At 53.8% G+C, this 57,671-nt stretch carries 53 protein-coding genes and 1 tRNA gene (2 of these 54 only partly in view); 20 read left to right on the top strand and 34 right to left on the bottom strand.

The window, feature by feature from the left end; all coding sequences use genetic code 11:
* The 4 genes from NQF64_RS02300 to NQF64_RS02285 all read right to left on the bottom strand — a co-directional run.
* Window positions 1-594: the start of a BPTD_3080 family restriction endonuclease gene (locus NQF64_RS02300; RefSeq protein ID WP_266106331.1), read on the bottom strand. It extends 2,556 nt beyond the left edge of the window; 594 of the gene's 3,150 nt are visible here — the first part of the coding sequence; it begins with the start codon at window positions 592-594; its stop codon lies beyond the left edge, outside the window.
* Window positions 594-3,542 (bottom strand): site-specific DNA-methyltransferase, encoded by a 2,949-nt coding sequence (locus NQF64_RS02295; RefSeq protein WP_266106330.1) that lies wholly within the window; start codon window positions 3,540-3,542, stop codon window positions 594-596. Before NQF64_RS02295 ends, NQF64_RS02300 begins: the two co-directional genes overlap by 1 nt.
* 295 nt (window positions 3,543-3,837) lie before the next feature.
* Window positions 3,838-4,236, bottom strand: a complete 399-nt coding sequence (locus NQF64_RS02290) for a type II toxin-antitoxin system death-on-curing family toxin (protein ID WP_266106329.1) — start codon at window positions 4,234-4,236, stop codon at window positions 3,838-3,840.
* Window positions 4,236-4,463, bottom strand: a complete 228-nt coding sequence (locus tag NQF64_RS02285; protein WP_025826032.1) for an AbrB/MazE/SpoVT family DNA-binding domain-containing protein — start codon at window positions 4,461-4,463, stop codon at window positions 4,236-4,238. The genes NQF64_RS02290 and NQF64_RS02285 overlap by 1 nt, the downstream gene beginning before the upstream one ends.
* A 338-nt stretch (window positions 4,464-4,801) precedes the next feature.
* Between NQF64_RS02285 and NQF64_RS02280 the strand changes: the two genes are divergently transcribed.
* From NQF64_RS02280 to NQF64_RS02255, 6 genes are all read left to right on the top strand, one after another.
* The gene (locus NQF64_RS02280) at window positions 4,802-6,193 is read left to right on the top strand and encodes a tyrosine-type recombinase/integrase (protein WP_266106328.1); all 1,392 of its coding nucleotides are present in this window, start codon (window positions 4,802-4,804) and stop codon (window positions 6,191-6,193) included.
* Between the two features lie 369 nt (window positions 6,194-6,562).
* Window positions 6,563-7,879 carry a GTPase-associated system all-helical protein GASH gene (locus NQF64_RS02275; protein WP_266106327.1) on the top strand — a complete coding sequence of 439 codons (1,317 nt, stop codon included), beginning with the start codon at window positions 6,563-6,565 and terminating at the stop codon, window positions 7,877-7,879.
* Entirely contained in the window at window positions 7,879-8,829 is a 951-nt protein-coding gene (locus tag NQF64_RS02270) for a TRAFAC clade GTPase domain-containing protein (RefSeq protein ID WP_266106326.1), read from the top strand. Before NQF64_RS02275 ends, NQF64_RS02270 begins: the two co-directional genes overlap by 1 nt.
* A gap of 2 nt (window positions 8,830-8,831) precedes the next feature.
* Complete coding sequence (locus tag NQF64_RS02265; RefSeq protein ID WP_266106325.1) at window positions 8,832-9,665, top strand: TRAFAC clade GTPase domain-containing protein; 834 nt, start codon at window positions 8,832-8,834, stop codon at window positions 9,663-9,665.
* Window positions 9,666-9,683: 18 nt separating this feature from the next.
* On the top strand, window positions 9,684-12,170 hold the full coding sequence (locus NQF64_RS02260; RefSeq protein ID WP_266106324.1) for a GAP1-N1 domain-containing protein: 2,487 nt from the start codon (window positions 9,684-9,686) through the stop codon (window positions 12,168-12,170).
* 18 nt (window positions 12,171-12,188) lie between these two features.
* Window positions 12,189-13,301 (top strand): caspase family protein, encoded by a 1,113-nt coding sequence (locus tag NQF64_RS02255; RefSeq protein ID WP_266106323.1) that lies wholly within the window; start codon window positions 12,189-12,191, stop codon window positions 13,299-13,301.
* A 110-nt stretch (window positions 13,302-13,411) separates the two neighbouring features.
* On the opposite strand, the gene NQF64_RS02250 is transcribed toward NQF64_RS02255, so the two are convergent.
* From NQF64_RS02250 to NQF64_RS02225, 6 genes are all read right to left on the bottom strand, one after another.
* Window positions 13,412-13,543, bottom strand: coding sequence for a hypothetical protein (locus tag NQF64_RS02250; protein ID WP_266106322.1), 132 nt, complete (start codon window positions 13,541-13,543; stop codon window positions 13,412-13,414).
* A 186-nt stretch (window positions 13,544-13,729) separates the two neighbouring features.
* On the bottom strand, window positions 13,730-15,109 hold the full coding sequence (locus NQF64_RS02245; RefSeq protein WP_266106321.1) for a tyrosine-type recombinase/integrase: 1,380 nt from the start codon (window positions 15,107-15,109) through the stop codon (window positions 13,730-13,732).
* Window positions 15,110-15,248: 139 nt separating this feature from the next.
* A complete protein-coding gene (locus NQF64_RS02240; RefSeq protein ID WP_266106320.1) occupies window positions 15,249-16,439 on the bottom strand; it encodes a tyrosine-type recombinase/integrase in 1,191 nt (396 codons plus the stop codon).
* 115 nt (window positions 16,440-16,554) lie between these two features.
* Window positions 16,555-16,629 (bottom strand) — tRNA-Val (locus NQF64_RS02235).
* 55 nt (window positions 16,630-16,684) lie between these two features.
* Window positions 16,685-18,574, bottom strand: coding sequence for a hypothetical protein (locus NQF64_RS02230; protein ID WP_266106319.1), 1,890 nt, complete (start codon window positions 18,572-18,574; stop codon window positions 16,685-16,687).
* A 4-nt stretch (window positions 18,575-18,578) separates the two neighbouring features.
* Entirely contained in the window at window positions 18,579-19,529 is a 951-nt protein-coding gene (locus NQF64_RS02225; protein ID WP_266106318.1) for a mitochondrial fission ELM1 family protein, read from the bottom strand.
* A gap of 64 nt (window positions 19,530-19,593) precedes the next feature.
* On the opposite strand from NQF64_RS02225, the gene NQF64_RS02220 reads away from it, so the two are divergent.
* Window positions 19,594-20,751: a DEAD/DEAH box helicase gene (locus tag NQF64_RS02220; protein ID WP_099025957.1), complete on the top strand. Its 1,158-nt coding sequence runs from the start codon at window positions 19,594-19,596 to the stop codon at window positions 20,749-20,751.
* A 63-nt stretch (window positions 20,752-20,814) separates the two neighbouring features.
* On the opposite strand, the gene glyA is transcribed toward NQF64_RS02220, so the two are convergent.
* Window positions 20,815-22,110, bottom strand: a complete 1,296-nt coding sequence (gene glyA / locus NQF64_RS02215) for a serine hydroxymethyltransferase (RefSeq protein WP_099025958.1) — start codon at window positions 22,108-22,110, stop codon at window positions 20,815-20,817.
* A gap of 108 nt (window positions 22,111-22,218) precedes the next feature.
* On the opposite strand from glyA, the gene NQF64_RS02210 reads away from it, so the two are divergent.
* From NQF64_RS02210 to NQF64_RS02190, 5 genes are all read left to right on the top strand, one after another.
* Window positions 22,219-23,667 carry an APC family permease gene (locus tag NQF64_RS02210; protein ID WP_266106317.1) on the top strand — a complete coding sequence of 483 codons (1,449 nt, stop codon included), beginning with the start codon at window positions 22,219-22,221 and terminating at the stop codon, window positions 23,665-23,667.
* A gap of 71 nt (window positions 23,668-23,738) precedes the next feature.
* Window positions 23,739-25,202 carry an APC family permease gene (locus tag NQF64_RS02205; protein ID WP_099025960.1) on the top strand — a complete coding sequence of 488 codons (1,464 nt, stop codon included), beginning with the start codon at window positions 23,739-23,741 and terminating at the stop codon, window positions 25,200-25,202.
* Between the two features lie 24 nt (window positions 25,203-25,226).
* Window positions 25,227-26,672, top strand: coding sequence for an amino acid permease (locus NQF64_RS02200; RefSeq protein ID WP_099025961.1), 1,446 nt, complete (start codon window positions 25,227-25,229; stop codon window positions 26,670-26,672).
* Window positions 26,673-26,695: 23 nt separating this feature from the next.
* Window positions 26,696-27,691 carry a porphobilinogen synthase gene (hemB, locus tag NQF64_RS02195; protein WP_099025962.1) on the top strand — a complete coding sequence of 332 codons (996 nt, stop codon included), beginning with the start codon at window positions 26,696-26,698 and terminating at the stop codon, window positions 27,689-27,691.
* Window positions 27,681-28,079 carry a YraN family protein gene (locus tag NQF64_RS02190; RefSeq protein WP_266106316.1) on the top strand — a complete coding sequence of 133 codons (399 nt, stop codon included), beginning with the start codon at window positions 27,681-27,683 and terminating at the stop codon, window positions 28,077-28,079. Before hemB ends, NQF64_RS02190 begins: the two co-directional genes overlap by 11 nt.
* 74 nt (window positions 28,080-28,153) lie before the next feature.
* Here NQF64_RS02190 and NQF64_RS02185 read toward each other — a convergent pair whose 3' ends face one another.
* The 9 genes from NQF64_RS02185 to purB all read right to left on the bottom strand — a co-directional run bounded on the left by NQF64_RS02185 (window position 28,154) and on the right by purB (window position 35,321).
* A complete protein-coding gene (locus tag NQF64_RS02185; protein WP_099025964.1) occupies window positions 28,154-28,456 on the bottom strand; it encodes a hypothetical protein in 303 nt (100 codons plus the stop codon).
* 146 nt (window positions 28,457-28,602) lie between these two features.
* Window positions 28,603-28,938, bottom strand: coding sequence for a Grx4 family monothiol glutaredoxin (grxD, locus tag NQF64_RS02180; RefSeq protein WP_099025965.1), 336 nt, complete (start codon window positions 28,936-28,938; stop codon window positions 28,603-28,605).
* Window positions 28,939-28,956: 18 nt separating this feature from the next.
* Entirely contained in the window at window positions 28,957-29,184 is a 228-nt protein-coding gene (locus NQF64_RS02175; protein WP_099026319.1) for a BolA family protein, read from the bottom strand.
* A gap of 13 nt (window positions 29,185-29,197) precedes the next feature.
* Entirely contained in the window at window positions 29,198-31,441 is a 2,244-nt protein-coding gene (gene purL / locus NQF64_RS02170; RefSeq protein ID WP_266106315.1) for a phosphoribosylformylglycinamidine synthase subunit PurL, read from the bottom strand.
* Window positions 31,441-32,139, bottom strand: a complete 699-nt coding sequence (purQ, locus tag NQF64_RS02165; protein ID WP_099025967.1) for a phosphoribosylformylglycinamidine synthase subunit PurQ — start codon at window positions 32,137-32,139, stop codon at window positions 31,441-31,443. Before purQ ends, purL begins: the two co-directional genes overlap by 1 nt.
* Window positions 32,136-32,873: a Rap1a/Tai family immunity protein gene (locus tag NQF64_RS02160; RefSeq protein WP_099025968.1), complete on the bottom strand. Its 738-nt coding sequence runs from the start codon at window positions 32,871-32,873 to the stop codon at window positions 32,136-32,138. Before NQF64_RS02160 ends, purQ begins: the two co-directional genes overlap by 4 nt.
* Window positions 32,870-33,112, bottom strand: coding sequence for a phosphoribosylformylglycinamidine synthase subunit PurS (purS, locus tag NQF64_RS02155; RefSeq protein WP_099025969.1), 243 nt, complete (start codon window positions 33,110-33,112; stop codon window positions 32,870-32,872). The genes NQF64_RS02160 and purS overlap by 4 nt, the downstream gene beginning before the upstream one ends.
* Window positions 33,109-33,873 (bottom strand): phosphoribosylaminoimidazolesuccinocarboxamide synthase, encoded by a 765-nt coding sequence (purC, locus tag NQF64_RS02150; protein WP_099025970.1) that lies wholly within the window; start codon window positions 33,871-33,873, stop codon window positions 33,109-33,111. The genes purS and purC overlap by 4 nt, the downstream gene beginning before the upstream one ends.
* Before the next feature lie 116 nt (window positions 33,874-33,989).
* Window positions 33,990-35,321: an adenylosuccinate lyase gene (gene purB, locus NQF64_RS02145; RefSeq protein WP_099025971.1), complete on the bottom strand. Its 1,332-nt coding sequence runs from the start codon at window positions 35,319-35,321 to the stop codon at window positions 33,990-33,992.
* 204 nt (window positions 35,322-35,525) lie between these two features.
* Between purB and NQF64_RS02140 the strand changes: the two genes are divergently transcribed.
* Entirely contained in the window at window positions 35,526-36,176 is a 651-nt protein-coding gene (locus NQF64_RS02140) for a TerC family protein (protein WP_266106314.1), read from the top strand.
* The gene (locus NQF64_RS02135) at window positions 36,142-38,064 is read left to right on the top strand and encodes a lytic transglycosylase domain-containing protein (RefSeq protein ID WP_266106313.1); all 1,923 of its coding nucleotides are present in this window, start codon (window positions 36,142-36,144) and stop codon (window positions 38,062-38,064) included. Before NQF64_RS02140 ends, NQF64_RS02135 begins: the two co-directional genes overlap by 35 nt.
* Before the next feature lie 58 nt (window positions 38,065-38,122).
* On the opposite strand, the gene NQF64_RS02130 is transcribed toward NQF64_RS02135, so the two are convergent.
* The 12 genes from NQF64_RS02130 to NQF64_RS02075 form a co-directional block, all read right to left on the bottom strand.
* Window positions 38,123-38,446: a hypothetical protein gene (locus tag NQF64_RS02130; protein ID WP_099025974.1), complete on the bottom strand. Its 324-nt coding sequence runs from the start codon at window positions 38,444-38,446 to the stop codon at window positions 38,123-38,125.
* Between the two features lie 148 nt (window positions 38,447-38,594).
* On the bottom strand, window positions 38,595-39,041 hold the full coding sequence (locus tag NQF64_RS02125; protein ID WP_266106312.1) for a type II toxin-antitoxin system RatA family toxin: 447 nt from the start codon (window positions 39,039-39,041) through the stop codon (window positions 38,595-38,597).
* On the bottom strand, window positions 39,041-40,018 hold the full coding sequence (gene lipA, locus NQF64_RS02120; RefSeq protein WP_266106311.1) for a lipoyl synthase: 978 nt from the start codon (window positions 40,016-40,018) through the stop codon (window positions 39,041-39,043). Before lipA ends, NQF64_RS02125 begins: the two co-directional genes overlap by 1 nt.
* Before the next feature lie 2 nt (window positions 40,019-40,020).
* On the bottom strand, window positions 40,021-41,427 hold the full coding sequence (lpdA, locus tag NQF64_RS02115; protein WP_099025977.1) for a dihydrolipoyl dehydrogenase: 1,407 nt from the start codon (window positions 41,425-41,427) through the stop codon (window positions 40,021-40,023).
* A 2-nt stretch (window positions 41,428-41,429) separates the two neighbouring features.
* Window positions 41,430-42,677: a pyruvate dehydrogenase complex dihydrolipoamide acetyltransferase gene (locus NQF64_RS02110; RefSeq protein WP_266106310.1), complete on the bottom strand. Its 1,248-nt coding sequence runs from the start codon at window positions 42,675-42,677 to the stop codon at window positions 41,430-41,432.
* 5 nt (window positions 42,678-42,682) lie between these two features.
* Window positions 42,683-44,059 (bottom strand): pyruvate dehydrogenase complex E1 component subunit beta, encoded by a 1,377-nt coding sequence (locus NQF64_RS02105; protein ID WP_099025979.1) that lies wholly within the window; start codon window positions 44,057-44,059, stop codon window positions 42,683-42,685.
* A 3-nt stretch (window positions 44,060-44,062) separates the two neighbouring features.
* Entirely contained in the window at window positions 44,063-45,067 is a 1,005-nt protein-coding gene (gene pdhA, locus NQF64_RS02100; RefSeq protein ID WP_099025980.1) for a pyruvate dehydrogenase (acetyl-transferring) E1 component subunit alpha, read from the bottom strand.
* 113 nt (window positions 45,068-45,180) lie between these two features.
* On the bottom strand, window positions 45,181-46,143 hold the full coding sequence (trpC, locus tag NQF64_RS02095; RefSeq protein ID WP_180794161.1) for an indole-3-glycerol phosphate synthase TrpC: 963 nt from the start codon (window positions 46,141-46,143) through the stop codon (window positions 45,181-45,183).
* Window positions 46,144-46,192: 49 nt separating this feature from the next.
* Complete coding sequence (gene trpD, locus NQF64_RS02090) at window positions 46,193-47,266, bottom strand: anthranilate phosphoribosyltransferase (RefSeq protein ID WP_099025982.1); 1,074 nt, start codon at window positions 47,264-47,266, stop codon at window positions 46,193-46,195.
* Window positions 47,266-47,865 carry an anthranilate synthase component II gene (locus tag NQF64_RS02085; protein ID WP_099025983.1) on the bottom strand — a complete coding sequence of 200 codons (600 nt, stop codon included), beginning with the start codon at window positions 47,863-47,865 and terminating at the stop codon, window positions 47,266-47,268. The genes trpD and NQF64_RS02085 overlap by 1 nt, the downstream gene beginning before the upstream one ends.
* A gap of 63 nt (window positions 47,866-47,928) precedes the next feature.
* Complete coding sequence (locus NQF64_RS02080) at window positions 47,929-49,377, bottom strand: anthranilate synthase component I family protein (RefSeq protein WP_266106309.1); 1,449 nt, start codon at window positions 49,375-49,377, stop codon at window positions 47,929-47,931.
* The gene (locus NQF64_RS02075; RefSeq protein ID WP_266106308.1) at window positions 49,377-51,338 is read right to left on the bottom strand and encodes a peptidylprolyl isomerase; all 1,962 of its coding nucleotides are present in this window, start codon (window positions 51,336-51,338) and stop codon (window positions 49,377-49,379) included. The genes NQF64_RS02080 and NQF64_RS02075 overlap by 1 nt, the downstream gene beginning before the upstream one ends.
* Before the next feature lie 162 nt (window positions 51,339-51,500).
* Here NQF64_RS02075 and tpiA point away from each other — a divergent pair, with 162 nt between their 5' ends.
* The 4 genes from tpiA to kdsA all read left to right on the top strand — a co-directional run bounded on the left by tpiA (window position 51,501) and on the right by kdsA (window position 55,247).
* Window positions 51,501-52,295, top strand: coding sequence for a triose-phosphate isomerase (tpiA, locus tag NQF64_RS02070; RefSeq protein WP_099025986.1), 795 nt, complete (start codon window positions 51,501-51,503; stop codon window positions 52,293-52,295).
* Window positions 52,296-52,313: 18 nt separating this feature from the next.
* Window positions 52,314-52,697: a preprotein translocase subunit SecG gene (gene secG / locus NQF64_RS02065; protein WP_099025987.1), complete on the top strand. Its 384-nt coding sequence runs from the start codon at window positions 52,314-52,316 to the stop codon at window positions 52,695-52,697.
* 82 nt (window positions 52,698-52,779) lie between these two features.
* The gene (locus tag NQF64_RS02060) at window positions 52,780-54,423 is read left to right on the top strand and encodes a CTP synthase (RefSeq protein WP_266106307.1); all 1,644 of its coding nucleotides are present in this window, start codon (window positions 52,780-52,782) and stop codon (window positions 54,421-54,423) included.
* Complete coding sequence (kdsA, locus tag NQF64_RS02055) at window positions 54,420-55,247, top strand: 3-deoxy-8-phosphooctulonate synthase (RefSeq protein WP_266106306.1); 828 nt, start codon at window positions 54,420-54,422, stop codon at window positions 55,245-55,247. The genes NQF64_RS02060 and kdsA overlap by 4 nt, the downstream gene beginning before the upstream one ends.
* Here the strand turns inward: kdsA and NQF64_RS02050 are convergent.
* Window positions 55,238-55,720: a DUF3429 domain-containing protein gene (locus NQF64_RS02050; protein ID WP_266106305.1), complete on the bottom strand. Its 483-nt coding sequence runs from the start codon at window positions 55,718-55,720 to the stop codon at window positions 55,238-55,240. The genes kdsA and NQF64_RS02050 overlap by 10 nt on opposite strands.
* Window positions 55,721-55,833: 113 nt before the next feature.
* Between NQF64_RS02050 and eno the strand changes: the two genes are divergently transcribed.
* Both eno and NQF64_RS02040 read left to right on the top strand, forming a co-directional pair.
* Complete coding sequence (gene eno, locus NQF64_RS02045) at window positions 55,834-57,117, top strand: phosphopyruvate hydratase (protein WP_099025991.1); 1,284 nt, start codon at window positions 55,834-55,836, stop codon at window positions 57,115-57,117.
* Between the two features lie 145 nt (window positions 57,118-57,262).
* Window positions 57,263-57,586: an FtsB family cell division protein gene (locus NQF64_RS02040; protein ID WP_099025992.1), complete on the top strand. Its 324-nt coding sequence runs from the start codon at window positions 57,263-57,265 to the stop codon at window positions 57,584-57,586.
* A gap of 78 nt (window positions 57,587-57,664) precedes the next feature.
* Here NQF64_RS02040 and rpmG read toward each other — a convergent pair whose 3' ends face one another.
* Window positions 57,665-57,671: the end of a 50S ribosomal protein L33 gene (gene rpmG, locus NQF64_RS02035; protein WP_043561310.1), read on the bottom strand. The gene runs 161 nt beyond the window's last position; only the last 7 of its 168 coding nucleotides appear in the window; the start codon falls outside the window, past its right edge; the stop codon is at window positions 57,665-57,667.

Below are 57,671 nucleotides of genomic sequence, written 5' to 3'. Positions count from 1 at the left end.
CGACCATGAGGCGAGCATTCCCATGACGGTCGTTTTGCCGGAGCCGGTTGCCATTTTGCAGGCGTAGCGGAGGAAGGCACGCACCCCCTCTGCCTTCGTCGCCAGACCCGGCTCATCCTTCGGAATTTCGGGGATGCCCTTGCGATAGATATCGGCGGCCTCGACCAGAAAGATGATAGTCTCGGCGGCCTCAATTTGCGCGAAGAACAGGCGCTGCATTCGTTCGTCACTGCGCCAGAGGTCTAGCAACTCCTTCGTCACCAATGATGCGCCATCATAGGCGACGCTACCGGAGCGCGTTCCTTCGCGCCATTCCTTTACACGCTCGCGGATGAGGTTGACGATTTGCAGTTCAACCTCTTCTCCTTTCACATCCTCGAAGAGATCGGCTTCAGCACGGCCACGCCGTCCCCGGCCCGAATGTTCGGGAACGCGATAGAAGTAGCTGGCCCGACGTCGCCCGTTGGCCTTTACGGGCACCTTGCCGCGCTCAATCTGCCAATGGCATTGGGGCTCGATGAAGGGCGAGTTGATAATCGGAGATTCGACCTCTGGAACGGTAACCGTCGGTTCTTGCTTTTGCCGCGCGCCCATCAGTTATCGCCTCCCGGCGTCTTGACGGTCATCAATTCATTGCCGCGCTCGTCGATGACCTTGACCGCGATGCGTCGCTTATCGCCAAGCGTGAATGGCTCGCTTACCGTCCCGGCCAGATGTTCCCATACGTTTTCGGCGAATTGTCCTTTGAGGGATTTTTGCAGGTTATCCCATGCGCTTGTCTTTGGGAAAAATACTTGCGAGGCGAAGAATGCCATGCCGTTATAGTTGGTATCGAGCATCCAGCATGGCAGATTTTCCGCCTTCACTTCGTCCGTTTCCATCGTATCGGGGCGGAAAATGTCCAGCCCCTTGATGACAACGCGGTGAAGCGGAGTCCCGTCCTTGTTCTTGCCAGCTTCTTCCAGCCGCACGTCCGGGAGACCGGTAATCGAGAAAATCTCGCTCGACCTGCTAGTTTTGAGCAAGTCGGACATCACCACGTCCGGCGTAACGGCGATGTAGATGGTGGGCAGTTTCAACTTCGCCAGCATCCCCCGCGCATTGGCGTCGATGGCGAAGCCGAACAGGAAGAGTTGGCTATAGCCCTGCCGTAACGCCTCAGTTTGGGCGTTGAACACATATTCGGAACCGATCGCGCCATCTTCGGGACCGAACACGATGGCGATGCGCTTCTCCGTGCCGTTACGGGCGGTTCCCTCGGCATGGAGATATTCACGGTCGGCAAGTGGGCTGACGGTTTCCAGTTCCACAGTGATATTGCCGGGCAAATTGAGCGTTTTGCTCTGGCGCAGCACCTCGATCATACGATCCAGGTAGGCGCGCGGACTATCGCTTGTCGGGTGCGGCGACGGGGCGGTGAAATCTTCCTCCATATTCATCGCCGCTTGAATGGTGGCTTCGACCGTGAAGGGGCCACAAACGCGGGTGACCTTGTCGTTCACCTCGGCGCGGTCGATGATTGTTTCCAGCTTTGGGTCTTCATCGTTGGCGATGGATTTGAGTGTGATGCGCGGAACAAGACCGCCGACTTCCACGCCCTTATTGTTCCGCTTGCGCTCATAGATGAAACCGCCTGCAGGGCCTTGGGCTGGATTCCTGAGCCTATACCATGGGAATGTGCTAGTCAGAAGACGCTGCCGGGCCAGCGCAATCGGCACGCGCGATGTATCTACGGTGATCCAACGCCGGCCCCATTGTTCGGCCGCGTAGGCGGTGGTGCCCGAGCCGCAAGTGATATCCAACACGAGGTCGCCTGGCTCGGTCGTCATGTGGATGCACCGCTCGACAACCTTCACCCCGGTCTGAACAACATACACTTTATCGTCGGTGAAACTGCCGGTGATGGTGTCGGTCCAGATATTGCCCAGTTGCTGGAAGGGAAAGTCGTCTGCGTAGCGTCGATAGCGGACGCTATTTTTGGCGACATGGATGCGCCCCGCCTTACCCAGCCTGTTCATTCCGTCTGGGTAGTTGGCTTTCCAGTGCGAATTGCCACCGGGCAGATATGTTTTGCCTTCAAACTCGAAGGGTTGAGGCTCGGAGGCGGCGTTCTGCGACTGAATGTTATCGGGATTGTAGAGCTTGGCATCTTTAGGCAATTCGGCTTCGCCGCGCTTTTCAGCGGCATTGACCCCTCGGTAGCTCCCATCTGGCAACAAAACCCATGTCGCATTGCCTTTTCCGAGTTCGATGGGCTGCGGCTGGAAAATCTTATTATAGCGAACGGTATCCTTGTCCTTGGAATACCAAAGCAAAAAGTCGCCCATCGTGGGCAAAGTCGTAGAATCGAAACCTGATGTCGTTTGAAAGCTGATTTGCGAGACAAAACCACCGGGAAATACCTCATCCAGAATTTCCCGAACATGATGTACGTTGTCGTCGGAAATCTGAACAAAGATTGAACCGGAAGGAGTCAGTAGCTCGCGCGCCAGCATTAATCGGTCACGCAGATAGGTCAGATAGGAGTGAAGCCCCAGTTCCCATGTATCCCGGTAGGCTTTCACCATTTCTGGTTCACGGATCATTTCGTCGTCGGAGCCGTGGTTGACCCGGTTCTTGCGAACGAAGGGCTGAAAGTTCGATCCGTATTTCACGCCGTAGGGTGGATCGAAGTAGAGCATCTGCACCTGACCACCCATCCCCTCATATTCGAGCAAAGAGTTCATAACCTGCAACGAATCCCCAAGGACAAGGCGATTGGTCCATGGCCCCTTATGCTCGTAGGCATCCAATCTGTCGGCAACGTCCAAGTCCGTGTCGCCGAACAGGTCGAGATTGGTGCCGACTGCCTTGTGAGATTGCAGGGTATCGAGGATAGCTTGGGTGGAATGGCGCTCGTGAACGAACAGAGGAAGCGTGGGCACTGAGATCTGTCGGCGCTCGGCCTTACCTGCCCAATTCAGGAAGGGTTTCGTGAGGCTGCGTAACCGGGCTGCGCATTGCGAAAGAGAAAAAAAGCACTCATTTGTTCCCTGCCATACCTGCGGCTGGGCAAACACGGTGGCCTCGCCCTTGTCTGCTGCTTCGGCTATCAGCGCCAGCAGCCACTCCGCAAAGTCACGCTCCGCATTTTCATCCCATGCCAGTTCGGGGGCGAGACTTGAATCGTAACGGTAGGTTTTCGGTGTCTTCTTATTTGAGAACTGTGCTTCCATCCCAACATCCGGGCGCATTATAGCCTTGTCCGGATAAAGATAGGCATTGGCGCCTGGGGAATCGATTGTAGGCGATGCGTGTGGCTGTCCCGACGTTGATTTGCTGAGCGACTGGGCGACGGGCTTTGCGCGAGCAACGGAGCCCCCGCGCCCTTTGCCCTTTATAAGCAAGCCTTCGGCGGCTAATTCATCCCTCTCCGCCTGATAGCGGCTTTCTTTTAGCTTCGGCAGATGCTCTTGCAGAGCGGTCAGTAAGCGCTGATTTCCGATGGTCGATCCGTCTTCAGGGAGAAGGGAAAGAATAAGGTCTCTCAAGGAGTCGGCCATGGCAGTACGTTCAGCTTTCTGTGTTAGGCTTGATTATGGGAAGCATATCTTTTCTGGAATACTGTGTCAGCCCTGCAAGAGAAATGGTCCCGGTTTTTCGAAAAGGTGCATAAGCTATAATTTGGCCTGAGAGAGGACTGGCTTTATGGGCAAAGCTCCACATAAACAGATCAGATTTCATACGATAAAGGGGGTCAACGGGGGATGGTCACTCCCCCTTGCCTGCTGTCGAATGGGTAGCCATTCGACACTGCTGGCTATCCTAAATATCGCGCCGCAACTTGCAGAGAAAACTTTAATGACAAACGAAATGCTGTCGTAACCAGACAGCAAATGCCTCTTCTTCTATACCCCCTGAAGCAAGTGTCACCATAACCTCGACCGCCTCTGATGCAGGGGCCTGAATACGCACCCCATTCACTCTCAGAAACAGTACGCAACAACTCCAAGCTGTCCGTTTATTTGCATCATTAAAAGGGTGGTTACGAGCAATACCATAAGCATAGGCAGCGGCCAGAGTAGCCATATCCGGCGCTTCACTCTCGGCATAATGCCAACGATTTTCTGGCCGCGCTAACGCGCTATGCAACAAATCTTCGCTTTTGACGCCTTGTGTTCCGCCATATTCCCTGAGTGCTTGGTCATGCATAAACAACACCACATCAGGTTCAAGAAACTCTGGTTTCTCCGTCATTATCGCTTAGCCAGTTCCTGAAGCACATCAGCCTGCTCTCGAAGCGTCTCACGCGCCATTTGCATCTGACGTTCCAACTTCAAATTACGCTTCACCAGCTTAATGCCATCGGCCATCTCAACAAGTGTGAGTTCCTGCCCAACTTCCAGACCAAGCCGAATACGTGTTTCAGCAGGAAGAGTAATTCCGATAGAGTTTCCCTGTTTCCGCACAACAACTGTTTCCATGACACATCTCCGTAATACAATTCGTATTACATAACAGAAGCTATTGGCGCTATTCAACAACGAAACACTGATAAGCAATCCGCTAGATTAAACCCTACGCCACTGTCTTGACTGCCCCACGGGTTTGCCCGCAGAGTGAACCCGCAGTCACCATGTGAAGGATGATTTCGTCTGAAATTATCGTTCTGTTTCAATGGGTTGTCTGGTTGGTTGCGACCAAAGCGAGCGGGTTCGAGTCCCTCAGACTTTTACGCTACAGCCTTGAAAAGACGCCATAAAACCGGATGGTGATAGGTGAACGGGACTTTCCCGGTTGTCTTCCCAGTCTGGGAACTCACATGCTGCGTCTTATCGGCTCTCATTACCACTTCCGCCGTGCCGTTCCGGTCGTGCTGCAAGCCTGCCTTGGCAAAACAGAAATCTCCCTCTCCCTGCAAACCGAAAGCAAGTTTCTGGCCCGCCAACGGGCTGCTGCCCTCTATGCCCGTACAGGTGAAGTCTTCCATAAAGCCAGAACCATGCAAGGCCGGTTCTCTGGCAAGGAACTGTCCTCTCTCCTCACCTTCCAAAGCCCAGTAACGCTGGAACCAGAGAAGAATGCTCAGGAAGAGGAGGCAACCTCTACCCCCAAACGGAAAAGCCTCAAACCGAGGGAGAAGCTGACCGGTAAAGTGGTCAGGAAGCCTCAAAGCACGAAGAAGAAACCGTCCGTTCTTATGCTCTCCGATGCCTTGGAGCAGTTTGTCTTGCGCAACCCCAAGGCCAGCACCGATACTAGAGATGCAACCAAAAGAACGGTTGCCCTTTATATCAGGGCTTTTGGGGATGCGCCTGTCAGTGACGTAGGCGGCAGTCAGGCCGGAGCCTTTCGTGACCTGCTTCTTGCCCTGCCCGCAACACTGGGCAAGGGCAAAAGCAGTCTGACGCTGCAACAGGAGGCACAGAGGGCCAAGTCTGATGGTCTCCCTACCCTGAGCAATAAAAGCGTGAAAAACCACATGCTCCGCCTGTCCGCCTTATGGAACCAACTGGTGCAACGGGAACTGGTAACAAAGAACCCATGGTCGGGCTGGCACTTTGAGAGTGCCCCCAAGACTGTGCGACGAAGCTGGACACCACAGGAACTGGCACTACTGGCTTCTTCTTCATGGCATAGCGCCTTGGTGCCTGAACCCACTTTCCGGCTCGTGACACTTATCGCTGCCTATACAGGCATGAGACTGGGGGAGATTTGCACGTTACGGAAAGAAGACCTGCAAACCATCGAGGAGGTTCCCTGCTTTATGGTCAGGCCCCATACTAAAGACGGCTGGTCGCCGAAGACCGAAGCTGGCACTCGTATTCTGCCAGTGCATTCAAAGCTGATTGAGGCCGGTGTGCTGGCCCTCAAGGACAACACCAAAAGCGATTACCTCATACCCGGCCTTGATGGGTCTAAACAGAAAGACAGAGGGGCTACATTGAGCAGGGCCTTCTCCCAACTCAAGACCCGCCTTGGCCTCCCAGCTGAAATTACCTTTCATTCCTTCCGGCATACCGTTTCCACACAACTGAGAAACGCCAGCGCAGACATCAGGGAAATCTGGATAGATAAGCTTCTGGGTCACGAGGCGAGCCATAGAAGTCAGGGCACCACCACATATCTGACCGGCATTTCAATAGCCAATCTCAAACAAACAGTGGAGGCAATAAGCTACCCGGAAACAGCCTTCAAAAAGGGAACGTTTTAAAAGGGAGCCAGCAGTGTCGAATGGCTACCCATTGAGCATCTGGCAAGGGGGAGTGCCTCCCCCGTTGACCCCCTAAAGCGCAGAAAAATAAGGTTTCATCTATGACTGCATACGCCGTCTACTTGGGCATGCGTGCCGGTGAGTAGCTTTCCGCACAGCGGACATAAGCAGCACGGTCTATCTTGACCGAGTTGGGGCCGGGAACGTTGGTTCGCTTTCAGCCATCTCCCGTGATAGACATTGCAGCCTCATCCTTGTGCTCGAAGCTTGTGTCTAGCTAACGTGGAAAAATTGACCTAAAATATTTCGAAATTATATGTCTGAATCGCAGAAAAAGGCCGAGAGGCATAGATACTCGCGGGGGAATTCGTGGCTACCGATATTCTGATACGTTTCCTTGGGGCCGGTCTTATCAACGTAGGTGGTGACGACTCCAAGTTTGACCGGCTGAAAGAAACAGCGGCCGACCTCGGGGCTACCCTCAAGAAAACACCGTCCATGGCCGCGGCGTTCGCCCTCATCGCCTTCGACCCGGAGGCTCCTGCAGATGACCCGGTCATCAAGAAGGTAGTCGAAGCGCTCCAGAAGCGCTGGGCCACCTACGTCAACACTTTCTCGGGCACGCCCGTGGCCGTGATCCGGGCGATACTGCTCGACGCTCTTGTCCATGCAGCTGATGGGGATGACACGATCGGCGTCGCTTTCGTGACCTCCGCCCGAAATGCCTTGCCTTTCATGGAGGCCGGCAACGAGCGCGCGATTTGGACCGATGTGGTGGCAAACATCGAGCGACGCGTCGACGCGCGAGCCGAAGCAGAATGGGCGACGCCGTCTTCGATCACCGTTCCAGCCATGTCCTTTGAAGCTCCTAAAGCCGTCTCCACGGGGGCGACGTTTGGAAGCGTCGATAAGGAGGCGCTCACGAATCAGATTCTGGCGGCTGCCGGTCCATACACTGCGACCGGGGCCAACCCACACTGGCCCAACAGCAACCCGCAGAATTGGGCCCAGGAGTTCAGCACCCGCTTGGCCGCTGCCATCGCCAACACGGTGGATGCGCTCGGCAAGGAAGCGAATGTCGAACCGATCGACCTGTCCGGTCCCTTGAAGGGCCTTGCTCAAGCCGTGACGACGCATGTGGAAGCCGCATTGCAAGCGGTGACCGGCGGCACGGCTGGCCTTCAGCGGCGGACGGACCTGATCTGGTGGAAAGAGACCCTTTACTCACCAAGCGCTCGCGTAAGCTATCGTGGGATGCCGACGTCGACCGCAGCGGCGTTGATGGCGTTCGACTTGCATCAGCAGGTGCCGACCTTTTCGCCGGCCAGCGTCGCCGCCTTCCTTCATGAGGCGGTCCTGACCCTACCTTCGCTCGATCCCGCCGAAGGGCGGCCAATCCGCAGCCTTTTGGAAGAGGCCATGGCTTCTCCTGAGCTCACGCCGTTGCGGGAAGCCGCGGCGCAGCTCGTTCAGGACCTGACAGGCCGTGGGCCGGTATTGGCGCTCCTCGGACACGGCTCCGGCCGCTCGACCCTCGACGATGACGGCTTTCGTGCGCACGTCGGCGTTCCGGCAGCAACGCCGCTGACCGTGCCTGGGTGGGCGACGTGGCTCTTCAGAGAGTTGCAGGCCGCTCGTGCAGCACAAGAGGGGGCGGAGGCCAAGAAGCAAGGGCATAAATCTTGATGACCGAGTGCTCTCGACTTACGTGCTTCGCGCCCGAAAGCACCTGCGACCTAGGTTTTTTGGATCACGCCAAATGCCCAGAGTGGAAGCACCGGGACGGGGCAGCGCAGGGTGAAACGAAAACCGACGAACTTCCGCTCCCTTGGTCAGGAAGCGCCATCGGTCTGGTTGACCTCGGCTTCGTCGCCGGGCGAACAAAGCCGTTAGTCGTCGGCATCGTAGGGCCGCAAAATGCGGGGAAGACCACCTTGCTGGCTGCTTGGTACCTGCTCATCGGCCGCGGTCTGAGTGGTTTCCATCAGCGTCGTTTTGCGGGCTCCTACTCGCTTACCGGATGGGAAGCCGTGGCAAGCGCGCTACGTTGGACACCCGGGCAGCAGATCAGCTTTCCGCCGCACACGACCAGTCGCAGTGGCCGAGCGCCCGGTCTCCTCCACCTCGCGTTCAGGACCGCGAACGGGGAGGTTCGCGGCTACATGTTCACCGACGCTCCCGGTGAGTGGTTCCAGAAATGGGCAGTCAACCGCGAGGCTGTCGAAGGTGAAGGCGCTCGCTGGGTCGCGGCGCACGCTGACCTCTTCTTGCTCATCGCGGATCGCGAAGCTCTTTCTGGCCCAAACATGGGTTCGGCCCGCGGATCGCTCCAAATTTTGGCGCGCCGCTTGGCTGCCGAACGCGCAGGGCGTCCGGTGGCGCTCGTCTGGACCAAGTCGGACGTCGCAGTGGCGCCCGAGATGGAGAAGGCCGTCCGTGATGCCGTGCTCGGCCCTATGCCGGACGCTCGTGAGTTCTCGGTTAGCATCGCGGCCAGCGCGGACGACACCTCCGACACGGGTCAAGGTCTTCTCGAGCTCCTGGACTGGACGCTCGAGATTCGGCGCGAGCGCGTGTCCTTGCCGCCCATCGAGGCTTCAAGTGCTGATCCCGTCTTCATGTTCGGCGCGAGGTGATCATGAGTGCCAGCGACAGATCCATCCTGCTCATCGGCGAGTCGGGCGTCGGCAAGACGCACTACGGCGCGCAGCTCCTGAAGCGGCTGATGAAAGGTGACGGCCAACTGCGGATGGACGGAGCGGCCACCAACCTGGAGCCGTTCGAGGCCGCGCTGGAGAGCCTGAACGAAGGTATGGCGGCCGGCCACACGCCCACCACCACCTATGTCGACAGCATCTGGCCGATCGCGGACGTCAGCGGTCGCAAGGCGGAGCTCGTCTGGCCCGACTACGGCGGCGAGCAGATCAAGACTATATCGTCGACGCGCCGCATCCCTGCGGCTTGGCGCGCCCGCGTCGTCGGCGCACCTGCCTGGCTTCTGTTGGTTCGGCTGCAGCAAACGCGTGTGAGCGAGGACATCTTCTCGCGTCCGCTGAAAACGCTGAAAGGCGCCGACGTTGAAAATCGCGAGGTTCAGGTCTCGGACCAGGCTCGACTGATAGAATTGCTCCAGATGCTCCTCTACATCCGGGGCGCGATCAGCACGAAGCCGTTGGAGAGCCCCCGCATGTGCGTTCTCCTGAGCTGCTGGGACGAGTTAGGCACCGATGAGCAGCCCGCCGTGGTCCTGGATCAGCGGCTCCCCATGTTTTCGAGCTTCGTGCATAGCGTATGGGCCGAACCGAGCGTGCTCGGCCTGTCAGCGTTGGAGCGGCCACTCAATCCCCGTAATCCAGATATAGATTACGCGGCCCGCGGTCCCGAGCAATTCGGCTACGTCGTTCTTCCGGGCGGCCAGCGCTCCACGGACCTCACGTCGCCGATCCAGCGCCTCTTAACTAACACCCTCTGAGACAGAAGGTCGGCGTTTATGAGAGTCGAGCAGGCGATATACGGTGAGGTGCGCGGCGGGCATGCTTTGCGGCTGGTCAGCGACCGCAGCCGCGTTCCCGCCGAGCTGGCGTCGCGCCTCGACCTGCCCGACACAGCGCCTCCCGGGGTGAAGTGGTCGCCCTTCGTCAGCGGCTTCCCGCACGGCGACCGCTACGTGCTTGCCCGCACCTTCGCCGACCCGACGGCATCCCGGGCCGGGATGGTCCTCTCCCATGCTGTCATCGCACCCCTCAGGGAAATGACAACGACGACTGACCTGCGGCCACTTATCGCGCTGCTGATCGCAGCGCCTAAGCCGCCCGATGCGCTTGAAGGGTGCAACGTGCCCACGTCTACCCTTGCGGCGCCCACGGCCACGGACTTGAAACCGGCAGCCGAAGCCCTGACTACCAGGGGAACCGGGCCCGTGGTGCGGGTCGGCGTTCAAGGGTTTGAAGATTTAGCCGTCGCCTTGTGGTTCCACCTTTGGCCCGAACTCCGCGCCCGGTTCGCGTTTCGGCTGAGCTTCGGTCCGCATGATGTGGTCGATATGCCCCAGCCGTCGCTCATCTGCACACCCACCGCATTGGCGGCCCGCTGGACGGGTCATCGTATCATCGGGACCTCTGGTTCGGCCCCTGTGTCACGCTCGACTGCGATCTTGAGCGGAGGCGCGGAGGCTGAGCCTATCCTCGCTTTCGCCCACGAAATCGGGGCGCGACTGGACCGCTTCACGGACTTGCCCCTGCTTGAGCGCGCCTTTGAGCTCGGCTCCTCCTCGAGCCCGAGCTTCGACGACTGCGTAGCCGTCCTTCGGCTCGTCGAGCGCCTCTCGCCCGATCCCACCATGGGTACGGCGGGCAAGGCAAAGCTGGTCGAGAGGCTCGCCTCGAGACTGCAGGGCGCCGCCGTGGCGGACACCCTCCTGCTCAGAAACCTGAGCACAACGGGACTCCCGGCGGCGAGCACGCTATGGACAGGCCTCGAATCCTGGGCGGTCGCAAACAAGTTCCTACAAGCTGAAGATCCGGTCATGCTGTCCGCGATCGACGACGCCCTTTCGGCCACGACCGCGGTGGAACCGTGGCGCAGGGCGGTCCTCGCGGGAGTCGTTGCCGCCGCGCGCTCGACTTCGTTTGGGTTTTCGGCGGCGTTCTGGCGTTGGGCTGAGACTCGACCTGCTACGCTGAAAGCGCTGGTCGACCACCTCCCGCAGGACGGGGGTTTAGAAGCTCGACTGTCTGACGCCGTACCTCGTAAGATCAGTTACGACGCCGGCAAAGCGGTGAAGGGCATCGCGCTCATGAAGGGATGGCTTCGCCTACACGGGTCTGCCGCCGGTGCGAGCCTCTCGCCAAGCGAGGCAGTCCGCCAACAGCTCTCCGTCGATGCCGATCCGGGCAACCTCGACGGGCTCAGAGCCGCGTTGCGGCCGGCTACGCCGGCGCAGTCGCTCGCGATAGCGCTCGAAACGGCTGACCCGCGCATCCTACACATCGCGGCCGAGGAGGTCGCGCGAAAGCCCCAGCTCTTGAAGGATGTCGATTTCAGAACCCTGCCGGCGCAGCAGCTTTGGGCTCAGGCCCTTGCCGCCAACGCCGAAGCATGGCGGGGGCCAACCAACCCGCAGCGCTCCTTTATTTCGGTTGTTGAGAAACACCTCGATGGGGGCACCGTTGATCCAGAGCTGATCACGGCACTCGCCAAGAGCCCCTTGGCTGACCTGAGCGGCTATGCCCGTCGCGCCGAGGTCTGGCCGCGGCTCGCGGATCCCACCCGGACCAACCTCCTGAAAGCCACAGCCGGCGGCTGGCTCGATCGCGCCTCGACGGGTGACGTCGCCCACGCACCGGACCCGCAACTTGAAGCCGCAATCCTCGCAGGTGATCGCTTAGACAGCACACTGCGGACGCTGGTGCCGACCGGCGTCGGCACCAGCGTCCGGATCGTCTCCGCCCTGCCCAGGATCGACGAGCACCGCTTCCTCCGCTGGCTGCAGACTTGGGCGACGGCACGGCTGTCGCTGCCGTCGGGTGATGCGGAGATGCTCGGTCGCCTGATCCTTGACCGCTGCTGGCGCCGCGCCGTCGATGAGTTGGTCCACCTCGCGCGCATGGGGCGCGACGACGTTAAACCGGTGCTCCGGGTGTGCCATGATATGATAAGCACCTTCACGCGGTGGACGCTCGGGCTATCGGCGGTTTCCTACGAGGAAAAGTGGACAGTCCTAGAGGACCTTGCCGCCGACCTCTACCCAAATGGGCCCGATTACAACGAAATCTGGGGTCGAGCCGGAGGACGAGACGCGGACCTGCAGAGCTTCGGTAGCGGGCGGTCCCGGTGGCGGGATGCGATCGGGCAAATGAGGCGAGGCGGAGGACCTCGACCAGCTCAACTGCTCGATGAGATGAGGCGGGATTTTCCCCACAGTGATCAAGTTCGCTATCTCGCCAGCGATCCCGATCTCGGAAAGGGTTACCGGTAATATGCTGCGAGTGCGACTATGAACGACGATAATCGACCTAAGCCAATCGAAAAGGCCGGCTTCTCGAATGGGCACGCCTTGTTAGTGGCCATCGCGGCCTACCCCAAGGTATCGCCATTGCCCCCTGCGGTGATCAATGACGCCCGCGAGGTGAGCGCCGTCCTGACCTCACCTGCGCATTGCGGCTACGACCCAAAGAACGTAACGACGCTACTTGACAGCGAAGCCACGCTTGAAGCGATCCGTCGCGAACTCAGCGCGCTCGCCAGCCGCGCCAAGCCTGACGATACGGTCATGATCTTCTTCTCTGGGCACGGCGCTCGCCTTGACGATCCAAACGGTCCTGAGAGCGCGCTGATTCCAGTCGATTGCGATCCGGGCAATGTATCGGCGACCGTTCTGCTGGAGACCGAGTTATCTTCTCTGCTGGCCGGCATCAAAGCTCAACGCCTCGTCGTCGTTATCGACGCTTGTCATTCCGGTGGAGCCGGTAGCTTCAAGGCAGTCGGGAGCATCGCTGATCTTGGCTTCAGCGAAAAGTCGTTGGACCGATTGGCGCAAGGGACCGGTCGCGTCCTGATCGCATCGTCGCGAGCATCCGAAACCTCGCTCGTGCTCGCAGGCGCGAGCAACAGCCTTTTCACCGAGCACCTCGTGGGCGCCTTGCGAGGCGCGGCACGCACACATGGCGACGGGTTGATCCGCATCTTCGAGATTTTCAACTACGTTGCCGAGAAGGTCCGTGGCGCAGCACCGGGACGGCAGCACCCGATCTTCAAGGCAAGCGATCTGGAAGACAACTTTCCCGTCGCGCTCGATCGAGGAGGCGCCAAGGGCATAGCCGCCCATCAGAACCCCGCCGTATCTGGCGGCATCTGGCGGGAGCTTGAGAACATACTCGCCGACCTGTACCCGGCAGGCCCTCTAGATCAAGAAATCTGGGCGCGCGCGGGCGGTGATGTTTCCCGTCTTCGTCTGACCGGCACGGGACGTGCCAGCTGGTTCGCAGCGATTCAAACCCTTCAACGGGGTGGTGGCGGTGCCCATATTAGTCAGAGCTCCCTAGTTCAAGCAGTCCTTCAGGATTTCCCTCACCACCTCGCGCTGACACAAATGTCGCAGCGAAGCTAACCTTCTGCAGGTACGCAGAGCATCGGCAGGCGGACAAGCGTCCGCTCGCAGGTTGCGCCATGAATGGATGAACGTCGACAGCTGAGCCGCCAAGATGGCCACAGATACTTTCATGCCGTAGCAATGCCTGCTTTAGCGTGCGTGACCCATGATAAAGAGCGGCGGTGTTGGGGGCGCATGGCGGTCCCACGCATCGTGCATGTGATGGCAGCTTCTTGCTTACCGCGTCCGGCAGCGGACATTCTGCTTCCCCCCAATTCTGACATCAAGAGGGGGTTCACGGGGGAGAGCTTTGCTCTCCTCCTGACCAGTTTGCAAGCTAGCGGACACAACGTGTCCGCTGGTTTGCACGGCTGGCATAAAGTTACGGAAGGTCGGACACGAAACAGAAGAACATCGTTACATGAAGGAGAAATGCAGCTTCAAAATCACAGGCTGTCAGAGAGAGATGTGAAGAAATTTACAAGAAGGGATTTGGATTTTTTATCATTTCTGATGCGCTCAATCAGGTTCGCAAGAGCTGTCTGCTCTTTCTGGTCAGCTTCCAGCACGGCAGTATCGGAAGGAGGAGACGATCCCTGTTGCGCTGCCTGTCCGTCCCGGCCGTTCTGGACCTGTAACTGCTGCACGGTGTCATGAATATCCCGGGGACTGGCATGGGAGTAGCGGGCCAGGGAGCGTTCATCCTTGTGGCCGGTATAGCTTTTGGTCAGGGTGCTGTTATAGCGACAGTCACGGGCAATGCGCGTTGTCGCCTCATGTCTCAGATCATGCAGACGAATGTCCTGCAACCCGGCTTCCCGTGCTGCCCTGGCAAATATCTTGCTGTATGTGGCTTCGGTTTGATAGCGGGTGAAAATGCGTGCTTCCGGGTCGGGTGCCCGGCCATGGACTGCCTTATAGTGCTGTCTCAAACGCTGAATCTGTTCACACGCTGCCCGGGTAAGCGTGCGGATTTGTCCGCCTTCCTCGTCGTCATGGGCCTCGGTCTTGTGATGGGGAAGCGTCAATCTGTAATTGGCAGGATCGACATCACCCCATGTCAGATTGAAGGTTTCCTGCCGCCTTGTGCCCTGATTGAGGGAAAAGGTGAAAAATTCCACGATATCGGAAGCATCCTGCGCGGGGATGTGGGACAGGATGGCGGCAAACTCGTCATCCATAACGCGGTGCTTTCGTTTCCTGTCAGCGCCCTTGAGTTTCCTGACGGTCTTTACGACATCTTCAAAATCGGCGTCATGCTCCTCATTGAGATGATCAATGACGACGGAAAGCAGGTTGATGTATTTATTGACCGTCGCCCGGGAACGCGTTTTTTCCCTGAGTGGTCTTTTACCCTTCACGCGGGCCCGTCCCCGTAAAAAGGCTTGCCCTGCAGGCACCGTATAGGGAGCCTGCATGTCCTTTCTGAATTTCGTGATGTCACTGCGTTGCAGGTCTTCCAGGGGGATGCGCAGAAGGGGAAATTGCTCCGGGTTCTGAAGTAGGAAGGCGATATAGCCCTGATAGCTGGTTTTTTTCTCAGCCCGATAATGAAGGTCCAGTAGTCTCAGCCCGCTCTCCAGGGTCATTCCGCAAAATTTGACGCTGCCATGATCCCGGGATGAACGAAGCTTCAATTCCTCTTTCTGTGCAGCCTGCCAGCGCATGGCCGTCTTCAGGTTGTCCTGTAGGGTTCGTCCGGATGAGAAGGTTCTCTCATGACGCTTCCCCTGAAAGCTGAACCGTGCCTGAATGGCCGTCTTCCCCCGCTGGCGCATACCAGCGGGGAAAACAGTCCCTTCATATTTGTTGGCAGGTCCAGGCAAGGCTTTTCCCCAGTTGTCTCAGACAAAATCTTTATTTGAGACAAAGGTATGGAATAATAAACTTACAAAAAAAGCACTTTTTTCAGTTTACCCTAAATTTCCGTTGCAGTTTATTGAAGAAATGGATGCGCATTCATGGTTATTCATGCTGAATGGCATTCCTGGACATGAGCATGGCTATGCTGTTGGTGCTTGTATGGGTATAGCGGGCCAGGGAGGCATCATCCCGATGGCCGGTAACACGCTTGATGAGGGAGGTATTATGGCCACAGAGGGCGGCAATCCGCGTGGTGGCCTCATGCCGGAGGTCATGCAGGCGGATGTCTTTCAGTCCGGCCTCTTTGGTCGCGCGCCTGAAGGCAAGGCTGTAACCATCCACTCTTGCATAGGCATTGAAGACCTTTTGGGAGGCGGTAACACGGCCTGCCTCCTCCCTGAGCCGTAACAGCAGGTCCCGCGCCTTGCCGGTCATGACACGAACCTGCCCGCCAAGTTCCTGGTCGTAATTCATCGTCTTGTGTTTGGGAAAGCGGATGGCGTGGTTGTCAAAATCGACGTCGCCCCAGGTCATGTTGAACGCTTCCGAGCGTCTTGTGCCCTGATGGAAGCAGAAACGGATCAGGGCTGCTGCATGTCTGGCTGTAGGGCCTTTGAAATGGCGGAGGATGAGGGTTAGCTCCTCATCACTGACGCGGCGGCTCCGGCGCTTGTCGGCATTCTTGATATGGGCGACGTAATCTGAAGAAGCATAGTTGGTCAGCTCAGCATCGTGTTCGCGATTCAGAAAATTGATGGCAACTTCAATCAACCCGATCCGTTTGTTGATCGTTGCAGCACATAATCCCCTTTCCTTCATGCTCTCACGAAACTGGCGAATATGAACCGCGCGCAATGTGCCCAACTTGCACTGCACAAGGGGAAGATTTTTCCAGCGTTTGAGAAACGAGGAAATATGGGACACGTAACTGACTTTCCCCTGTTCGATATGATACTGCCCAAACTTTCTCAGAAGATCAGCCACTGTCCATTCGGCAAAGGGGGAAGACGAAGAAACAGTCTCCACAGGAACAGGATCAGGCGGTGAAACGACTGGCTGGCAAACACCTTGTGGAACGTCCTGAGACGCCTTTTGAACGGCTTGCCAAGCGATGGCGGCATCCAGGTTGGTGAAAATATCGGAACTGTCAGAAAAACTCCTCGCGAGACGCCGACCCTGGACGCTAACGCGCGCTTCTATGGTCACACTCCCTCGCAGGCGAAGCCCTGCATGTTTTTCCAGACGACGTTTCAGCTTCTTCCGAGCTGCCACGGACAGGGCAATAAAAGCCATCCAAGCTTCTCCCTGACCCACTCTTATGACCACAAAAACGGTTAAACCTGGGTCAATCGCTAAGAGATGCTCTGTCTCGGGATAGCGAAAAACGGCAGTTTTCTGGGGAAAAGCGTGGTGGATGCGACAGGGATTGAACCTGTGACCCCTGCCGTGTGAAGGCAGTGCTCTACCGCTGAGCTACGCATCCCCGATGGGGTGAGTGGCTTCTACCACTCGTTCTCTTCCCACACAAGAGGGCTACTTTAAAAACCAAACATATGATCTAATGAAAAACCACCAGCCCCATTCTCTAGACCATGATACCCAAAAAGGCGGCATGTTAGGTCACGAATTAAGACATAACCGCCCTCCCCTGCTTGGTCCAACAATGAAGCATCAAACAGCTTATGCGGTTGAAGAAGGTAAGAGCCAGAAGGCTGGATGGTAATATCAGCCTGAGCCAGCTCCGCCCCATCAGCAGCATGAAGATGCAAGCGCGTTTGGGATGGGGCGCGGCCTTCACGCAGGGAGGTCGGGTAAATCAGGTAACAAAAACTCCGTAGTACTGTGCCATCAAGAATTTGACCAAGCTTTAAAAAGAGCCGAGTTGTCAGTCCCGGCGGGGGACCAGCATAAGACTGCGGCTCGTTACGCCATGTCATCATAGTGTTGAAGATATGCCCGCCAAAGCTCGTCTCCGCCGCATGGTCCGTTTTGCGATGGCGATAACGCATTAAAGCATGAGGCCAGCCGTCAGCCTCCCCACCATCGCGGAAGTCATATACAAGCTCTGCATGTCCGGGCTTTTGGAGAAGCTCGTGCAGGGCAATCGCCCCTTGATAATTACGCGGCAAATTGCCGAGAAAGTGCTGGCCACATTCCTGACCAGCTTCATCAAACACATCCAACCGCAGCGGCATATGTGTTAGTGCTTCCGACATCGGGTTGGGTTGGACGAAACTTTCATACAAAGCGGGATTAGGGATGGGGAAAGGCAGTACAAACCCGCGCCCTAAGAGGGGCGACATAGTGCGAAGTGCGGGATCGGGTTGTAAATTGGCGCGCTCGACATTCATATGGGCGATGCGTGTGCGCCCCCGCTGTACAATTTCGTACCGTGGGCGAACCAGATGTTGGCCAGAGCGTAACTCCAACTGGGCAGGCCACCGCCATTTAGGCAATAACGCGCCGACATCCAGCGCAACCGTCTCATAAGGGCCGATAGGCTGAGTGATAGGGTAATGCTCATCCTCTCCCATAGGGTTGAGTGTTATAGCCCCTGAAGGAATGGTTGTGCCGTGGCTATTTTGCAGCCAGAGATATACGGCCTCATCATCATCAGGCGCGGGAAGGGTCGCAAAGCGCATGGAGGGCCACGCATTAGCGTCATGCGTCACAGAAAGGCTCGGGTCACCTTTGCGACCAAAACTATCAAGAGCATATTTTACGACATCATGCCCTTTTGCCCCAATCACATGGATGAAAAGCTGCCCTGTAAAATGAGGGAGATTGAAGCGCTCCCTCACCTCTTGACTATCAATCACCACACCGGCGGCGGGGTTCTCTACATCATGATGCCATTCTGCCAGAATAAGGCCCTGCTCATCGTAAAGACGGAGCCAATAGCGTAAAGACTCCGCCCCGTAATTAGACCAATAATTCGCCGTGACTAAGCGGGTGCTGAAATGTTCTGTCTCGCGGAAAAAGGCAAAATTAGTTGCGAAATTACATTTATCCAAATAAGGCCGCTTATAGGGAAAGAACATATCTGGCAGGCGCGCTATACCCAATGTATAAAGCGGTATAGCCCCTATAAATGCCCCAAGGCGGGAATGCATTTTAGCATCCTCAAATGACAAAGCGAGGATGGCATCCACATCACAATTAGCCGCATGGACAATGGCGCACTTCTGCCCGCCTAGGCCATCAGCCTGACCAACTTGCTCACTATCATGCGTTAAAATCAAAGCCGGTTGAATAGCGGGATAAAGCCCACATAACGTAGGGGCGTAATTATCAGGGTCATAAAAAGCAACTCTCTTGCCTTTTAACGCCGCCTCCAGCGTTTTCATCTCCTCAACAATCAGCGGGTGAGAGAGAGCCTTATAGAGGACATTACCGCCCTGCGGTCCAAAAGTTTTAATGTCCAACATGAAGTCATCCCTTCTGATCGAGCTGAATACGTCGTCTTACTTCTTCCGCCGCTAACCACGTATCGTCAAGATGGTGCGAAGGCATAAATGATGTTAAATCTAAGGAGGACTGAACACGTCCCGCTTTTTGTAAGGTCTTTACAAAACTCTCAATGCGTGAAGACCTACCCTTTAGCGGCAAAATACATACGGGTTTATCTGTTGCCACCGCCTCTGAAATCATCGAGACACTATCTTGGGTTACAGCTAAAATATCAGCACAAGCGAGCAAGCCCATATAAGGGTTCTCCTCCCCCTCGCCATCCATCACCACAGCCCCTAAAGGCTGAAGATGCGCACGCATAAAAGCAAGAGCCTTAGGGGAGGTACGGCGCGATGGCGTGATAACACATCGAACTGACGTTTTGCGTATAAAGCGGGCAATTTGTGCAGCAAGAGCTGCGGCTTCACTCTCCTCAAAACGATACCGCCCATTAGAGCCGCCAAGAAGAACCCCTAGAACCCTCTCCGCCCCTGCACGGATAGGACTATGCCAGCGCTGTGCAGCCTCTGCTAAACGGGCGGGGGTGACATCATGCAACGCCGTGCGAATAGATAATACATTCGGCCCGCTAAGCTTATCATGCTCATTAACAATCACTAACGCATAGGGGGAAAGGCGCGCTCTAGGGTGCTGAATCTGCACGACAGGAAGGCCATAATGCGCCCCCAGAGCCGCCCCTGCGACCCCGCCCTTCCCCCCGATACTAATAATGAGACGGGTTGCAGAGGATAGATGAAATGGTGCAAAAAGACCCAAAGAACGCGGCCAAAACCGAACGGGTAAGCGAAGGGCCCATGAATCTTTTTGTGTTATAACAGGCTGAAAATCCCAAGAGAAACCCGCCCTTTCTGCCAAGCCTCGCCCTTGTGAGCGCATCCCGGCATAATCCTCGGCAATAATCGTGGCGTGCATTGTGAAAAGGCTCCCTCGGGTATTAGGCCATCATCATTTCCTCTCTCTAGCAAGACTATCCTCCATGACCCATAGTGATTTTACCACCCTTGGCCTCTCCGATGCTCTTACACATGCTGCACAAAAAGCGGGCATGACAAAACCGACAGCGATTCAACAGCACGCTATTCCGCCCCTTCTGGCAGGGCGGGATGTTCTGTTACCCGGCCAAACAGGGACGGGCAAAACCGCCGCTTTTGTTCTCCCTGCCCTCCAAAAACTTGCTCATCTTAAAGAGGATGGCTCTACCCCCTCTATCCCGCGCATCCTCATCTTAGAGCCAACGCGCGATTTAGCCATGCAGACCGCAGCAGTGTGCCGCCAGTTGGGCCGTCAACTCCCGCTCAAAACGCGTGTGATTTGCGGGGGTGTCCCACGCGAGCAACAAGCTCTCTCCTTAGCGCAAGGGGCCGATATTATCGTTGCCACTCATGGCCGTTTGCTCGATTTTGTGGAGAAAGGCGACCTATCGTTAGAGCATATTCTCTATCTTGTGCTAGATGAGGCAGACCGCCTTTTAGATGAGGAGTTCTCAGCCAGTATGACGGCCCTTGTCCCCTATATTGCTGACCGTCCCCAAACGGTCTTTTGCTCAGCCACCCTGCCTGCGCCTGTCATGGCTCTTGCCAAACGCGTAACAAAAGACCCTATCCGGGTCGAACCGGGAGAAGAAGAAGTCACGCCGCGGCGTATTCGCCAGCAAGCCCTCTTCATCACAGATGACCAAAAAGAGCCACTCCTGCAAAAACTACTGGAAACTACCCCCCACCTCAAAGACGGGAAAACAGGCCGCACCATTATTTTTACTAAAACGAAACAGCGGGCTGATTCTGTTGCCAAATTGTTGAGGAAGGCACGATATAAAGCCATCGCCCTGCATGGTGGACAAACCCAAGGCGAGCGGAAAAAGACGTTAGAGCGTTACCAAGAGCAGGCTGGAGCCATCCTCGTAACAACCGATATAGCAGCCCGTGGGCTAGATATTGATGATATTCAACTCGTCATCAATATGGACCTGCCTCAAACGCCAGAGCTTTATATTCATCGCATTGGCCGTACAGCCCGGGCAGGAAAGCAAGGCCGTGCCGTAACCTTCGCGACATTTGATGAACGCGCCCGCCTACGCGATATTGAAAAACATATCAATTACCGCATCCGCATCATCACGACCGAGACGCTCTAAACCCATCCCCCTATGGCCGAATGGCGACCATCACGACCATAGGGAAGCAGGCTACCAGCCCTTTTAAGCAGAGGCACGATCATAAATTGGGAAGCGAGCGCATAGCTCCTTCACCTCTTTGCGCACGCGGGCGAATGTTGCTTCATCCTCCTCATCGGCACTCAGCACCGCATCAATCATACGTGCCACTTGGCGGAATTCCGCCTCACCAAAGCCGCGGGCTGTTGCTGCCGGGCTACCGAGGCGCACGCCGGAGGTCACAAAAGGCTTTTCTGGGTCGAATGGTACGGCGTTCTTGTTCGCGGTAATGCCAGCACGCTCCATGAGAGCTTCCGCCTTCTTGCCAGTCACCTTCTTAGGACGCAGGTCCACCAAAACGAGATGCGTATCGGTCCCACCTGTTACGATGTCGAAGCCACATTTCAACAGCTCATCAGCCAGAGCCCGCGCATTAGCTTGCACACGCTGCTGATAATGTTTGAACTCCTCTTGCAGAGCCTCACCAAAAGCTACAGCCTTACCTGCAATCACATGCATCAAAGGGCCACCCTGAAGGCCCGGGAACACCGCCGAGTTAATCTTCTTCGCGATGTCTGCATCATTCGTCATGATGATACCACCGCGCGGGCCGCGTAATGTTTTATGCGTTGTGGAGGTCGTAATATCTGCATGAGGAACCGGGCTTGGGTAAAGGCCAGCCGCTACAAGCCCAGCGAAATGGGCCATATCGACCATCAAATAAGCCCCGACCTCATCAGCAATCTTGCGGAAACGAGGGAAGTCAATCACACGCGGATACGCAGAGCTGCCCGCTACGATGATGCGCGGCTTATGCTCGCGAGCCAGACGCTCCATCTCCTCATAATCGAGCAGACCATCTTCTCCGCGCACGCCATATTGCACCGCATTGAACCATTTGCCGGAATAATTCGGCGCGGCACCATGGGTAAGATGCCCCCCCGCTGCGAGGCTCATACCGAGGATGGTATCACCGGGCTTAGCCAATGCCATAAAGGCGGCCTGATTCGCATTAGCCCCAGAGTGAGGCTGCACATTGACAAACTCCGCGCCGAAAATCTTCTTCAAACGCTCAATGGCAAGATTCTCAACCTTATCAACATCAACACAGCCACCGTAATAACGGCGACCGGGCAGACCTTCCGCATATTTATTGGTCAGAACAGAGCCTTGAGCCTCCATCACTGCAAAAGACGCCATATTCTCCGAGGCAATTAACTCAATACCATCTTGTTGACGCTCCAACTCGGCATTCAGAATCGCGCTAACCTCCGCATCACGCTCCTTCAAAGGCGCATGATAGAAGGAATGGAGGGTGGATTTTTTGATGTTGTCGGACATTCGCTACGCATCTCTCTGCAAAAAAACTCTTCCTTTTTATAGGCGTGAGAGCTAAGCGCGTCTATCGTTGCGGGATAATTACGTTCAAAAAATACTGTGAGGGCCATCATGACCACACCCCTTTGGCAGAGAAAACCAGTTACGCCCCCCACAAACCACCCTAACGGGTTAAAGCGTGTCTTCGGCCCGTGGCGGCTTATCACGATGGGCATTGGTGTTACGGTTGGGGCTGGGCTTTTCTCCCTCACCGGTGTGGCCGCTGGGCAAAATGCTGGCCCTGCGGTGGTTATCTCCTTCCTCATCGCCGCTATTGCCGCAAGTTTTGCCGGGCTATGCTATGCCGAGCTTGCCGGGATGCTCCCCGCCGGCGGGTCGGCTTATGCCTACGCTTATGCTGGCCTTGGTGAGATCATCGCATGGATTATCGGCTGGGATTTGATTTTGGAATATACCGTTGGTGCTGGGGCAGTGGCCTCTAGCGCTTCTGGATACATCACTTCCCTCCTTAAAGGCTGGAACATCCTCATAGACCCCCGCCTCCTTAATCCGCCTCTCACAACCCTCACCTTGCCTAATGGCCAAACCACCCATGCGTGGTGCAACCTTCCAGCAATGCTCATTCTTTTCATCATCACACTTTTGCTCATGCGGGGGACGAATTTTTCTGCCCGCCTGAATGCGCTGGTCGTCTTTATTAAGCTTTTGGTCATTGTTGGGCTTATTGCTGTCTGCACACCCTTTGTCGATGTCAGCCATTTCCACCCCTTTATCCCCCAAAATACGGGAAGTTTCGGGCATTTTGGTGTCAGCGGCATTATGCGCGCTGCGGGTATGGCTTTCTTTGCCTATATCGGCATTGATATTGTCTCGACCGCCGCACAAGATACCAGCAACCCTCAACGCAATATGCCCATCGGTATTTTAGGCAGCCTACTGGCCTGTGCTGTCATTTACATTGTTTTTTCAACTATTCTTGTAGGCGTGGTTGATTATCGTTTACTCGCCCATGACCCAAGCCCTGTTGCCACCGCTATGGATAAAATCCACATGCCATGGATGGCTGTATTGGTAAAAATCGGCATTACCTTCGGTTTTATTTCTGTCCTTTTCGGCCTCCTCATTGGGCAAAGCCGTATTGCTATGAATATGGCAGAAGATGGCCTCCTCCCCAGCTTTTTAGGCCGTGTTCACCATGGGACACGCACCCCTTGGACAGCCCATATCATTACCGCCTGCGCCGCCGCCCTGCTCGCCGGGTGCGTCCCTATCGCCACCTTGGGCGAGATGACCTCCATCGGCACGCTTCTTGCCTTTGTCATTGTCTGTGCTGGGGTGACGACTCTGCGCCTACGTGCCCCCAATGCCCCACGCAGCTTCCGCGTACCCGGTGGGCCAATTATCATCCCCTTTTTAGGGATCATCACCTGTGGGGTTGTTATTGCCTCCATGAGCCCACTCACCTGGGCGCGATTGCTCATTTGGTTGGCCATTGGGTTTATCATTTATTTCGCTTACGGCATCCGCAAGAGCAAATTACGCAACAATTCTTCCCTTTAAGGGTAGAAAATTATAATAATCTTCCATAGAAGCGAGGCATGAACTAGAGAGACGATGAGAGTACCCCCACCATGAAGTCATCCCTGTGGCGTAAAAAAACTATTACCTCTTCCGTCGAGGCCAGCGGACTAAAACGAGTCTTCGACACATGGCAACTTATTGCCATCGGGGTTGGCGTCACTATAGGTGCAGGGCTTTTCTCCCTCACGGGCGTAGCCTCTGGCCTTTATGCTGGCTCGGCTATACCGCTCTCCTTCCTCATCGCTGGTATTGCCGCCAGTTTTGCAGGCTTATGTTATGCCGAACTCTCTGGCATGATCCCTTCTGGTGGCTCCGCCTACTCCTACGCTTATGCTGCCTTGGGGGAGGTTGTGGCGTGGGTCATCGGCTGGGATTTAATCTTGGAATATACCGTCAGCACAGCGGCTGTTGCCTCTAGCTGGTCGGGCTATATTGTCTCCTTCCTCAAGGGCTGGGGGGTCGTCATAGACCCTCGCCTCCTCCACCCGCCCATGACACTTGTTACCCTCCCCGATGGGCAAACAGCGCATGCATGGTTTAACGCCCCTTGTTTGTTCATCCTCTGGCTTGTCACCTTTATGCTCACCCGTGGGGTGAAGGAATCAGCACGGATGAACGGCCTTGTCGTGGCTATCAAGTTCTGTGTGCTTGTTGGGATGATTATTGCCGCGCTGCCTCACATCAATATGGCGCATTTTCATCCCTTTATTGCCCCTAATACAGGTCAGTTTGGCATTTTTGGCTTTAGCGGCGTTATGCGTGCCGCAGGGATGGCCTTCCTCGCTTATATCGGCTTCGACATCGTTTCGACCGCCGCACAAGATACCAAAAACCCGCAAAAATCCATGCCCTTTGCGATTTTGGGCAGCTTGATTATCTGCACGATTATCTATGTGGCTTTCTCGGCTGTGTTGGTTGGTGTGGTGGATTATCACCGCTTTGCAAACGACCCGAGCCCCGTTGCCACGGTTATGGATGTCATCAACCTTCCTTGGTTAGGTTTGCTCATTAAGGGAGGGATTTGCCTCGGTTATTTATCTGTCCTTTATGGGTTGTTAATGGGCCAAAGCCGTATCCTCCTCGCTATGGCACAAGATGGTCTATTACCCGCCTTCTTCCGCCGTCTTAACCCCAAGAGCCATACCCCTGTACCCAGCCATATGCTGAGCTTCCTCGTTAGCGGGGCACTCGCTTGCTGCTTACCCATCAATATCCTTGCTGATATGGCCTCTATCGGTACGTTAGCGGCCTTCATCATCGTATGCGCGGGCGTTATTGCGCTGCGCTTTAGGGCACCCCATGCCCCACGTACCTTCCGTTTGCCAGGTGGGCCATGGCTTATCCCCGGCTTAGGCATTCTCTCATGTGGTAGTGTCATGCTCTCCATGAGTCTTGTCACATGGATGCGGTTTATTCTCTGGTTAGCCATTGGTGCCGTTGTTTATTTCGCTTATAGCATAAAACATAGTCACCTGAGAGTAGGGCACCACCCTACTTCGTCTCATTCTGATTGATCTAAACAACGTGGAGCAAGCCTCATGAACAGGCCCTTCTGGCGTACAAAACCAATCGCTCACACCATCACGGCCAAAACAGGGTTACGCCGTGTCTTAGGCTTATGGCAGTTAATTGCCCTTGGTGTGGGTGTGACTGTAGGGGCCGGTCTGTTCTCGATGACAGGTGTTGCGGCGGGGCAATATGCTGGCCCTGCTGTCACGCTCTCCTTCCTCATCGCGGCCATCGCCTGCGCCTTCGCTGGCCTTTGCTATGCGGAACTCGCTGGAATGATTCCCGAAGGGGGCTCCGCCTATACTTACGCTTATACGGGCATGGGCGAAGGCATTGCATGGATTATCGGCTGGGATTTAATCCTCGAATATACCGTTAACGCCTCCACCGTTGCCGCCAGCTGGTCGGGCTATTTTGCCGCTCTCCTCCACGGGCTAGGCATCCATCTGGACCCTCGCTTTCTCGCCCCAACGGGGGCGGCTGTTATGACGCCCGATGGTCATTTTGTACATGCTTGGTTTAATGCACCAGCCGTCTTCATCATCTGGGCCGTGACGGCGTTGCTCATGTACGGGACACAAATCTCGAGCAAAATTAACCTCTCTATTGTCATCCTCAAACTCGTTATCATTGGTAGCGTTACGGCCGTATGCTTGCCTTATATTAGAGGCACTCACCTCCATCCTTTCATTCCCCCCAATACCGGGCAATTCGGCAATTTTGGTGTTAGTGGGGTTATGCGCGCAGCAGGGCTTATCTTCTTTGCCTATATTGGGTTTGACATCGTCTCTACCGCAGCGCAGGATAGTAAAAACCCACAACGCAATATTCCTTTAAGTATTCTTGGTAGCCTTATAGTCTCCGCTGTCATTTATATGATTTTCTCATTTGTTATTGTCGGCGTTGTTGATTACCGCGCCATGCTGCATGACCCGAACCCTGTATCGACCGTCCTTGATAGTCTTCATATGTCATGGTTCTCTAGTATCATTACACTGGGTATTGCCTTTGGATATATCTCCGTTATTTATGGTTTGCTCATGGGGCAGAGCCGTATTTGCCTCTCCATGGCAAAAGATGGCCTCCTCCCCCCTCTCTTCTCAAAACTTAATGAGCGTAGCCGTACACCGTGGAGCTCCCACATCATCACCGCTATTGTGGCAAGCCTTCTCGCCGCGTGCCTTCCTATTGATATTCTCGGGAAGATGACCTCCATCGGCACATTATTGGCGTTCATCATCGTTTGCCTGGGCGTGATGATTCTACGCATTCGTCAGCCTGACGCTGTGCGGCGTTTTCGCACCCCCGGCGGGCCGTTCCTCATTCCCATTTTAGGGATTATCTCCTGCGGTGCTGTCATGCTCGCTATGGACCTCATGACATGGATCAGGCTTGTCGTATGGTTGCTAATTGGTATGGGCGTCTATCTTTGCTACGGATTGCATCGTAGCCATATTCGTCATTCACACCATTAGGAAGATAAAGGTACAAACATATTATGGTAAGAAGCTCTTTCCCCCATACACGTTTGCGTCGTAATCGTTTTGACGATGCCACACGCCGCTTGGTAAGCGAGACACATCTGCATGTTGATAATCTCATCTGGCCCATTTTCATCTGTGAAGGCGAACAACAACGCCAAAAAGTAAAGGCCATGCCAGGGGTGGAACGGGTCAGTTTAGACCTATTAGTAGAGCATGTGCGTCCCGCTGTGGAGCTTGGCATCCCCGCTGTCGCCCTCTTCCCCGTTACACCGTTGGAAAAACGTAGTGAAACTGGTGAGGAAGCCCTTAACCCTGATAATCTGATGTGCCGAGCCGCGCGCGTCTTAAAGCAGGCTTACCCTCACCTGGCTTTAGTAGGGGACGTAGCCTTGGACCCCTACACATCCCACGGTCATGATGGCTTAATTAAGGATGGTCACATCCTCAATGATGAATCGGTAGATGTTCTACGCCATCAGGCCTTGAACCAAGCGAAGGCTGGCATTGATATTATTGCCCCATCCGACATGATGGATGGCCGCGTTAAAGCCATCCGCAGCATTTTAGATGAACATGACTTCCACACAACGCGTATCATGGCCTATGCAGCCAAATATGCCTCTGCCTTTTATGGCCCCTTCCGAGATGCTCTAGGCTCCAACGCTCTACTGAGTGGTGATAAAAAGAGCTACCAGATGGACCCGGCTAATAGCGATGAAGCCCTACGGGAAGTCGCTATGGATTTAGCCGAAGGGGCGGATATGGTGATGGTCAAACCCGGGATGCCCTATCTTGATATCATCCGCCGGGTACGTGACACATTCTCCGTGCCGACATTTGCCTATCAAGTCTCTGGCGAATATTCCATGATTATGGCCGCTATTGAGAATGGCTGGCTAGATCGCGAAAAAACTATTCTGGAAAGCCTCATCGCGTTCCGCCGGGCTGGCTGCCATGGCATCCTGACCTATTTTGCTGTTGAAGCAGCGCGTCTGCTGCGTGGTCGTTAAGCCACGCTTTTCCCCCTCTCCTCTCCGTAGGAGACGGGGGAGCCTTGCCCATAAGGCAGGCCTTGAGGCGGAAAAATTAGCTGAAGATTATCTCCATCACCAAGGCTTCACAATCTTAGCCCGCCGCTATCGCACAGCTTATGGGGAAATTGACCTGCTTGCAGCCAATGATGATTACTTGCTCGCCATTGAAGTCAAACAACGTACAACCCTAAGCGAAGCCCGTTACGCCGTTTCCACACGTCAAAGCCAAAGGTTATTACGGGCGTTTCAACTCGTCATTGAAACCCATCCAGAGTGGCAACGGGAGAATAGCCGATTTGACGTCATCATCATGGATGTAGCTGGTGAGATTGACCATATCCAGGATGCTCTACGACTTACTTAAAGCATCAAAAAAGCCTCACCGAATTACTTCAATGAGGCTTTAGAGCGGATCACACGGCGGTAGAAAAGAAAATTTTACCCACGCCGATGATGAAGATTCCTATGATGCTTCACAACGACATGACTGTAATAAGAGACGTTACGCACTGTCGCACCATTATGATGCCGGCTAGACGCCAAACGAACCCCTGTAGCACGACCATGAGATAGATGACGGACCGCATGATGAAATGCCGAAGGCGGCGCAATAAGAGCATCAAAGGTTAGTTTACTTGCCTCATGCTCAGTCAACACACGCTCAGCATGAGCCGGAGCTACAGCCAACCCTGCCAACCCAAAGAGCCCTAAAATAGCGCCCCCTTTTCGGGATTTCTTCATCTTCCGCCCTCTTCTTATATCTCCGCCTTATCCAGCAGAGCCAGCTCTCATACCAAAATGATGGTTACTCTAATCATGTCAAAAAAAAGAAAGCAACAAAAACCCGCCTTCCTTAACATTTATTTAGAAAAACCACCTCGTCGCGATCATCCCTCGCTCTTTAGCAACCCTTTCTCCACGAGTAAGCTTTCCAGCTCACCGCTCTGATACATGTCTGTGACAATATCACAGCCCCCGATAAACTCACCCTTTACATAAAGCTGAGGAATTGTCGGCCATTGTGAAAAATCCTTGATCCCTTGCCGAATTGCAGGATTTTCCAAAACATTTTCCGTCTCAAACTCAACGCCAATATGGCTCAGAATCTGCACAACACGCGCAGAGAAACCACATTGCGGAAACTGCTTATCCCCTTTCATAAAAAGCATGACAGGGTTTTTATCGACTAATGCCTGAATCGTCTGAAAAACAGCATCATTCATCTTATCTGTCCTTTCCACTCACTCAGGAGCCCGCGTCTTAACGGCCAAAGCATGTAGCTCTGTCCCCACACGATCCCCGAAGGCGTCATAAACCAGCTTATGCTGTTTCACCCGTGATAACCCACGGAATACATCACTCACAACCTCACAGGCGAAATGATCTCCATCGCCTGCAAGGTCTTCAACCACAATCTGCGCGCCAGGGAAAGCCGTCCGAAGGGTTTTTTCAATCTCTTCCGCTGTCATCATGGCAAGCCTCTCAGGATATTTCATCTAAATGCACAACCGGCGCATCATCCCGCATATCCCCCATAAAGCGCGGGAAGAAAGACGCATGCAGCTCTCTCAAATGCGAAATTGACACTGAGACATCCGCACCAATCTTCAACGCATCGCCGCCTATACGTCCCAAACGATGAACAGGAATCCCCCGCGCTTGAGCCGTCTTTATCACAGAATCGGGCTGTGTCGTTACTAAAACATAACGCGCCTGGTCTTCCCCAAACCAATAAGCATGAGCAGCTATATCCGTAGGAGGCGCAACAAGAGTACAGCCTACCCCACCGGCCATAGCCATCTCAGCCACAGCAAGAAGTAAACCACCATCGGAAACATCATGACAAGCTGTTACGGAGCCTTCTTGAATAAGGCCGCGTACAAAATCGCCATTCCGCCGCTCGGCTTCAAAATTAATCGCAGGAGGCGCACCTTCCTCACGATTGAGAATTTCTTTCAACCATAAAGACTGCCCGAGCGTGCCTTCCGTCTCCCCAATGAGGAGAATCTCTCCTGCGTCTGGGAAGGCAAGACCAACAGCTTTATACACATCCTCCAGCACACCAACGCCACCAATCACAGGGGCAGGTTGAATGGCTGTGACGCTCCCATCATCACCACGCGTCTCGTTATAAAGAGAGACATTCCCGCTAACGACAGGGAAGTCCAACGCGCGCCCAGCATCGCCGATACCTTTTACAGCCTCGACAAACTGCGCCATGATGCGTGGATTTTCTGGGCTGGCGAAATTAAGATTATCCGTCATCGCCAAAGGCTTTGCCCCAGTGGCAGTTATATTACGCCACACTTCCACCACAGCTTGCGCACCACCAATATAAGGGTCCGCCTGCCCATAACGCGGGGTGCAATCGGTCGTCATTGCGAGGCCACGATTCGTTCCCTCGACCCGTACAATCGCCGCATCAGCCCCACCGGGGCGTTTTACTGTCTGGCCGCCTACGCCGCTATCATACTGATTCCAAATCCATGCACGAGACGCCCCATTTCCGCTAGCCACAAGGCGGCATAAGGCCATCTTTATTCCACATGGATCAGCAGGCACAGGAAGTGGAGGCTGACGTTCATACACGACCGTGGGACGGTCATAAATCGGGGCTTCATCAGCTAAGGGGCCCAGTGGGATATCAGCTTCTACAACCCCTTTGTGCCGCACCGTAATCCGACCACTATCTGTCAGCTTACCGACAATCGCAAAATCTAACTCCCACTTCTCAAATATCTTGCGGGCTTCCTCTGTCCGATCAGGCCGCAGCACCATCAGCATACGTTCCTGACTTTCAGAGAGCATCATCTCATAAGCCTGCATATGCGTTTCACGCTGGGGCACATGGTCTAGGTCTAGGTCAATCCCAACCCCACCCTTACTGGCCATTTCCACCGCAGAAGAGGTCAAACCTGCTGCCCCCATATCCTGAATGGAAATCACAGCATCCGTTGCCATGAGCTCCAAACAAGCCTCAAGCAACAATTTCTCTGTGAAGGGGTCCCCAACTTGGACAGTCGGCCTTTTAGAGCTGGATTCGGAATCGAACTCCGCGGAGGACATCGTCGCCCCATGGATGCCATCACGTCCTGTTTTAGACCCGACATAAACAACAGGGTTCCCCACCCCCGCCGCAGCGGAGAGGAAGATACGATCTTGCCGAGCCAAACCAACGGTCATGGCATTAACAAGGGGGTTGCAGTTATAGGAATGATGGAAGTTTACCTCGCCCCCAACGGTTGGCACCCCCATGCAATTGCCATAACCGCCAATGCCGCGCACCACACCATCCACAACGCGCTTTGTGTCTTTATGGGAGGGGTCGCCAAAACGTAGGGCATTCAAATTCGCAATAGGGCGCGCACCCATTGTGAAAACATCACGCAGGATGCCCCCAACCCCTGTCGCTGCCCCTTGATATGGCTCGATAAACGAAGGATGGTTATGGCTCTCCATCTTAAATACAGCCGCCAAGCCATCCCCAATATCAATGACCCCGGCATTTTCGCCAGGACCATGAATAACCCAGGGGGCCTTAGTCGGAAGCGTTTTAAGATGTAAACGTGACGATTTATAAGAACAATGCTCCGACCACATAACAGAAAAAATGCCAAGCTCCGTAAGGCTTGGCGTGCGTCCCATAATGGTCAGTACCTTCTCATACTCGTCATCTTTAAGACCAAAAGAGCGCGCTAGATCAAGGTCAACAGATGCAGCTGTCATCAGCCCAGAGCCTCCAAAATCCCACTAAACAGGGGTAAACCATCTGTCCCGCCCAAAATCTCTTCTGTCAGATTTTCTGGATGCGGCATTAACCCACATACACGACGATTCTCGCTCAAAACCCCGGCAATAGAACGAGCACTCCCATTCATGTTGATATGCTCGTCATCATCTTTCACACGACCCGCAGCATCACAATAACGAAACGCCACACGTCCCTCACCCTCTAGCCGGTCCAAGACATCCCGGCTTGCTGTGTAATTGCCATCCCCATGCGCTAACGGCGCACGAAAAACTGCACCGCTCTTCCATCCTGCGGTAAAAACACTATCGCGCCCTTCCACCTTGAGATGACAATCCTGCGCTAAAAAACGCATCCCAGCATTACGCAACAAAGCCCCGGGGAGCATTTGTGCCTCTGTTAAAAGCTGAAAACCGTTGCACACACCCAGGACATAGCCGCCTTTTTCCGCAAACTGACGGACAGCCCGCATAATAGGAGAATGTGCCGCCATAGCCCCGCTACGCAAATAGTCGCCAAAGCTAAAGCCCCCTGGCAGGACGATTAAATCGAACCCATCAACATTGTCTTGCTGATGCCAGAGCATTTCTGGCGCCTGCCCAGAAGCCACCTGAAACGCTTGTGCCATATCCCGTTCACGATTCGTGCCAGGAAAAACGACTATACCTATTTTCATCTGTTATCCCCTGCCGAAATGGCAGAATAGCAAGGATAGTTATCATGAAACGCGCGATAAATACCACGACCAGCAGGCTCATCCAACGCATCTTCATGCCCCGCATACCAGCCAACGATGAGCGAGCGTAGCTGTGCCATTCTGATCTCTTTAGGGACACAAAAAGCAAGTGGCTTATGAGCGCCTTCCACGGTCGAAAAATTCCGCGACCAGATTTCACTATCCATAGTCCCAGCAAGATAGCCATTACAGGCAGGCAGGCCGGCATCATGACTACATAACGCCACCAATCCCTTGCCAGGCAGAGAGGAAATACGCTGCGCTTGCGCCCGCTTCTCAGAATACAACCCAGCAACACCAGAAGGGCACGTATAGTTATCATGCAACGCCTGGAACACGCCACGCCCTGCGGGCTGTGTAAGAGCGACATCATGCCCGGCTAACCACCCTACCACTAAGGAGCGAATCTGCACCCCTTTAACCTGCGCTGGGATACAAAAAGCAGGCGACGGGGCAGAACCTAGCAACAAGCCAAAGCTCTGTGACCATGAGGCACCATCTGTGATACCGGCAAGGTAGGCACTACACGCTGCAAAACGCGACTGTTTTGCACAGCTCCGTGCCAATTCCTCGCCCGAAACTGTGGAGATACGTTGCGCCTGGGCCGTATGCCCTGCCAACAAGGAGACAATCCCTAGGGCTAAAATAAACCCCATATTACGGATGAATGTCACGCACTTACCTCCACATAAAAATCTTCAATCACTTCGTTAGCCAACAGAGCGCGAGCCATTTTCTCACCCTGTTTTTTTGCCTCTTCTGCCTCAGTTGTTTTTATGTGCAGGTCAACCACACGGCTGATCCGCACATCTGAAGCATTATTAAAACCGAGAGAATGCAAAGCGTGCTCCACCGCTTTTCCTTGCGGATCCAAGACGCCTTTTTTCAGATAAACGAAAACTCTGACCTTCACTGCACACCCTCCGTAGATACGCTCTCTGTTTGCCCGTTCTCTGGCAAAATACCAAGACGGCGAGCCACCTCCTGATAGGCCTCACCAACGCCACCCATATCCCGGCGGAAACGGTCTTTATCCATTTTTTCCTGCGTTTGACTATCCCAAAGGCGACAATTATCTGGTGAAATCTCATCGGCCAAAACGATGCGCATCTCATCATCTTGCCAAAGACGACCAAATTCCAGCTTAAAATCTACCAATGTGATCCCTACACCTGTAAATAATCCACATAGAAAATCATTCACCCTTAAGGCCAACGCTTGTATCTCCTCCAGTTCTTGAGGATGAGCCCAGCCAAAGGTGATAATATGTTCCTCAGAGATGAGAGGATCATTTAAGGCGTCATTTTTATAGTAATATTCTACCAAAGTACGCGGTAGACGCTCCCCCTCTGGCAAACCAAAACGCTTCGAGAGAGAGCCTGCTACGACATTCCGCACGACAACTTCTAGCGGAATAATCTCAACCTCTCGGACGAGCTGTTCCCGCATATTTAAACTACGGATGAAGTGCGTTGGAATGCCCATCGCTCCAAGGCGCAACATTAAATACTCGCTAATGCGGTTATTCAGGACGCCTTTACCAGTAATAATGCCGCTTTTAGCACCATTTCCAGCCGTTGCATCATCTTTGAAATACTGAACCACTGTTCCTGGCTCAGGCCCTTCAAAGATAATTTTGGCTTTTCCTTCATAAATCTGCCGACGGCGAGCCATGCCTCTTCATCCTTACGTAATGGGCCTATAATAAAGCCATTTCGGCCCCCTATATCACAAGAAATACCCTTATACGAGCCTCGCCCTTAAATTGAGGCTCTCTCCATAACATCCCCTTAACCAAACACTCGCGTAAAAACCTGATCCACCGCCCGCAAATGACGAGCGGGGTCCAACGCGTCATCCAACACAGCGGCCTCAACACGCTTTGCAACTTCTGGATCAGATTCCAAATTTTCGCGGAAGGTACGACCTTCTGGCGTGCCTAATTTTGTCCAAGTTGCCATAGCAGCACGCTGAACAATCCGATACGCATCTTCACGCGAGATACCAGCACGCGCTAGCACCAACAAGACTTCACCAGAATGAACGACCCCACCCAGGCTTTCAACATTGGCAAGCATTTGCTCTGGATAGACGACCAATTTTTCCATCATGCCAGAAAGGCGCGCAAGAGCGAAATCCAACACAATAGTCCCATCGGGGCAGATATTCCTCTCTACAGAAGAATGGCTAATGTCGCGTTCATGCCACAGAGCCACATCTTCCAACGCCGGGGTAACATAAGAGCGCACCAACCGTGCTAAGCCTGTGAGATTCTCGGACAAAACGGGGTTACGCTTATGCGGCATGGCCGAACTCCCCTTCTGCCCAGCATGGAAGAATTCTTCCGCCTCACGCACTTCAGAGCGCTGGAGGTGACGCACCTCTGTAGCAAGCCGCTCAATCCCACTAGCAATCACACCCAAAGCGCAGAAAAAGGCTGCATGGCGATCCCGCGGAATTACCTGTGTAGAAACCGTTTCCGCCTTTAGCCCCAGATGAGAGGCAACATATTCTTCCACCTCTGGGTCGATATGGGCATATGTCCCTACCGCACCGGAGATAGCACATACGGCAATTTCCTCCCGCGCAACTTCCAGACGACGACGATTACGGGCAAACTCAGCATAATGGCCCGCCAATTTTTGCCCAAAGCTTATCGGCTCGGCATGGATGCCGTGGCTACGACCAATCGTAACGGTGTGTTTATGCTCAAAAGCACGCTTCTTCAGGGCAGCGAGAAGGATATCCATATCCTCCAACAAAATATCCGCTGCTTGTGTTAGTTGCACCGCCAAACATGTATCCAGCACATCCGAAGATGTCATCCCCATATGGACAAAACGGCTCTCCGGCCCGACTTTCTCCGCCAACCATGTGAGAAAGGCAATCACATCATGGCGTGTCTCTGCCTCAATCTCATCAATCCGCGCTACATCAGCCTCACTAAAAGCGGCCATCGCGGCATCACCTTTTGTGCGAATAACTTTAGCTGCCTCTGCCGGAATCTCCCCCCGGCGCGCTAAAGCCTCACACGCCAAGGCCTCAATCTCAAACCAGATGCGATACCGGTTTATAGGGGACCAAATGGCTGTCATCTGTGGGCGCGAATAGCGGGGGACCATGTTATAACTCCTGCTAGAAGGGCAATTATCCCCTGATTAGCCTAAAACTGCCCCTTTTGCCCAGAGCATAAAACCTCTCCCACCGCTAGCAATGCAGAAAAACGCTTAAAGCCTCTTTAAATGCATCATCTACCCTCACGTTAAAAAAGTTTTTTGTTTATAGATGAACATCTAACACTCCATTTATGCGGCTTAAGTGAAATCATGACCATGTCGGCTCCTCTTTATTTCATTATGATGGTCTGCCTCACCATCATCCTGAATTTGGCACTAAGTGGTTATAATGTGGTGATCCTAAAACGGATCATCGACCATATCAGGCCACCACTACTAGATATTGAGCGACAAAATCATCCTCTTTTAGCCAAAAAACGCCTTCGCGCTTACCGGCGTACAGCACTCATCTTTGGGACGGCCTTAGCGGCTTTTTTACGCATTGGTCTTACGCTCATCCTAAGTGACATCCTTGTATTTTCGTTTACAAAAATTATCGCTGCCCTACTCCTCCTCTGGACAAGTTGGGTTTTGTTTCGCTCGCTCACATCACCCACGCCAGACGATGACAGCTCACATTCAGCCAGCTTAATAGAAGCCATCCCCAAAATTATTATTGCAGACCTCGCCTTAGGGTTGGATAACATCCTCGCCGTTGCCTGTGTTTCGATTCACCACCATGCTATCCTTATTAGCGGCCTTGCTATTTCCATCATCGCTATAACCCTCGGTGTCATGATGGCCCCTGCCCGCCTTTTGCAATTACGCTGGTTAGAATGGGTGGGGTTGGTCATTATGATCGGCCTAAGCATCCACCTTCTTATTCATGGTGTTCGCGATGTTTCATTCCCTCTTTTTTGATAAGACATACTTACTGCGGCAATGGAGCAAGCTTTGCCTCGTTTTCATCTTTACCTTACCCTTGGATGCTTGGAGCCAATCCTCCTCTCGTTTTGAGGAATGGCGAGCATTAATTGCCCCAGATGGCAACACGTATTCTGCAACGCGCTATGCTGCCTTCCTATCTCAAAAACCAGATTGGCCATTACAAAAACGAATCGAAAGTCGCTACGAGCACGCACTCCTCGTAACAACTGATCCCCAAGAACGACGAACCCTTTGCCCCTCACGTCCTATCAGCCGTACGGACCTCCTGATCAGCTGCGCACCGTTTCTCTCTGACGTGGCACCTCAAGCAAGAAGGCTCTGGCGCGAGCAAGTTATAAATCCTGAAGAGGCAAAACTATTTGTCGAGCATTTTGCCCCCTATCTCACCCCTGAAGATGAAATAATACGCTACACAAAACTAGAATATTCAGGCCCTTTAGAGATAGCAAAACAACAAATCCAACGAACACCAGAAGAATGGCACTCTCTCTTTTATACACGTCTTGCCAATCGATTTTCTATGCCAGACGCGGATGAGTTATATCAAGCTAATGCGGCAAACCCTGATCCCACTCTTATTTATTACCGTTTAAAATATCTACGCTTACATGACCGACTAGATGAAGCTACGCAACTTTGGCTCTCAAAACCCATAAATACGGATAACATACTCCCTACCCCACTCACCGCTATAGAGTGGCAAACTGAACAAACTAATTTTATCCGAGCATTACTGCGTACGGAAAACCCGGGGAGCGCACAAACTAGCTTCACCATTTTGCAGGCGACGCCTTTTTACCAACAAACAGCTGAGACGCGCACTCTCATGGGCTATATTGCCCTAACCCTCCTCCATAACCCAGAGCAAGCGCGCCCTTATTTTAAAGCGTTAAGTGAAGAAACAGACCTTAATAAACGCGCTGAAGGCCTCTATTGGCTAGCCCGTACAGAGGAGGATAATTCGCACCCTCACTCTGCTCTTGAATTTTATAAAAAGGCGCGTGAATACCCCACAACATTTTATGGTCAACTCGCTTTAGCGCATCTAACGCATACGCCTTTCTTAGCATCTAATATACGCAGCCCCACCTTCCTGACAGCCTTAGCAAAAGAGCTTGCCAAACAGCCTGCATCACCAACAGGACATACCCTAGCCCGAACAGATTTAGTGGATGCCTGTACACAATTATCGCAGGATGGAGATGTATCTAATGCTACATTTATCCTTGCTTATCTCCAAGCTCATACAATGGCCGACCATACAGCACAGGCCGACATTGCCCGTCTCGCATTGTCCCTCCACATACCTAAAATAGCTGTTCTATCCACCAGACAACTAACACGATTAGGGATTAGCTTTTATCCCGAAGGGTATCCGCCCTTACCCCTTGAGACAACCACCACACTACCATATGGACTCCTCCCCGCCTTAGTCCGGCAGGAAAGCAGCATGGATGCCAGTGCCATTAGTCCCCGTCATGCTATTGGTTTGACACAACTTCTCTTGCCTACTGCCAAGCAAGTGATCCGCCAACATCAACTCCCTTATTCATTAATAACGGCAGAGGCGCTAAAAGACCCAGAAATCAACCTAACAATCGGCAGTCATTACCTAGCAGATATGCTCGCCCGATTTGAAAATGTTATTCCTTATACATTAGCTGCCTATAACGCTGGCCCCACACGGTCCCAACGCTGGCAAACCCAAATGAATAGCCCACAAACACCAACCCTGGATGATGAAGATATATTGCTACGCTGGATTCTATTACTCCCCTTCAAGGAGACACGTTTATATATTGAACATATTGAGGCTGATCTCTCCCTTTACGCGCTGGCGCCTTATCAAAAAAGCCCATAAAAAAAAGCGGCCCATAAAGAGCCGCTTTTTCCCACTATATCCAGTGTATCACACCGGCTTAGTGCTTCGAATTTGCATCCGAAACGCCCGTGTTGGACGGTGCGCCAGCAGGAGCTTCCGGTGCAGCAGGAGCCGCCGGAGCTGCAGAAGGCTGAGACTTCTCTAAGGAAGCACTGTTCAGGTCATCAGTAGCCTGCGGAGCTTTACCATCTTCCTTCTTCTGACCATGCTTCATGTTGCATTTTTTGCCATGATGATGGTGATGAGCACCAGCGTGATGCGCATGGTGGGCCGGAGCAGCAGACTCATCAGCCGCAAAAGCAGGGGCAGCAGCCGCTGTCAGACCGAGCAGAGCGATAGCGGAAAGAGATAGTTTCTTCATAAAATCCTCCTCAAATCATCCTTTGTTACGATGATGAGGGTATCCTAGAATGGATAAGCGCTTAGGACAATCATTCTTATATAAAAGAATTATTACATTAAATTAGTATAGCCTATGACAGGCTGCACATTACCGTAAAAAGCCGAAGTCAAAGCTGACCGCGCGGTGGGCCATAAACCTTGCCTGCCTGCGTGATAAAGGCTTTTACCATCAAGCGGACGCCCTCATTAAAAACCATCCCAATAGCATTGCCTAATAAACGAGAGCGAAATTCAAAATCGACAAAGAAATCAACACGGCAATGCTCTCCCTCAGGGGTGAAACGCCATATATTTTTGAGATGCTTAAAAGGCCCGCGCTCATACCCTACTGTAATCTGATGAGGGCGATCTAACTGAACACGGCTTGTATAAGTCTCCCGGAAAGGGCCAAAACCAATGGTCAAATCAGCCAATAACTCATTCTTAGAATGAGAGCGCACAGCAGCCCGCACACACCAAGGGAGGAACTCCGGATATTTCTCTATATCCGCCACAAGGTCAAAGAGCTGCTCGCTAGAGTAAGGAATTAACCTTTGCTCGGCATGTGTTGGCATTAGCTCTCCCCTTTTAAACGGCGCGCACGGGCTTCGCGTAGCTCTGCAAAATCACGATCCGCATGATAAGAGGAGCGCGTGAGAGGGGATGCACTAACCTGCAAAAAGCCCTTCGCCCGCGCCATAGCCCCATAGTCAGCGAATTGCTCTGGCGTGATAAAATCTTTAACCGCGGCATGTTTAACCGTAGGTTGCAAATATTGCCCTAATGTTAGGAAATCGACATCCGCAATACGAAAATCATCCATCACTTGCGCGACTTCCATCTTCTCCTCCCCCAAACCCAACATCATGCCGGATTTCGTAAAAAGAGATGGATCAAGCCGCTTAGCATCATCCAATAAGCGAATAGATTGATAATAACGCGCCCCCGGTCGAATCCCCGGGTATAAACGCGGGACGGTCTCAATATTATGGTTAAACACATCCGGCCGTGCAGCAACAACCACCTCTAACGCACCCGGCTTACGCAGAAAATCCGGCGTTAAAATCTCAATCGTTGTTTCTGGCGCAAGAGCACGAATCGCTTGGATGACATCCGCAAAATGTTGCGCCCCCCCATCGGGCAAATCATCACGATCCACCGATGTAATAACGACATGCTTGAGCGCCAACTTCGCCACAGCTTCCGCGACATGAGCCGGCTCGTCTGGGTCCAATTTATGCGGGAGACCTGTCGTAACATTGCAAAACGCACAAGCGCGCGTGCAAATCTCCCCCATAATCATCATAGTCGCATGGCGTTGGGACCAACATTCCCCAATATTGGGGCATGCAGCCTCCTCACATACTGTCGTCAGGCCATGTTTCCGCATGAGGCCATGCGTCTCATCATAGACCGGATTGCTCCCCGGAGCCCGCACCCGAATCCATGAAGGTTTCTTCTGGATAGGGTTATCGGGCCGGTGCACCTTCTCTGGATGACGCAAAGCGGCCATCCGGTCTTTTTGATGATTAATGACGATGCGCTGAGCCATTCCTAAATATGCAGCGCACCCTCATAAGCGGCGAGGACAGCCTCATGCATTGTCTCAGAGATGGTTGGATGGGGGAACACCGTCTCCATCAACTCGGCATCGGTCAACTCACCCGTTCGGGCGATGACATAGCCTTGAATCATCTCCGTGACCTCAGCCCCAATCATATGGGCCCCTAGCAATTCGCCCGTTTCAGCATCAAAAACCGTTTTGGTCATGCCGTCAGGCTCACCCATAGCAACGGCTTTCCCATTCGCTAAGAAGGGGAACCGCCCCACGCGGACCTTATAACCTTCGGCTTTTGCCTTCTCCTCGCTAAGCCCCACAGAAGCCACCTGCGGGCGTGCATAAATACAACCGGGGATATTGCGAATATGGAGCGGCTCTGGGGAGCGACCGCTGATTTTCTCCACGCAAATCACCCCTTCATGGCTTGCTTTATGAGCAAGCCACGGTGGAGCCGCCACATCACCAATGGCATAAATGCCCGGCTCTGCCGTGCGGCAGAACTCATCTGTTTGAATATGGGAGCGATCAACCTTCACCTTGGTGCCTTCAAGGCCAAGCTCCTCCACATTCCCCACGATACCGACCGCGCAAATTACACGGTCCACCGTAAGGTCCAGCTTGCCTTTCGCTGTCTCAATAGTGGTGGAGACCTCATTAGCACCCTTCTTCAGCGGGCCAACTTTTGCCCCTGTATGGATGGTCATACCCCGCTTCTCAAACGCTTTATGCGCTTGTGCGCTAATCTCGGCATCTTCGGTCATGAGGATACGCTCTGCGACCTCGGCAATCGTGACCTCACAGCCCAAATCCCGATAGAAGGACGCAAACTCAATCCCAATCGCCCCTGAGCCAATAACCAAGAGACGCTTTGGTAGACTATCTGGCGTCATCGCCTCACGCGCGCCCCAAATGAGCTTGCCGTCTGTCTCCAACCCCGGTAGCTGCCGTCCCCGCGCACCAGTTGCCAAAATGACATGCGGGGCACGAATCTGGCCAGTCTCTTTACCATTTTTTGTAATAGAGACTTTATGCGCCTCACCCTCACGGCCTGCTAATTTAGCGTGGCCATCAAAGGTTTTAACTTTCGCCTTCTTTAAGAGATGAGCCACACCTTTGCCCATTCTCTCCGCTACCGAGCGAGAGCGTTTTACAATCGCCTCTAGGTCGAAGGAAGGATTACTGGCCGAAAGCCCATATTCCTTCAAATGCCCTAGGCTGTGGTAAACCTCCGCAGAGCGCAACAGAGCTTTGGTAGGGATGCACCCCCAATTAAGGCAGACGCCCCCCATATGGGTACTTTCCACCAAAGCGACATTCATCCCAAGCTGACTAGCCCGCAAAGCCGCCACATAGCCACCCGGACCGCCGCCGACCACAATAAGATCAAAAAGGTCAGACATGATCACAGCACCAGTGAATAAGGGTTTTGAATAAGGTCACGCAATTTATTAAGCCATTGCGCACCAAGGGCACCATCGACCGCACGATGATCCACCGAGAGAGTAGCCGTCATCACCGTTGCAACAGCAAGCTCACCATCGCGTATCACAGCGCGTTTCTCACCCGATGCCACAGCCAAGATAGCCGCCTGCGGTGGATTGATAATCGCAGCGAAATCTTTCACCCCAAACATCCCCATATTGGAGATAGAGAATGTCCCGCCTTGGTAATCCTCTGGGGAAAGTTTGCCCTCCCGCGCACGGGTCGCAAGGCTGCGGGCCTCTTGGCTAATCTCCTTCAAGCTCTTGCGATCAGCTTGGCGGATAACCGGTGTCACCAACCCATCCGGCACGGAAACCGCCATGGAAATATCCACATCCTCAAAATGCAGCATCTCGGTTTCGGTAAACTGGACGTTCAGGCCCGGCTGTTGCTTCAACGCCAAAGCCACGGCCTTAATCATCATGTCATTGACAGAGATTTTGCAGCCTTCAGCTTCAAGAGCCTTATTAAGGCGGCTGCGTAGGGCCAAGAGCGCATCAAGCTCAATATCCACCGAGACGTAAAAATGCGGCACTTGTGTTTTAGATTCCGTCAAGCGGCGGGCGATAACCTTCCGCATACCGGAATGTTTTACACGCTCAACAGAGCCCGCTGCTGGGGCCGCTGTGGCAGATGATGCAGTGGTGCTAGATGTCTGCCCTTTTGCTTTCTCCACATCGCGGCGCAGAATACGGCCATTCGGCCCTGTCCCGGTGAGGCTGGCAATATCAACACCATTTTCTTTCGCAATACGGCGGGCCAAGGGGGAGATGAAAATCCGCTCCCCTTTATCCGCTTTCTGCGTTGATGTTTGTTGAGCCGGGTCAAAAGAAGAAATCACCACTGGCTCGGGCTTTTCAGCTTGTGCAGGGGCTTCAGCCTTCGCCGCAGCAGGTGCGGTTTCAGGAGCCTCAGGGACAGCTTCTCCCTCCTCCACAAGGATGGCGATGGGCGTCTTTACTGCCACATGCTCCGTCCCCTCTGGGATGAGGATTTTACCAAGAATCCCCTCATCCACAGCTTCGACTTCCATCGTGGCTTTATCAGTCTCAATCTCGGCAATAACATCACCGGACTGAACGGCATCGCCTTCCTTTTTCACCCACCGGGCCAGCGTCCCTTCTGTCATAGTCGGAGACAGAGCGGGCATTAAGATATTGGTTGCCATTGGTTTTAGTCTCCCAACTGCTTACGCACAGCCTCAACAATCCACTCAGGCTTAGGCAGGGCCAGTTTCTCTAAATTCGCAGCATAAGGCAAAGGAATATCCAACCCGCATACACGCGCTGGCGGGGCGTCTAGCCAATCAAATGCTTGCTCCACCGCGATGGTGCAAATCTCGGAGCCAATACCCGCTACAGGCCAGCCTTCCTCAACCGAGACAATCCGGTTGGTTTTCTTCACGCTCTTGATGATCGTTTCCGTATCAAGCGGACGGAGCGAACGGAGGTTAATCACCTCAGCCTCAATGCCTTGAGCGGCAAGCTGCTCTGCGGCCTCTAGCGCAACACCCACCATGATGGAGAATGCCACCAAGGTGACATCCTTCCCTTCGCGCTCGATTTTAGCCTTACCGATGGGCAGAACAAAATCCTCATCCACCGGGCAAGGGAACTTCTTGCCATAGAGAATCTCATTCTCCAGCACCACGACAGGGTTCGGGTCCCGAATAGCAGCACGAAGCAGCCCCTTCGCATCCGCCGCAGACCATGGCGCGACAACTTTAAGGCCGGGGATATGCGCGTACCAGCTGCCAAAACATTGGGAATGTTGCGCCCCTACACGCGCCGCTGCCCCATTCGGCCCACGGAAAACAATCGGGCACGACATTTGTCCACCGGACATATAACGCGTTTTCGCTGCGGAGTTGATAATGTGGTCCACCGCTTGGAGGGAAAAGTTCATCGTCATGAACTCAACAATCGGCTTCACACCAGAGAGAGCCGCCCCGACAGCCATACCGGTAAAGCCATGCTCGGTAATGGGCATGTCCATAACACGCTTCTCACCGAACTCATCTAACAAGCCCTGACTAACCTTGTAAGCCCCTTGATATTGGGCGACTTCCTCACCTAGCAGAAAGACATCCTCATCACGGCGCATCTCCGCAGCCATCGCATCACGCAAAGCCTCGCGCACTGTAATGTCTGCTGTCTCACCCCATTCAGGCTCGACAAGCTCAGCAGTAGAGCGTTGAGCAGGGCCTTGCGGAGCAGATGCCGCCGCGTTGGGGACAATCTTCTCCACCTTAGGTGTGGGTTTGGCTTTTGAACCAAGGTCCAGCCCGTCCGCTGCGGAGGCATCCTCGCCTTCTTCCAACAGAACGGCAATAGGCGTGTTTACCGCCACATGCTCTGTACCTTCATCGATGAGAATACGGCCTAGCACGCCATCCTCGGCAGCTTCCATCTCCATCGTGGCTTTGTCAGTCTCGATCTCTGCGATAACCTCGCCAGAGCGAACAGCATCACCCTCTTTTTTAACCCAACGGGCCAGAGTCCCTTCCTCCATTGTAGGGGAAAGAGCGGGCATAAGAATTGGAGAGGCCATGGCTTATTCTCCCACCAGAACATCAGTCCACAACTCGGAAGCATCCGGCTCTGGGCTTGTTTCGGCAAATTCGGCTGCGTCTTTTACAACGGCCTTCACGTCGTGATCCACAGTTTTGAAGAACGATTCATCAATTCCCTGTTTAATCATCTCCGCCTTTAACGATTCAATCGGGTCACGCGTTTGGCGCATCTCATCCACCTCCGAACGCTGGCGATATTTCGCCGGGTCAGACATGGAGTGCCCACGGTAACGATATGTTTCCATCTCTAACAAGAAAGGCCCTTTGCCAGAGCGACAATGCTCCATGGCCTCTTTTGCTGCTTGATAAACAGCAGCGACATCCATCCCATCTACTTTGCGTGATGGAATCCCCCACGGGGTAGCATTCTTTGAGAGGTCCTTAGAGGCAGAGGCACGCTCGATCGATGTCCCCATGCCGTAACGGTTATTCTCAATCACATAAAGGCACGGCAATTTATGCAGAGCGGCAAGGTTGAAACTCTCATAAACCTGCCCTTGGTTGGAGGCACCCTCCCCAAAATACACAATAGAGATAGCCCCGTCCTTTTTATACGCGCTGGTAAGGGCAAGGCCTGTCCCTAACGCCACTTGCGCGCCAACGATACCGTGCCCCCCATAGAACTCTTGCTCCTTAGAGAACATATGCATAGAGCCGCCCTTCCCGTGGGAATACCCACCAGAACGACCCGTAAGCTCGGCCATCACGCCACGCGCTGTCATCCCAGCAACGAGCATCTGCCCATGATCGCGATAAGAGGTAATGGAACGATCACCCTTCTTCATCGCAAGGCCAATCCCTGCGACAACGGCCTCTTGACCGATATAGAGATGGCAGAACCCGCCAATCAGCCCCATACCGTATAATTGACCGGCTTTCTCCTCAAAACGGCGTACAAGGAGCATCTCCCTATAAGCACGTTCCATTTCCTCCTTCGATAGCACCGGGCCATTCTGGCGGTTCGGCGCATCCGTCATAGAACCCATGACACTCTCCCAGGATTGCAATTTTACAATGGAGCGGAGTTGTAACAACACTCCCCCCAAAATGCCAGCATTTCACACCAAGCTGAGTTATTTTTATACCAAAATGGTACTCTTTAGAAACCTAACAACCGACGCGCTGCAAGGCCGGGGTCCTCTTCACGGAGAAGCGATTCCCCCACAAGGACAGCGCTGCACCCCGCCTCTCCGACTTTGGTTAGATCCTCCGATGTAGCAATCCCACTCTCTGAGACAACAAGACGATCAGGCGGTACCTGCGGGGCAAGGTCTAATGTTGTTTGGATGTCCGTCTTTAACGTCTTCAAGTTACGGTTATTAATACCGATGAGGAAGCTATCATAAGCAAGAGCCTTGTTAAGCTCCTCCTCATTATGGACCTCCAACAATACATCCATATCCAGCCCTCGCGCGAGAGCGATAAGCTCGGCCGTTTGTTCTTCCTTCAAGATAGCCATAATCAAAAGGATGCAATCTGCCCCAATCAAACGGCTCTCATGCACTTGCCAGGGCTCTAAAATAAAGTCCTTCCGCAAAATCGGTAGGCTACATGCTGCCCGCACAGCTTTAAGGTCCTCCGCACTCCCATGGAAGCACGACCCCTCTGTTAGAACAGAAATACAGCTCGCCCCTGCCCGTTGATACGATAGAGCGATCTGAGCGGGATCATAATCTGGCCGCAGCACACCCGCAGAAGGAGAAGCCCGCTTCACCTCTGCAATCAGCCCAACACGTCTATCAGCTGTGATATGTTGCAAGGCTTGCCCAAAACCACGGGTCGGCATGGCGACCTCTTTCGCCTTCGCCGCGATCTCCTTAAGAGGCAGGACTTGCATCCGTTGCTCGACATCAAGGCGAGTCCGCGCGCAAATGCGCTCCAACACGCTAGCCCCGCTCTCCGCAGCGGTACCATCCCCCTCGCCTACAGAGGGTGGAGTAGCATCTTCCGGTTTAGCGGCCTCTGCTGCATCACCCCCAGCTGGGGACTCAGATGTTGGCGATTGTCCACCATCCTCTACAGGAGCAAAAACAGCCATCGATCGCTGTGGCAAGAAAATCATGATCGTCCTGAATCTTTACCTTAAAACAAATTAGGAACGGTATCCGCGTTCAACTCTCTGCCCTTACACCCCTTTGAGCGCGGATTAAAGCCTGTTGCGCTTGTCCTTCATCCAAAGAACGCGCCGCTTGGGCAATGTTGCGCCGCAATGCGGGGGCGGAAAGCGCACCATTCTCTAACAAATTGCCACGCCCTGCGACATGTAGGCCTATCGCGGCATTTAACAAAACAGTGTCCCGATAACAGCCTTTTTCCCCGGCGAATAAACGCTTCATCGCCTGCGCATTTACCTGTGCGTCCCCACCTTTGAGGGCTGCAATCTCATAACGGGGTAAGCCTGCCATCTCGGGCGTGATGTCAAAAGAAAATATCTGACCCGCCTCCCACACCTCATTATGCGTGGGCCCTGCTAAAGTGAGCTCATCAATGCCACCTTCATCCGTGTGGCCATGCACAACCCAAATGGACGTACCGCCCAACTCGCCCAAAACCTGAGCAACAGGCTGGCACCAAGCTTCATCAAACACGCCAACCAACTGTCGCCGCACCCGCGCAGGATTGCATAATGGACCAAGTAGATTAAATAACGTCCTAAAGCCCAAGCCTTTTCGCACTGGGGCGGCAATCCGCATGGCCGGATGGTGATAAGGGGCGGCAAGAAATGCAAGACCATCCTCTCGCAGACGCGTCTCCTGCACAGCGTGATTAGCCTCGGCGGGAATGCCCAGTGCCTCCAGCACATCAGTCGCTCCAGCACGGGAGGATAAAGCCCGCCCCCCATGTTTCGCCACAGGCACACCCAGGCCTGCCAAAACAAAGGCTGTCGCAGTGGAGACATTCAACGTCCCCAACCCGTCTCCCCCCGTCCCGCAGACATCTACCGCATCCTCTGGAACATCCTTTAAAGCTTGCATGGTACGCCGCACAGCTCGTACCGCACCAGAGAGCTCAGCGGAGGTTTCCCCACGCATATAAAGGGCCGTCAAGAACGCAGAAAGCTCAATCTCCGAGACATGCCCTTCCATAATGAGCGTAAAGGCAGCTTCGGCCTCCTCGATGCTCCATGACTGGCCTGCAACAGCTTTACTCAAGAAAGGTGCGAAGGGCTTCCCCTGCCGTGCCATCAACCTACCGCCGCTTTGCTTTGTGGTAAAACATTGGCCAGCCGAAGGAAATTCGCAAGCAATTCCCGCCCGGAATTAGACGCAATACTCTCTGGGTGGAACTGCACACCATGGATGGGATAATCCCGATGCCGCACCCCCATCACTACCCCATCTTCTGTCCGGGCATTAACGATAAGCGAAGCAGGAATAGTCGCTGGGTCTAGCGTTAGACTATGATAGCGCACCATATCCACCGGGTTAGACAACCCTGCAAAAACCCCACTTCCATCATGATGAATGGCGTTAATCTTGCCATGCATTGGCACATCTGCCCGCACAACATCCGCCCCAAAGACCTGCCCTATCGCCTGATGCCCGAGACAAACACCCAAAACAGGCACCTTACCCGCTGCTTTTTCGATCAACGCGCAGCAAATCCCCGCTTCATCAGGTGAGCAAGGACCGGGGGATAGCACAATCGCAGAGGGCTTCATCTCTAAAGCGCGCTCGACTGTGAGAGCGTCATTCCGCTTTACTGCGCATTCCACCCCCAAGGCTCCAAAATGATGGACCAGATTGAAGGTGAAGCTATCATAATTATCAATCAACAAAATCATCTGGCTGTCTCCTCAATCGCAGCACATTTTGCTGTTATCTCAGATGAGGTGTCGCGCGGCATTTTACATCCCCCTCGGAGCAGAATGCTTTTGCTGCCCTACATGCACCGCTTGCTCAATCGCTGCTTCTGCTGCGCTAAAGAGCGCACGTGCCTTCGCTCTCGTCTCTTGATACTCCGCCTCGGGGTTGGATTCAGCCACGACACCACAACCGGCCTGTACATACATATGCCCGTCTTTCAACAAGGCCATACGCAAGCCGATGCAGGTATCCATGTCCCCATCCGCACCAAAATAACCAACACACCCAGCATAGGGGCCTCGCCGTGTTGGCTCTAGCTCATCAATAATCTCCATAGTGCGAATCTTTGGGGCCCCTGTGAGCGTCCCCGCTGGGAAAGCCGCCGAGAGAGCCTCCAACGCACCGCACTCTGCCTTCACCTTCCCCGTCACAGTGGAGGAAATATGCATGACATGGCTATAACGCTCTACCACAAAGCGTTCTGGCACCTCTACCGTGCCAAGCTGCGCTACGCGGCCAACGTCATTACGCCCTAGGTCAATCAGCATAAGATGCTCGGCAAGCTCCTTGCCATCGGCAAGAAGTTCTTTCTCCAAAGCAAGGTCATGCGCGCGGTCCCGCCCACGCGGGCGCGTACCTGCCAGAGGACGCACCGTGACGACCCCTTGGCGCATCCGCACCAAAATCTCTGGGGAGGAACCAACAAGCGTAAAGCCCCCAAGGTCCATCAAAAATAAGAATGGTGCGGGGTTAATCCGCCGTAAGCTGCGATATAATGCCAAACCAGAAAGGGGAAAGGGCGTTGTAAAACGCTGGCTTGGCACAATTTGGAAGGCATCACCCGCCGCAATATAATCCTGCGCTTTTTTGACGTTCTGCAAAAAAGCTTCATGCGTGATGTTGGAGACAGGCTCCGCCAGTGTCGTTCCTTCAGGGAGGGATTCGGCAGGGTCTGCTACAGGTTGACGCAAGGCCTCCACTGCTTTGGCTAGCAAAGCCTCACCATCTTGCTCTGTCCTCCCCTCACGCAGCGGTGTGGCTAAAATCAACTCATCCCGCACTGTATCAAATACAGCAAAAAGCCGCGGACGAATCATCACCCCTTCGGGGAGGTTTAGGTCATTAGGCGGGGGATTAGGCAAATCCTCCATCTGCCGGACCATATCATAACCCAGCACCCCAAAGACGCCGCCAATCATCGGCGGCAAGCCTTCTGGCAAGGGCATCCGGCTTTCATCCAACAAAGCTTTAAGCGAGGTCAGTGGGGCTACTGCCTCCGGCTTGCCATCCCGAAAGGCCTGCCCATCTTGGCACCGCCAAACCGTATCGGGCAGCAAAGCGATGATGGAATAACGCCCCCGTGCAGCCCCACCCTCTACACTCTCAAAAAAGAGACGATAGGGATCATCCGCTAAACGAGATAGACGCAAAAACACCGAGAGTGGTGTGAGGAGGTCTGCCGCTTCTACCCTATGAAGAATCTTACACACTACTGCCCCAACCTTCCCGAAACACTGCTAAAGACCCGATTATTAATGTCATTAAACAAGCCTGCATTAAAGTGCCGTGGCGGGGCAGAACGCGTATAAGACATGCCCAATGTCTCACGCAGATCAGCCCGATAGGCCTCTGCCATTTGGGTCATAATATTCTGCCGCAATGAGGCTGTTAACGTTGGCGATTCCTCATAACTACCCGTCACATTCACCAGCCAATAAGCATCCCCCTCTTGGAGCATAACGGTCTCACCCTCTTTCTGCTCCATAGCCGCACGCAGGATCAACGCTGGGACATCCTGCCGTTGCTGAAGGCGAGAGAAATGCTCATCCTTTTGCAGAAGGGACGCCTCGCTCTGGCCATCCACAGCACGGCGCAAGCCATCCGTTTTAGCATGCTGATACAGGCTGGTTGCACGTTGCTCCATCGCATGTTTACGCGCATCATCCAGCCATGCCTCTTTGACCTTATCGCCCATTTCCTCATAGCTGCCTTGGTGGGCTGGTACGATATTATCCACCAAGACCGCAAAAGCACTCCCATCAGGCTGGGTAACAATATGAGGAGGCTCATCCTTCTTTTGGCTAAAGACCTGCTGTAATAACGCCTCACGCAAAGCAGCATCACCAGGCAAAGGGGCCGGCTCCCCGCCGGGAATATTGCCTTTCTCATCCATTGTGCCTGCTAAGGGGAATGCCCCAATATCCGCAGGAATCTGATCTAGAGTGGCAGATTTCGCCACTTCCTCCTCCAAACTCCGCGTACGCTCTTTTAGCAGAGGCACGGCACGGGCGTTAGCAATATCCTCCCGCAGACTGTCCTTCATGTCAGTAAAATTAGCCTGATAAGCAGGCTTCACAGAGACGACATGAACCACACTCCATCCAGCTGCCGTCTGAATAGGATCAGAAACCACCCCAGCCCCTGTCGCAAAAACGGCCTTCCCTAACATTGGATCTGGGAAGTCCGTCATCCGGGCGTCATTCAAGGAGGCAGGAATCGCACTCGGATGCTGCTTTTGCAGCGATTCCCAAGAGGCACCCTTCTTCCACATTGCTGCAATTTTCTGAGCGAGGGTCTTATCCGTTACCGCAAGAACCTCCACCGTGCGCAACTCTGGCCTATTATACCGCGCTGCCTCGGCAGGATCTTTCATTTTTTGATCGTAAGCAGCTTTTACATCTTCATCAGAAACAGAGAGTGTTTTTGCCACACTTCCCGCCGTCATCACGACCAAACGCGCATGACGATATTCTGGTACATGAAACTGCCAAAGATGATTCTGATAATAGCGCTTTAATTGCTCATCTGTCGGCTGGGTCGCGACATCTCCCAAGGAGAAAGGCAGACGAATCAGATCCACAACACGCCCATGGGTGAAGAAATTCACCATCCAATCGACTTGTGCAGTAGGGGCTACCATGCCCTGCCCAAAATTGAATGTTGTTGCAGAGCCATAAAGCATATTGCGCGTCTCATTTACCAAGCTCTGATGATCAAGTTGGTTGCCCTTCAACACAGCTTCCATCTTCTGCGGGTCAAACTTACCCGTTGGGTCTTGAAAGACAGGCATAGAAAATACAACCGCCCGAATCGTATCATCGCTTGGGGTTAAGCCATTGCGTTGGCCAGCCACTTCCCCCTCTCGTGTAAGGATAAGGGTACGCAACGCAGCACGCCCTAGCTCCTCACGCGCTTGCGGTGCTTTAAGGATCTCTGGGGAGCCACCATTTTGTTGAATCGCATAAGCAATCTGCCGTTGTATAGCTTGCTGGAGCTCCATAGGCGTCACGCTATGGCCGCCAATGCGTACCACAACGTCTCCCCCCAAACCGGCCCCCCCGCCTATACCAAAAAATGTTCCCCCTAAAACAACGAAGGAGGCAAAGACTAACAAGGCGAGTACCCGCCCTAACCAAGAGTCAACCAGGAAATGACGCAGAGCAGTAATCATCGAAAGCGCGTATCACTTATCTAATGGTGGAATGGCGTTAAGCGGAAAAACCCGCTAAGCTGCCCTAGCATAGAGATGCTGAGACAAATTGACCAGCACGCCACGGCCATCTTTTACGCGATACCGCGTGAATAAGGCCACAGCGAACCGGGGGAGAGCGGAATGACCACTGTACCCAAATTCGTCATTGGGAACTGGAAGATGCAGGCCCGCCACGAATATGGCCTAGAACTCGCAGAGGGTGTTGCTCAAGGGTTAAAAAAGACACCTCCCCCTAGCCATCTCCATACCATCCTTTGCCCCCCTTTCACGCAGCTCTCTGGGGTGCATGACGTACTTAGTAAGGTCGCTCTGCCCGATGATCAGCTTGCCTTAGGGGCACAAGATTGTTACCCGGCTTCCTCTGGTCCTTTTACGGGGGATATTTCTCCACAAATGATCAAGGCCCTAGGGGCAAATTATGTCATCCTTGGGCATTCAGAGCGGCGACAAAATCATGGTGAGACAGATGCCGTGATTCGCCAAAAGGTCAAAGCCGCTACCGCTGCGGGATTAACGCCGATTGTCTGTATTGGCGAGCATCTTGCTGAACGTAACGAAGGCCGTGCGGCAAGTGTGCTTGCTAGCCAGATTGAGGGCTCCCTGACGCGCGGCTTCCGCGGAATCGTCGCGTATGAGCCTGTTTGGGCCATTGGGAGCGGGATCACCCCCTCCCATGAAGAACTACAAAGGAAGTTAACACTCATCCGTGCTTTATTGCCGATGAGGCTCATGACAGATGACATTCGCGTCCCGGTCCTGTATGGCGGGTCCGTAACATCTGTTCAAGCACCTTCCATTATGTCCATTGAGGCCTTAGATGGGGTGCTTGTCGGCAGTGCTAGTTTGGAGGCGCAAAGCTTCTTAGATATTATCACCGCTGCGGCTGAGGCCACCACACCTCAACTGACCTCATAACTTTTGGACCCTGATTGAATGACCACATTATTGCTTATCCTCACTGTTCTGGTTGCCCTAGCCCTTATCGGCGTTATCCTGATTCAGCGTAGCGAAGGCGGTGGTCTTGGCGTTGGCAATAGTCAGGGGCTTGGCTCTTTTATGTCTGGGCGTGGCACAGCGACTCTGCTCACCCGTAGCACGGCGGTGCTAGCTGGCCTGTTTATGATTCTTTGCTTAGTCCTTGCCATCTTAAATCGCGGGGCTTCCTCTGGGGCGAGCAATGGGCGTGATATTCTCGCTCATCCGCCTGTATCTCAGCCAACAGCGCAAACTACGCCACAAGCAGCTACGCCGCAGGCTCCTGCTGCTCCCACACAAACGCAAGAACAAACACAAGGTGAGCAAACACCTGCTCACTAATTTTTAAGGTACTAATTTTTAGGGGAAGTTAAGCCATAATCTACTTCCCCTTCCCTGCCTCTTCGCTATATAAGGGCCTCCCATGACGCGCTTTGTTTTTGTGACGGGTGGGGTTGTATCCTCCCTCGGTAAAGGTATCGCCTCGGCAGCTCTGGCTGCCCTCCTCCAAGCTCGTGGGCATAAAGTCCGCATTCGGAAGCTGGACCCTTATCTCAACGTTGACCCGGGCACGATGAGCCCTTATCAGCACGGGGAGGTGTTCATCACCGATGATGGTGCTGAGACAGACCTTGATCTCGGCCATTATGAGCGTTTCACCGGGGAACATGCTCGTCGCTCCGACAACACCACAACGGGGCGGATTTACTCCAACGTCATCGCGCGCGAGAGGCGCGGCGATTATCTTGGGGCTACAGTTCAGGTCATCCCGCATATTACCGATGCGATTAAAGAGGCCGTTGTTTCCGATACGGATGGCTATGACTTCGTCCTTGTCGAGATTGGCGGGACAGTCGGCGATATTGAGAGCCTGCCCTTCCTAGAGGCGATTCGCCAATTACGGAATGATTTGGGCCATGAGAACACGATGTGCGTGCATCTCACCCTTCTGCCCTATATCCCCTCCGCGGGAGAGTTAAAGACCAAGCCAACGCAACATTCTGTCAAAGAATTACAAAATGTTGGCTTACAACCGCAGATTCTCCTCTGCCGGTCCGATAGACCCATCCCGCAAACAGAGCGGCAAAAAATTGCCAGCTTCTGTAATGTTCGTCCTGAAGCTGTGATTGCGGCTTTGGATGTCGATACAATCTATGCCTGCCCTATTGCGTATCATGAACAAGGGATGGACCGCGAAGTCCTCCGTTATTTTGGCCTGCCACATGATACCGCACCAGACCTCTCCCGCTGGGAGAAGATTGTCCGTGGTGTGCGCGAGCCTAAAGGGGAAGTACGCATCGGGATTGTTGGTAAATACACAGCTCTCCTCGATAGCTACAAATCCCTTGCCGAAGCCTTGCTCCATGGTGGGATCGCCCAAGATGTGCGCGTCCATATGAACTGGATTGATGCGGAAACTCTGGAAGACCCCACCCAACTTGAAAACCAGCTACGCGGCATGGATGGCATCCTCGTTCCCGGTGGGTTCGGCGAGCGTGGCTCGGAGGGGAAAATCAATGCCGTGCGTTATGCGCGGGAAAATCGTATCCCCTTCCTCGGCATCTGCTTTGGGATGCAAATGGCCGTTATCGAATGTGCCCGCTCCCTCGCCGGGTTGAAAAAAGCCTCCTCTACCGAATTCGGCCCTACAGAAGAACCGCTAGTCGGGCTGATGACGGAATGGGCCCGTGGGACAGAGCTACTCCGCCGCCGTGAAGGGGGCGATTTGGGCGGGACTATGCGCGTAGGTGCTTACCCGGCTAAGCTGGTCGAGGGCTCTCGCGTGGCGGCCATTTACGGTAAAACCGACATCCGCGAACGCCATCGCCATCGCTGGGAAGTGAACGTTCATTATCGTGAAGTGCTGGAGAAAACCTCCCTCCGCTTCTCTGGCATGTCGCCTGATGGTGTTCTGCCTGAAGTTGTTGAATATCCTGACCATCCCTGGTTCATCGGTGTGCAATATCACCCAGAATTGCTCTCTAAACCCTTTGACCCGCACCCACTCTTTAGCGGGTTTATTGGGGCGGCCAAAAAAGAGCATCAAACACGGGAGGATAAGGCGTGAATGTTCCTTTAGGGACATTCAACCTAGGGCAGGATCAGCCCTTTCGCCTTATTGCTGGGCCGTGCCAAATCGAATCGCGTGACCACGCTTTCTTCATGGCGGAGGCGTTAAGCACGCTCTGCCGTGAGTTGGGTATTGAGCTCATTTATAAAAGCAGCTTCGATAAAGCGAACCGCACCTCCCTCCGCGCTGCGCGTGGTGTAGGAATAGTAGAGGGGCTTAAAATCCTCGCCGATATTCGCTCTCATTTTTCAATCCCCGTTCTCACTGATGTCCACGCCCCTGAGCAATGTGCCCCCGTAGCAGAAGCTGTGGATGTCCTCCAGATTCCTGCTTTTCTCTGTCGGCAAACGGACCTCCTCATCGCAGCGGGAAAAACCGGCAAGGTTGTGAATGTAAAAAAAGGGCAGTTCCTCGCCCCCTACGATATGAAACATATCGTTGAAAAGCTGGAATCCACCGGCAATCACCGCATCCTCCTTTGTGAACGCGGGACATGTTTTGGTTATGGGACGCTTATTAACGATATGCGCGCCCTGCCGATTATGGCCCAGACGGGCTATCCTGTTGTGTTCGACGCCACTCATTCCGTCCAGCAACCCGGTGGGTTAGGCCATGCAACTGGTGGGCAGAGGGAGTTTGTCGCCCCCCTCGCCCGTGCGGCTGTTGCAACGGGAGTGAGTGCGCTATTCATCGAGACGCACCAGACCCCTGATACCGCTCCTAGTGATGGCCCTACGATGATCCCCCTTGCCGATATGCGCGCTTTGTTAGAGCCGCTCATCGGCATAGACCGTTTGGTAAAGCAAGGCTCTCAGAACTGACCTTGCGGAGAAAGAAGCGCGAGCGTGAAGCCAATCACGCATAAAATGCTGCTAATCACCCGTACCAGAAAATAACCGGGCGGGAAGTCACCATGCCGGTTTGCGAGTCGTTCTAATAAGATGAGGCTGAGAAAGCCCCCTATTTCCAGCGCAAAACCTATTTTTAAAGAGCCAGAGGCCCCAACACCCATGGCCAGCCATCCCCATAAAAACGCAAAACCTCCTAAAAGAATCGCCCGCTTATCGCGCAGGCTTTCCCCTTTTGGGAGGATGATGGTGGGCTTGCAGGCTAAGAAACCCCAATTCATCGCCCCATAAAAGGGTAAGAGACAGCCCCCATAAGCAAGCAAAACAAGCGTTAAATGCGGTAGAGGCATGACAATCCCTGCCAAAAAGAGCCAGCCGCCCATTAACAAAGGCAGAACACCGCCAAGCACAATAAGCATGGCTGCCGTGACAGGAAATTGTCGCATCTTAATTGACCTCAGGCCCGGTTTTTGAGACTAAAATAGGGTGGAAGCGGATGTTGCTTCGCGCCTGATGATAGGCCGTGCAGGCTCCGCCGCATAGAGTCAGGAGAAGTCCCTTGAGCGCAATTGTTGATATTATTGCCCGCGAAATTCTGGACAGCCGTGGTAACCCGACTGTTGAGGTAGATGTTGAACTAGCCTCCGGTGTGACCGGCCGCGCTGCTGTTCCCTCTGGTGCCTCCACCGGTGCCCACGAAGCTGTGGAGCTGCGCGATGGCGACAAAAAACGCTTCCACGGTAAGGGCGTCCTGAAGGCTGTCAACGCTGTTAACACAGAGATTGCCGATAAGCTACGTGGCATGGAATCTGAAGACCAGATTGCCATTGATAAAGCCATGATTGAGCTGGATGGCACACCAAATAAAGGCCGCTTGGGTGCAAACGCCATCCTCGGTGTTTCCCTCGCTGTTGCCCGCGCTACAGCTGAGGAGCTGGACCTGCCGCTATACCGCTATGTCGGTGGCACATTTGCTCATGTTCTGCCCGTCCCGATGATGAACATCATCAATGGTGGTGAGCATGCTGATAATGCTATCGACTTCCAGGAGTTCATGATCCAGCCAGTCGGTGCTTCCTCCGTTGCGGAAGCTATCCGTATGGGGTCTGAAATCTTCGCTTGTTTGAAGAAAGAGCTGCACAAGAATGGCCTGAACACCAATGTGGGTGACGAAGGTGGGTTTGCACCTAACCTGAACTCCACAGAAGATGCTCTCGGCTATATCGAGAAAGCCGTTAAAGATGCTGGCTATAGTTTTGGTAAAGACATTACCCTTGCTATGGACTGCGCTTCCACAGAGTTCTACAAGAACGGCCGTTACGAGATGAAGGGTGAAGGCAAGAGCTTCTCCTCCAGCGAGATGGTCGATTATCTGGAAGGCCTGACCAAGAAGTTCCCGATTGTTTCCATCGAGGATGGTCTTGCTGAGGATGACTGGGAAGGTTGGCAGGAGCTTACAAAGCGTCTCGGCGACAAGATTCAGCTCGTTGGTGACGATTTATTCGTAACAAACCCTGAGCGTCTTGCTGAAGGCATTGAGAAGGGCGTTGCTAACTCCCTGCTCGTTAAGGTTAACCAGATTGGCTCTCTGACAGAGACATTGCGTGCTGTGGAAATGGCTCAACGCGCTGGCTACACAACAGTGATGAGCCATCGCTCTGGTGAGACAGAGGATTGCACCATTGCTGACCTCGCCGTTGCTGTGAACACAGGGCAGATCAAGACAGGTTCCATGTCCCGCTCTGACCGTATGGCGAAATACAACCAGCTAATCCGTATTGAGCAGCAGCTTGGTGATAGCGCACAATATGCTGGTCGCAGCATCCTGAAGACACGTAAATAATCTTCAGCCAGACCGTCGGTCTAAGAAAAACCCCGCCTTAAAGGCGGGGTTTTTTTCACTCTGCTTCAGACCTTGCCTCTTTTAGAAAAGATTCATAGAATAAGACGTTATTACCTTATTCATAAACGATGTTAGGAGAGCGGGGATGATCATCTTTTTGCGGCGTGGTATGAGTACCATCTGCGCTCCCCTCTTGTTCCTACTACTAACTGCTTATTTTCTATGGAATGCCCTGCATGGGGACCTTGGGATCAAAGCGTATCAGCACCAAAAAACATTACAAACAGAAGCACAATCCGCTTTGGCTGACGCTCACAAAGAACAAACCATCTGGCGGCGGCGTGTGCTCGCCCTTAATGAAAGAGCTTTGGACCCAGATATGTTAGATGAGCGCAGTCGCGCAATGCTCAATAGCAGCCTCAAGGATGATCTTGTCATCCCATACGGAGAAAAGCACCCGCTTTATTAAAAAGCATGATGAGATATCATCTATAAAAAAAGCGGCCCCTCAAAGGCCGCTTTTTTTACATCACGCGATGCCGCCTTATTACTTA

Origin of the sequence: Bombella saccharophila (assembly GCF_026385475.1) — a bacterium.
In the GTDB taxonomy this organism is placed as follows: domain Bacteria; phylum Pseudomonadota; class Alphaproteobacteria; order Acetobacterales; family Acetobacteraceae; genus Bombella; species Bombella saccharophila.
Note: the sequence above shows the minus strand (reverse complement) of the source record. Positions and strands in the feature narration are given on the sequence as shown.

What these genes read in the sequence shown, in the direction of transcription:
- NQF64_RS02085 (WP_099025983.1), bottom strand. Translation starts at nt 47,865, where the DNA reads ATGATTTTGTTGATTGATAATTATGATAGCTTCACCTTCAATCTGGTC.
- NQF64_RS02270 (WP_266106326.1), top strand. Translation starts at nt 7,879, where the DNA reads ATGACCGAGTGCTCTCGACTTACGTGCTTCGCGCCCGAAAGCACCTGC.
- NQF64_RS02060 (WP_266106307.1), top strand. Translation starts at nt 52,780, where the DNA reads ATGACGCGCTTTGTTTTTGTGACGGGTGGGGTTGTATCCTCCCTCGGT.
- purQ (WP_099025967.1), bottom strand. Translation starts at nt 32,139, where the DNA reads ATGAAAATAGGTATAGTCGTTTTTCCTGGCACGAATCGTGAACGGGAT.
- NQF64_RS02135 (WP_266106313.1), top strand. Translation starts at nt 36,142, where the DNA reads ATGGTGTTCGCGATGTTTCATTCCCTCTTTTTTGATAAGACATACTTA.
- trpC (WP_180794161.1), bottom strand. Translation starts at nt 46,143, where the DNA reads ATGATTTTCTTGCCACAGCGATCGATGGCTGTTTTTGCTCCTGTAGAG.
- hemB (WP_099025962.1), top strand. Translation starts at nt 26,696, where the DNA reads ATGGTAAGAAGCTCTTTCCCCCATACACGTTTGCGTCGTAATCGTTTT.
- NQF64_RS02280 (WP_266106328.1), top strand. Translation starts at nt 4,802, where the DNA reads ATGCTGCGTCTTATCGGCTCTCATTACCACTTCCGCCGTGCCGTTCCG.
- lpdA (WP_099025977.1), bottom strand. Translation starts at nt 41,427, where the DNA reads ATGTCTGACCTTTTTGATCTTATTGTGGTCGGCGGCGGTCCGGGTGGC.
- NQF64_RS02040 (WP_099025992.1), top strand. Translation starts at nt 57,263, where the DNA reads ATGATCATCTTTTTGCGGCGTGGTATGAGTACCATCTGCGCTCCCCTC.
- purL (WP_266106315.1), bottom strand. Translation starts at nt 31,441, where the DNA reads ATGACAGCTGCATCTGTTGACCTTGATCTAGCGCGCTCTTTTGGTCTT.
- NQF64_RS02240 (WP_266106320.1), bottom strand. Translation starts at nt 16,439, where the DNA reads ATGGCTTTTATTGCCCTGTCCGTGGCAGCTCGGAAGAAGCTGAAACGT.
- NQF64_RS02220 (WP_099025957.1), top strand. Translation starts at nt 19,594, where the DNA reads ATGACCCATAGTGATTTTACCACCCTTGGCCTCTCCGATGCTCTTACA.
- NQF64_RS02185 (WP_099025964.1), bottom strand. Translation starts at nt 28,456, where the DNA reads ATGAAGAAATCCCGAAAAGGGGGCGCTATTTTAGGGCTCTTTGGGTTG.
- NQF64_RS02290 (WP_266106329.1), bottom strand. Translation starts at nt 4,236, where the DNA reads ATGACGGAGAAACCAGAGTTTCTTGAACCTGATGTGGTGTTGTTTATG.
- lipA (WP_266106311.1), bottom strand. Translation starts at nt 40,018, where the DNA reads ATGGCTCAGCGCATCGTCATTAATCATCAAAAAGACCGGATGGCCGCT.
- NQF64_RS02230 (WP_266106319.1), bottom strand. Translation starts at nt 18,574, where the DNA reads ATGTTGGACATTAAAACTTTTGGACCGCAGGGCGGTAATGTCCTCTAT.
- NQF64_RS02130 (WP_099025974.1), bottom strand. Translation starts at nt 38,446, where the DNA reads ATGAAGAAACTATCTCTTTCCGCTATCGCTCTGCTCGGTCTGACAGCG.
- glyA (WP_099025958.1), bottom strand. Translation starts at nt 22,110, where the DNA reads ATGTCCGACAACATCAAAAAATCCACCCTCCATTCCTTCTATCATGCG.
- NQF64_RS02075 (WP_266106308.1), bottom strand. Translation starts at nt 51,338, where the DNA reads ATGATTACTGCTCTGCGTCATTTCCTGGTTGACTCTTGGTTAGGGCGG.
- NQF64_RS02140 (WP_266106314.1), top strand. Translation starts at nt 35,526, where the DNA reads ATGACCATGTCGGCTCCTCTTTATTTCATTATGATGGTCTGCCTCACC.
- NQF64_RS02110 (WP_266106310.1), bottom strand. Translation starts at nt 42,677, where the DNA reads ATGGCAACCAATATCTTAATGCCCGCTCTGTCTCCGACTATGACAGAA.
- NQF64_RS02225 (WP_266106318.1), bottom strand. Translation starts at nt 19,529, where the DNA reads ATGCACGCCACGATTATTGCCGAGGATTATGCCGGGATGCGCTCACAA.
- NQF64_RS02255 (WP_266106323.1), top strand. Translation starts at nt 12,189, where the DNA reads ATGAACGACGATAATCGACCTAAGCCAATCGAAAAGGCCGGCTTCTCG.
- grxD (WP_099025965.1), bottom strand. Translation starts at nt 28,938, where the DNA reads ATGAATGATGCTGTTTTTCAGACGATTCAGGCATTAGTCGATAAAAAC.
- NQF64_RS02050 (WP_266106305.1), bottom strand. Translation starts at nt 55,720, where the DNA reads ATGCGACAATTTCCTGTCACGGCAGCCATGCTTATTGTGCTTGGCGGT.
- NQF64_RS02105 (WP_099025979.1), bottom strand. Translation starts at nt 44,059, where the DNA reads ATGGCCTCTCCAATTCTTATGCCCGCTCTTTCCCCTACAATGGAGGAA.
- NQF64_RS02250 (WP_266106322.1), bottom strand. Translation starts at nt 13,543, where the DNA reads ATGTCCGCTGCCGGACGCGGTAAGCAAGAAGCTGCCATCACATGCACG.
- tpiA (WP_099025986.1), top strand. Translation starts at nt 51,501, where the DNA reads ATGACCACTGTACCCAAATTCGTCATTGGGAACTGGAAGATGCAGGCC.
- pdhA (WP_099025980.1), bottom strand. Translation starts at nt 45,067, where the DNA reads ATGGGTTCTATGACGGATGCGCCGAACCGCCAGAATGGCCCGGTGCTA.
- purB (WP_099025971.1), bottom strand. Translation starts at nt 35,321, where the DNA reads ATGGTCCCCCGCTATTCGCGCCCACAGATGACAGCCATTTGGTCCCCT.
- trpD (WP_099025982.1), bottom strand. Translation starts at nt 47,266, where the DNA reads ATGGCACGGCAGGGGAAGCCCTTCGCACCTTTCTTGAGTAAAGCTGTT.
- NQF64_RS02295 (WP_266106330.1), bottom strand. Translation starts at nt 3,542, where the DNA reads ATGGCCGACTCCTTGAGAGACCTTATTCTTTCCCTTCTCCCTGAAGAC.
- secG (WP_099025987.1), top strand. Translation starts at nt 52,314, where the DNA reads ATGACCACATTATTGCTTATCCTCACTGTTCTGGTTGCCCTAGCCCTT.
- NQF64_RS02265 (WP_266106325.1), top strand. Translation starts at nt 8,832, where the DNA reads ATGAGTGCCAGCGACAGATCCATCCTGCTCATCGGCGAGTCGGGCGTC.
- NQF64_RS02210 (WP_266106317.1), top strand. Translation starts at nt 22,219, where the DNA reads ATGACCACACCCCTTTGGCAGAGAAAACCAGTTACGCCCCCCACAAAC.
- NQF64_RS02125 (WP_266106312.1), bottom strand. Translation starts at nt 39,041, where the DNA reads ATGCCAACACATGCCGAGCAAAGGTTAATTCCTTACTCTAGCGAGCAG.
- NQF64_RS02285 (WP_025826032.1), bottom strand. Translation starts at nt 4,463, where the DNA reads ATGGAAACAGTTGTTGTGCGGAAACAGGGAAACTCTATCGGAATTACT.
- NQF64_RS02200 (WP_099025961.1), top strand. Translation starts at nt 25,227, where the DNA reads ATGAACAGGCCCTTCTGGCGTACAAAACCAATCGCTCACACCATCACG.
- purC (WP_099025970.1), bottom strand. Translation starts at nt 33,873, where the DNA reads ATGGCTCGCCGTCGGCAGATTTATGAAGGAAAAGCCAAAATTATCTTT.
- NQF64_RS02175 (WP_099026319.1), bottom strand. Translation starts at nt 29,184, where the DNA reads ATGACAGCGGAAGAGATTGAAAAAACCCTTCGGACGGCTTTCCCTGGC.
- NQF64_RS02205 (WP_099025960.1), top strand. Translation starts at nt 23,739, where the DNA reads ATGAAGTCATCCCTGTGGCGTAAAAAAACTATTACCTCTTCCGTCGAG.
- NQF64_RS02260 (WP_266106324.1), top strand. Translation starts at nt 9,684, where the DNA reads ATGAGAGTCGAGCAGGCGATATACGGTGAGGTGCGCGGCGGGCATGCT.